General features: G+C 72.0%; 50 protein-coding genes, 1 other RNA gene and 2 pseudogenes. 27 read left to right on the top strand and 26 right to left on the bottom strand.

Annotated features, from left to right (window positions below; genetic code table 11):
* Positions 1-135: 135 nt before the first annotated feature.
* From BMX74_RS30195 to BMX74_RS30185, 3 genes are all read left to right on the top strand, one after another.
* Positions 136-837, top strand: coding sequence for a ComF family protein (locus BMX74_RS30195; protein WP_256257343.1), 702 nt, complete (start codon positions 136-138; stop codon positions 835-837).
* A 625-nt stretch (positions 838-1,462) separates the two neighbouring features.
* A complete protein-coding gene (gene hpf, locus BMX74_RS30190; RefSeq protein WP_055506670.1) occupies positions 1,463-2,131 on the top strand; it encodes a ribosome hibernation-promoting factor, HPF/YfiA family in 669 nt (222 codons plus the stop codon).
* 171 nt (positions 2,132-2,302) lie between these two features.
* Complete coding sequence (locus tag BMX74_RS30185; protein ID WP_055506671.1) at positions 2,303-3,001, top strand: response regulator; 699 nt, start codon at positions 2,303-2,305, stop codon at positions 2,999-3,001.
* 892 nt (positions 3,002-3,893) lie between these two features.
* On the opposite strand, the gene BMX74_RS30180 is transcribed toward BMX74_RS30185, so the two are convergent.
* Positions 3,894-5,084 (bottom strand): winged helix-turn-helix domain-containing protein, encoded by a 1,191-nt coding sequence (locus BMX74_RS30180; protein ID WP_091104048.1) that lies wholly within the window; start codon positions 5,082-5,084, stop codon positions 3,894-3,896.
* A gap of 114 nt (positions 5,085-5,198) precedes the next feature.
* Positions 5,199-5,459 carry an HGxxPAAW family protein gene (locus tag BMX74_RS30175; protein WP_055506673.1) on the bottom strand — a complete coding sequence of 87 codons (261 nt, stop codon included), beginning with the start codon at positions 5,457-5,459 and terminating at the stop codon, positions 5,199-5,201.
* A gap of 224 nt (positions 5,460-5,683) precedes the next feature.
* On the opposite strand from BMX74_RS30175, the gene secA reads away from it, so the two are divergent.
* Positions 5,684-8,476, top strand: a complete 2,793-nt coding sequence (gene secA / locus BMX74_RS30170; RefSeq protein WP_091104046.1) for a preprotein translocase subunit SecA — start codon at positions 5,684-5,686, stop codon at positions 8,474-8,476.
* 194 nt (positions 8,477-8,670) lie between these two features.
* On the opposite strand, the gene BMX74_RS30165 is transcribed toward secA, so the two are convergent.
* The 3 genes from BMX74_RS30165 to BMX74_RS30155 all read right to left on the bottom strand — a co-directional run bounded on the left by BMX74_RS30165 (position 8,671) and on the right by BMX74_RS30155 (position 11,292).
* Positions 8,671-9,018: an Rv3235 family protein gene (locus BMX74_RS30165; protein ID WP_091104044.1), complete on the bottom strand. Its 348-nt coding sequence runs from the start codon at positions 9,016-9,018 to the stop codon at positions 8,671-8,673.
* A gap of 189 nt (positions 9,019-9,207) precedes the next feature.
* Positions 9,208-10,524, bottom strand: a complete 1,317-nt coding sequence (locus tag BMX74_RS30160; RefSeq protein ID WP_369691282.1) for a PTS transporter subunit EIIC — start codon at positions 10,522-10,524, stop codon at positions 9,208-9,210.
* Between the two features lie 27 nt (positions 10,525-10,551).
* Positions 10,552-11,292: a GntR family transcriptional regulator gene (locus tag BMX74_RS30155; protein ID WP_055506676.1), complete on the bottom strand. Its 741-nt coding sequence runs from the start codon at positions 11,290-11,292 to the stop codon at positions 10,552-10,554.
* Between the two features lie 124 nt (positions 11,293-11,416).
* Between BMX74_RS30155 and BMX74_RS30150 the strand changes: the two genes are divergently transcribed.
* The 6 genes and pseudogenes from BMX74_RS30150 to nagZ all read left to right on the top strand — a co-directional run bounded on the left by BMX74_RS30150 (position 11,417) and on the right by nagZ (position 16,614).
* Entirely contained in the window at positions 11,417-12,451 is a 1,035-nt protein-coding gene (locus BMX74_RS30150; protein ID WP_055506677.1) for an SIS domain-containing protein, read from the top strand.
* A gap of 48 nt (positions 12,452-12,499) precedes the next feature.
* Positions 12,500-12,739, top strand: a pseudogene (locus tag BMX74_RS30145) (PTS sugar transporter subunit IIB); the annotation flags it as partial.
* Positions 12,740-12,749: 10 nt separating this feature from the next.
* Complete coding sequence (locus BMX74_RS30140) at positions 12,750-13,196, top strand: PTS sugar transporter subunit IIA (protein ID WP_091104041.1); 447 nt, start codon at positions 12,750-12,752, stop codon at positions 13,194-13,196.
* An 82-nt stretch (positions 13,197-13,278) separates the two neighbouring features.
* Positions 13,279-13,539 carry an HPr family phosphocarrier protein gene (locus BMX74_RS30135; protein WP_055506680.1) on the top strand — a complete coding sequence of 87 codons (261 nt, stop codon included), beginning with the start codon at positions 13,279-13,281 and terminating at the stop codon, positions 13,537-13,539.
* Positions 13,536-15,185 (top strand): phosphoenolpyruvate--protein phosphotransferase, encoded by a 1,650-nt coding sequence (ptsP, locus tag BMX74_RS30130; RefSeq protein WP_091104039.1) that lies wholly within the window; start codon positions 13,536-13,538, stop codon positions 15,183-15,185. The genes BMX74_RS30135 and ptsP overlap by 4 nt, the downstream gene beginning before the upstream one ends.
* Before the next feature lie 73 nt (positions 15,186-15,258).
* Positions 15,259-16,614 carry a beta-N-acetylhexosaminidase gene (gene nagZ, locus BMX74_RS30125; protein ID WP_091104038.1) on the top strand — a complete coding sequence of 452 codons (1,356 nt, stop codon included), beginning with the start codon at positions 15,259-15,261 and terminating at the stop codon, positions 16,612-16,614.
* 12 nt (positions 16,615-16,626) lie between these two features.
* Here the strand turns inward: nagZ and BMX74_RS30120 are convergent, their stop codons facing one another.
* On the bottom strand, positions 16,627-17,421 hold the full coding sequence (locus BMX74_RS30120) for a F0F1 ATP synthase subunit A (RefSeq protein WP_055506683.1): 795 nt from the start codon (positions 17,419-17,421) through the stop codon (positions 16,627-16,629).
* A 154-nt stretch (positions 17,422-17,575) separates the two neighbouring features.
* On the opposite strand from BMX74_RS30120, the gene BMX74_RS30115 reads away from it, so the two are divergent.
* The 4 genes from BMX74_RS30115 (at position 17,576) to BMX74_RS30100 (ending at position 20,216) form a co-directional block, all read left to right on the top strand.
* A complete protein-coding gene (locus BMX74_RS30115; RefSeq protein WP_176573503.1) occupies positions 17,576-18,220 on the top strand; it encodes an HAD family hydrolase in 645 nt (214 codons plus the stop codon).
* Positions 18,221-18,251: 31 nt separating this feature from the next.
* Positions 18,252-18,758, top strand: a complete 507-nt coding sequence (locus BMX74_RS30110; RefSeq protein ID WP_055506685.1) for a DUF6912 family protein — start codon at positions 18,252-18,254, stop codon at positions 18,756-18,758.
* A 99-nt stretch (positions 18,759-18,857) separates the two neighbouring features.
* The gene (locus tag BMX74_RS30105; protein ID WP_055506686.1) at positions 18,858-19,484 is read left to right on the top strand and encodes an HAD family hydrolase; all 627 of its coding nucleotides are present in this window, start codon (positions 18,858-18,860) and stop codon (positions 19,482-19,484) included.
* A 12-nt stretch (positions 19,485-19,496) separates the two neighbouring features.
* Positions 19,497-20,216: an HAD family hydrolase gene (locus BMX74_RS30100; RefSeq protein ID WP_091104035.1), complete on the top strand. Its 720-nt coding sequence runs from the start codon at positions 19,497-19,499 to the stop codon at positions 20,214-20,216.
* Between the two features lie 22 nt (positions 20,217-20,238).
* On the opposite strand, the gene BMX74_RS30095 is transcribed toward BMX74_RS30100, so the two are convergent.
* Positions 20,239-21,837: a penicillin-binding transpeptidase domain-containing protein gene (locus BMX74_RS30095; protein ID WP_063792258.1), complete on the bottom strand. Its 1,599-nt coding sequence runs from the start codon at positions 21,835-21,837 to the stop codon at positions 20,239-20,241.
* A gap of 108 nt (positions 21,838-21,945) precedes the next feature.
* Here BMX74_RS30095 and BMX74_RS30090 point away from each other — a divergent pair, with 108 nt between their 5' ends.
* From BMX74_RS30090 to BMX74_RS30080, 3 genes are read left to right on the top strand one after another with little or no spacing between them, the layout of a single operon-like run.
* Entirely contained in the window at positions 21,946-22,863 is a 918-nt protein-coding gene (locus tag BMX74_RS30090) for a LysR family transcriptional regulator (RefSeq protein ID WP_055506688.1), read from the top strand.
* Complete coding sequence (locus BMX74_RS30085) at positions 22,860-23,723, top strand: serine hydrolase (protein WP_055506689.1); 864 nt, start codon at positions 22,860-22,862, stop codon at positions 23,721-23,723. Before BMX74_RS30090 ends, BMX74_RS30085 begins: the two co-directional genes overlap by 4 nt.
* Positions 23,724-23,781: 58 nt before the next feature.
* Entirely contained in the window at positions 23,782-25,743 is a 1,962-nt protein-coding gene (locus tag BMX74_RS30080; protein WP_055506690.1) for an acetoacetate--CoA ligase, read from the top strand.
* Positions 25,744-25,823: 80 nt separating this feature from the next.
* On the opposite strand, the gene BMX74_RS30075 is transcribed toward BMX74_RS30080, so the two are convergent.
* From BMX74_RS30075 to BMX74_RS30050, 6 genes are all read right to left on the bottom strand, one after another.
* Positions 25,824-26,453: a GNAT family N-acetyltransferase gene (locus BMX74_RS30075; RefSeq protein WP_055506691.1), complete on the bottom strand. Its 630-nt coding sequence runs from the start codon at positions 26,451-26,453 to the stop codon at positions 25,824-25,826.
* Between the two features lie 54 nt (positions 26,454-26,507).
* A complete protein-coding gene (locus BMX74_RS30070) occupies positions 26,508-27,971 on the bottom strand; it encodes an FAD-binding oxidoreductase (RefSeq protein ID WP_091104034.1) in 1,464 nt (487 codons plus the stop codon).
* 90 nt (positions 27,972-28,061) lie between these two features.
* A complete protein-coding gene (locus BMX74_RS30065) occupies positions 28,062-30,071 on the bottom strand; it encodes an NADH-quinone oxidoreductase subunit NuoF family protein (protein ID WP_337959864.1) in 2,010 nt (669 codons plus the stop codon).
* Positions 30,068-30,847: a ferric reductase-like transmembrane domain-containing protein gene (locus tag BMX74_RS30060; RefSeq protein ID WP_055506693.1), complete on the bottom strand. Its 780-nt coding sequence runs from the start codon at positions 30,845-30,847 to the stop codon at positions 30,068-30,070. The genes BMX74_RS30065 and BMX74_RS30060 overlap by 4 nt, the downstream gene beginning before the upstream one ends.
* A gap of 62 nt (positions 30,848-30,909) precedes the next feature.
* Entirely contained in the window at positions 30,910-32,643 is a 1,734-nt protein-coding gene (locus BMX74_RS45090; RefSeq protein ID WP_091104032.1) for a DUF1996 domain-containing protein, read from the bottom strand.
* The gene (locus BMX74_RS30050) at positions 32,640-33,431 is read right to left on the bottom strand and encodes a DUF4142 domain-containing protein (RefSeq protein ID WP_063792259.1); all 792 of its coding nucleotides are present in this window, start codon (positions 33,429-33,431) and stop codon (positions 32,640-32,642) included. Before BMX74_RS30050 ends, BMX74_RS45090 begins: the two co-directional genes overlap by 4 nt.
* A 108-nt stretch (positions 33,432-33,539) precedes the next feature.
* Between BMX74_RS30050 and BMX74_RS30045 the strand changes: the two genes are divergently transcribed.
* The 3 genes from BMX74_RS30045 (at position 33,540) to BMX74_RS30035 (ending at position 39,491) form a co-directional block, all read left to right on the top strand.
* Positions 33,540-34,094: a sigma-70 family RNA polymerase sigma factor gene (locus tag BMX74_RS30045; protein WP_236715013.1), complete on the top strand. Its 555-nt coding sequence runs from the start codon at positions 33,540-33,542 to the stop codon at positions 34,092-34,094.
* Complete coding sequence (locus BMX74_RS30040) at positions 34,094-34,276, top strand: zf-HC2 domain-containing protein (RefSeq protein WP_055506695.1); 183 nt, start codon at positions 34,094-34,096, stop codon at positions 34,274-34,276. The genes BMX74_RS30045 and BMX74_RS30040 overlap by 1 nt, the downstream gene beginning before the upstream one ends.
* A 340-nt stretch (positions 34,277-34,616) precedes the next feature.
* Entirely contained in the window at positions 34,617-39,491 is a 4,875-nt protein-coding gene (locus BMX74_RS30035; RefSeq protein ID WP_055506696.1) for an NAD-glutamate dehydrogenase, read from the top strand.
* Positions 39,492-39,850: 359 nt separating this feature from the next.
* Here BMX74_RS30035 and BMX74_RS30030 read toward each other — a convergent pair whose 3' ends face one another.
* Positions 39,851-40,867: a DUF8094 domain-containing protein gene (locus BMX74_RS30030; RefSeq protein WP_143078810.1), complete on the bottom strand. Its 1,017-nt coding sequence runs from the start codon at positions 40,865-40,867 to the stop codon at positions 39,851-39,853.
* A 47-nt stretch (positions 40,868-40,914) separates the two neighbouring features.
* Here BMX74_RS30030 and prfB point away from each other — a divergent pair, with 47 nt between their 5' ends.
* Positions 40,915-42,030 carry a peptide chain release factor 2 gene (prfB, locus tag BMX74_RS30025; protein ID WP_055506698.1) on the top strand — a complete coding sequence of 372 codons (1,116 nt, stop codon included), beginning with the start codon at positions 40,915-40,917 and terminating at the stop codon, positions 42,028-42,030.
* Positions 42,031-42,064: 34 nt separating this feature from the next.
* Here prfB and BMX74_RS30020 read toward each other — a convergent pair whose 3' ends face one another.
* Positions 42,065-42,256, bottom strand: coding sequence for a hypothetical protein (locus BMX74_RS30020; RefSeq protein ID WP_055506699.1), 192 nt, complete (start codon positions 42,254-42,256; stop codon positions 42,065-42,067).
* A 204-nt stretch (positions 42,257-42,460) separates the two neighbouring features.
* Here BMX74_RS30020 and ftsE point away from each other — a divergent pair, with 204 nt between their 5' ends.
* The 5 genes from ftsE (at position 42,461) to ssrA (ending at position 47,114) form a co-directional block, all read left to right on the top strand.
* On the top strand, positions 42,461-43,150 hold the full coding sequence (gene ftsE, locus BMX74_RS30015; protein WP_020541427.1) for a cell division ATP-binding protein FtsE: 690 nt from the start codon (positions 42,461-42,463) through the stop codon (positions 43,148-43,150).
* 20 nt (positions 43,151-43,170) lie between these two features.
* A complete protein-coding gene (ftsX, locus tag BMX74_RS30010) occupies positions 43,171-44,076 on the top strand; it encodes a permease-like cell division protein FtsX (protein ID WP_055506700.1) in 906 nt (301 codons plus the stop codon).
* Between the two features lie 23 nt (positions 44,077-44,099).
* Positions 44,100-44,567, top strand: a complete 468-nt coding sequence (smpB, locus tag BMX74_RS30005) for an SsrA-binding protein SmpB (protein ID WP_055506701.1) — start codon at positions 44,100-44,102, stop codon at positions 44,565-44,567.
* Entirely contained in the window at positions 44,564-46,417 is a 1,854-nt protein-coding gene (locus tag BMX74_RS30000) for a penicillin-binding transpeptidase domain-containing protein (protein ID WP_091104030.1), read from the top strand. The genes smpB and BMX74_RS30000 overlap by 4 nt, the downstream gene beginning before the upstream one ends.
* 313 nt (positions 46,418-46,730) lie before the next feature.
* Positions 46,731-47,114: a transfer-messenger RNA gene (gene ssrA / locus BMX74_RS29995) on the top strand.
* 88 nt (positions 47,115-47,202) lie between these two features.
* Here ssrA and BMX74_RS29990 read toward each other — a convergent pair.
* Positions 47,203-50,043 carry a SpoIIE family protein phosphatase gene (locus tag BMX74_RS29990; protein ID WP_201784719.1) on the bottom strand — a complete coding sequence of 947 codons (2,841 nt, stop codon included), beginning with the start codon at positions 50,041-50,043 and terminating at the stop codon, positions 47,203-47,205.
* Positions 50,044-50,355: 312 nt separating this feature from the next.
* On the opposite strand from BMX74_RS29990, the gene BMX74_RS29985 reads away from it, so the two are divergent.
* On the top strand, positions 50,356-51,201 hold the full coding sequence (locus BMX74_RS29985) for a trypsin-like serine protease (RefSeq protein WP_055506703.1): 846 nt from the start codon (positions 50,356-50,358) through the stop codon (positions 51,199-51,201).
* A 15-nt stretch (positions 51,202-51,216) separates the two neighbouring features.
* Here BMX74_RS29985 and BMX74_RS29980 read toward each other — a convergent pair whose 3' ends face one another.
* The 10 genes and pseudogenes from BMX74_RS29980 to BMX74_RS44420 all read right to left on the bottom strand — a co-directional run.
* Positions 51,217-51,840 carry a cadmium resistance transporter gene (locus BMX74_RS29980; protein ID WP_091104028.1) on the bottom strand — a complete coding sequence of 208 codons (624 nt, stop codon included), beginning with the start codon at positions 51,838-51,840 and terminating at the stop codon, positions 51,217-51,219.
* A gap of 52 nt (positions 51,841-51,892) precedes the next feature.
* Positions 51,893-52,327, bottom strand: a complete 435-nt coding sequence (locus BMX74_RS29975) for a gas vesicle protein K (RefSeq protein ID WP_236715015.1) — start codon at positions 52,325-52,327, stop codon at positions 51,893-51,895.
* Entirely contained in the window at positions 52,320-52,520 is a 201-nt protein-coding gene (locus BMX74_RS29970; RefSeq protein ID WP_055506705.1) for a gas vesicle protein, read from the bottom strand. The genes BMX74_RS29975 and BMX74_RS29970 overlap by 8 nt, the downstream gene beginning before the upstream one ends.
* Complete coding sequence (locus BMX74_RS29965; protein ID WP_091104027.1) at positions 52,517-53,296, bottom strand: GvpL/GvpF family gas vesicle protein; 780 nt, start codon at positions 53,294-53,296, stop codon at positions 52,517-52,519. The genes BMX74_RS29970 and BMX74_RS29965 overlap by 4 nt, the downstream gene beginning before the upstream one ends.
* Positions 53,286-53,792 carry a gas vesicle protein GvpJ gene (gene gvpJ, locus BMX74_RS29960; RefSeq protein WP_256257342.1) on the bottom strand — a complete coding sequence of 169 codons (507 nt, stop codon included), beginning with the start codon at positions 53,790-53,792 and terminating at the stop codon, positions 53,286-53,288. Before gvpJ (BMX74_RS29960) ends, BMX74_RS29965 begins: the two co-directional genes overlap by 11 nt.
* Entirely contained in the window at positions 53,789-54,199 is a 411-nt protein-coding gene (locus BMX74_RS29955; protein ID WP_236715016.1) for a gas vesicle protein GvpO, read from the bottom strand. The genes gvpJ (BMX74_RS29960) and BMX74_RS29955 overlap by 4 nt, the downstream gene beginning before the upstream one ends.
* A 47-nt stretch (positions 54,200-54,246) precedes the next feature.
* Entirely contained in the window at positions 54,247-54,477 is a 231-nt protein-coding gene (locus tag BMX74_RS29950; protein WP_055506707.1) for a gas vesicle protein GvpG, read from the bottom strand.
* Positions 54,477-55,292, bottom strand: a complete 816-nt coding sequence (locus BMX74_RS29945; protein WP_055506708.1) for a GvpL/GvpF family gas vesicle protein — start codon at positions 55,290-55,292, stop codon at positions 54,477-54,479. The genes BMX74_RS29950 and BMX74_RS29945 overlap by 1 nt, the downstream gene beginning before the upstream one ends.
* 1 nt (position 55,293) lies before the next feature.
* Positions 55,294-55,701, bottom strand: coding sequence for a gas vesicle protein GvpJ (gene gvpJ / locus BMX74_RS29940; protein WP_055506709.1), 408 nt, complete (start codon positions 55,699-55,701; stop codon positions 55,294-55,296).
* Between the two features lie 48 nt (positions 55,702-55,749).
* Positions 55,750-55,950 (bottom strand): annotated as a pseudogene (locus BMX74_RS44420) (hypothetical protein); the annotation flags it as partial.

The raw sequence follows: 55,950 nt of genomic DNA, 5'->3' as shown, positions 1-55,950 counted from the left end.
CGCCCCTCGGCCCTCTCGTACGCCTCGCCGGGGTCCCGGTTCCCCCGAGCCGCCGCCCAGTTCCTCCTGAGGGCCGTCCCGTCCGCCTGCCGCGCCCGGCCTGCTGCTCCTGACGGCTCCTGGGACGGACTGTCGGTGCGGCCCGGCATCCTGGGCGGCGTGCTGAGCGGAGTGCTGGATCTTCTGCTGCCCCAGTCCTGTGCCGGGTGCGGCGGCGCGGGGGCGGGCCTGTGCGAGGGCTGCCTGGGAGCCATGGCCGCCACCCCGGCCGCGCGCACGCCCCGGCCCCGCCCTGCCGGGCTGCCCGAGTGCTGGGCGGCGGCATCGTACGAAGGGGGCGTGCGCCGGGCCGTGGTCGCGTACAAGGAGCGGGGAGCAACCGCGCTGGCCGGAGCGCTCGGCACGCTCCTCGCCTACGCCGTGCTCACCGCCGTCACCCGCACGGGTCTCGCGGGCGGAGCGCTCACCCTGGTGCCCGTCCCGAGCGCGCGGCGCAGCCTGCGCTCGCGCGGCCACGACCCGGTCGGCAGGCTCGCGACCCTGGCCGCACGAGACCTGCGGGCCCTCGGCCTGCCCGCCGGCGTCTGGCCCGCGCTGGGGCAGTCCCGCCGGGTGGCCGACCAGGCGGGCCTGAGCCGCGCCCAGCGGGCCGCGAACCTCGACGGGGCACTCCGCCTCTCCCCGGCCGCGAGAACCCGTCCAGCGGGCCCTGTGCTCGTCGTGGACGACATCGTCACCACCGGCGCCACCCTCGCCGAGGCGGCGAGGGCGCTGCGCGCGGCGGGAACCGACGTCGCGCTCGCCGTCACCGTGGCCGCGACACGCCGAAGATCTTGAAAAGCATTACGGTGACCTTCTGTCGACGACACGCCCCTCCGATGCTCGCAGGAACGTCCCGTGCCCGTCCGCTGGGACACGCGGCGCCGCTGCTCAGGGGCCGGTAACGGGCCGACCATAATCCGGGCGCAGCGGTTAAACCGGGGGCCAACGAAGATCACCCACCCACCGGAAAATCACGGAAAGTGATCCTTCCGGCGGCCGTGCGGCTGACATTCGCCCTGGATGCGGATAGCGTTCTGACATGGCACCCGTTCGGGTCCGTGGTTGCGCAGGGTCGGGGTCCCCGGCTCTGCTAGCCGATGCCAGCCGCAGGCAAAACGGTCCACGTAAGGCGACTCTTTGTCGACCGATCACGGTGCGGCTTAGGGGTAAGTCCTGCCTTCCCGAGGGTCCAGATGTCCCTCGTCAGAAGAGAAGGGCAGTAGTGGCGACAGAGCTGCGAAACCCTCAGCAGGCGGATGTGGGGTCGAAGACCAGGTCGGCCGGGCGGGTGCCGTTCAGAGTCCCGGTGACGACGTCCCGGAAGCGGGTAGCGGTGACAGAAAGGCGGACAGACAACCCCATCCGGGAGGAACGTCATCTGGCGCTCTTGCTCAGTCGTTAGACGAAGGGGGGCTGTTGCATGGACATCATCGTCAAGGGCCGGCACACAGGTGTGAGTGATCGGTTCCGTGACCACGTGACGACCAAGCTGGCCAGAATCGAACGTCTCGACAACAAACTCATCCGAGTCGACGTGGAGGTCTCCAAGGAACGCAACCCGCGGCTCGCCGACCAGCGCGAACGCGTCGAGCTGACCATCCACTCCCGTGGGCCCGCCATCCGCGCGGAAGCGTCGGCCGACGACCGCTTCGCAGCCCTCGACCTCGCCCTCGACAAGCTGGAGGGCCGCCTCAGGCGCCTGGCGGACCGGCGCAAGGTCCACCACGGCAACCACTGCCCGCCCTCGGTGGCGGAGCTCACCGCGACGCTCCCCGACCTCGCCGACATCTCGCCGCAGCCGGCGAAGGTCGTCCCCGAGCGCGCCGAGGCCGAGCAGGACGAGGACGAACTGCCGAGCGACAGGCTCTACGACGACATCGTCCCGATCGAGATGGACGGCGAGGGTCCGCTCATCGTGCGAGAGAAGTTCCACAGGGCGGAACCCATGACCATCGACCAGGCCCTTCTCGAGATGGAACTGGTCGGACACGACTTCTATCTGTTCCGTGACAAGGAGAGCGGGCTCCCGAGCGTGGTCTACGCCAGACGCGGGTACAACTACGGCGTGTTGCGGCTCATAGAGCCCTGATCGCGCGACAAAGATCTTCTCGACCACCCGCGAACCGCGGCACCCGTGCCATCATGGCGGTCCAACGGCTCTGGCCCCCCGACGAGGAGGAGACGTGAGCGAGCTCAGTCAGGTTCAGATGAGCGAGCGAAGCGAGGGAAAGGCAGTCGCGCGGCGGACCGAGGAGGCCCCGTGACCGAGTCCGGCGAGGCCCGTCCGTCCGCGGGCGAGCCGATCCGCGTGCTGATCGTGGACGACCACGAGCTGATCAGGCGGAGCCTCGCGCTGGCGCTGGCCGCGGAGCCCGACATCGAGGTGGTCGGTGAGGCGAGCGACGGGCAGGAGGCGGTCGAACTGGCGGACCGCCTCATGCCCGACGTCGCGCTCATGGACGTCCGCATGCCGCGGCAGGACGGCATCGAGGCCACCAAGAGCATCAGGGCCTCGGTCCCCAGCACCCGCATCATCATGCTGACGGTGAGCGACGAGGAGGAGGACCTCTTCGAGGCCATCAAGGCCGGCGCCACCGGCTACCTGCTGAAGGACGTCCAGATCAACGACGTCCCGGCGGCGGTGCGCGGCGTCCACGAAGGCCAGTCGTTAATCAACCCGGCCATGGCGGCCAAACTCATCAGCGAGTTCGCCACCATGAGCCGCAAGGAGGCCGAGCGGCCACCCCAGCTGCCGGTGCCCCGCCTGACCGACCGTGAGATGGAAGTGCTCCGGCTGGTCGCCAAGGGGATGAACAACCGCGAGATCGCCAAGCAGCTGTTCATCTCCGAGAACACCGTGAAGAACCACGTCCGGAACATCCTGGACAAACTCCAGCTCCACTCCCGCATGGAAGCGGTGGTCTACGCCGTACGGGAGCGCATGCTGGAGATCACCTGACCTTCCCTCCCGCCCGGCGCCCCGGCGCCGGGCCCCTCACCTCCCACCCGAAGACACCGCTGACGCCACCCCCGGCACAGCCTTCGTCCGAACGCCGCCGACGCCGCCCCCGGCACGGCCTCCGTCCGAACGCCGCTGACGCCGCCCCTGACGCGGCCTTCGTCCGAACGCCGCCAGCCTGGCTCCCCGCCGCCTCGAAGCGGCCGCGCCCGCCTCCTATGAAAGGCAGGAACGGACTTCCTGGAGCACTGGGAGCCGAGCCCGCCTCCCCGAGACCGGGATCGGGCTTCCTGGAGCACTGGGAGCCGAGCCGCCTCCGCGGGACCCGGAACGGCGCTGGGCCCGCCTTCGGCCCTCTCAAGGCCCCGGCCAGGCCTCCGCCCCGGCCCACCTCCCTCGCCGCCGCGGAGCGGTGCCGGCTCATCTCCGCACTGGCCTTTGGTCCACCTCGGGCACTCCCGTGGGGACACCCGGCCCGTCTCCGCACTGGCGCTTGGTGCACCTCGGGCATCCCCGTCGCTTGGTGCACCTCGGGCATCCCCGTGCGGTGCCCGGTGCGTCTCCGTGCCGGGGCTTCGTCGACGTCCGTCACCAGCGGGGGGGCGTCGGCCCGTCTCCGTGCCGGCGCTTGGTGCGCCTCGGTCATCCCGCGTGGCACGGTTCTGCGCAGGCCTCTCGGCCGCTCCGACGTCTCGGGGTGCCCGTCCGCCTTCTGCTCGTCCAGGAGCCGCTGACGCGGCCTTCCGCCGCCCGAGGGTGCCCGGACGGGCTGCCCGGCCTCTCGGAGGCGCTGGGGCGCCTTGTGGGCCGGGCCGTCCGGAGCGGAGCTCGGACCTGTCGTGGTGACGGAGCCCTTCACGTCGGCGGGGCGGACGGGGGCGGCCGCCGTGGGTCAGGTGGGGCGGGTCGGGGTGGAGAGGAGGGGGGCGAGGGTTTCCGGGGTGGTGTGTTCGACCCGGACGGAGTCGCAGCCCACCCACCGGGCCGCTGACCACAGGGCGTCGTGCAGGGCTCCCGCCCACTTGGCGGGCGACAGGCCGGGTTCGAGGCTGAGGCGTCGGATGACGAGCGTGCCGCCCTCGCGGGCCGGGTCGGCGCGGCCGATGAGGCGGCCGCCGGCCAGCACCGGCATGGTGAAGTAGCCGTGGACGCGCTTGTGCTTGGGCACGTACAGCTCCAGCTGGTACGCGAAGCCGAACACGCGCTGGGTGCGCCCCCGGTGCCAGATCAGGGAGTCGAAGGGCGAGACCAGCGTGGTGCGGTGGCGGCCGCGCGGCTCGGACTCCAGCGCCTCGGGGTGCGCCCAGGCGGTGGCCGGGCCCTTCCCTGCGGGCCAGCCGGTGACGGTGACGGGGACGAGCCCCGCCGCGCCGCCGAGCAGCGCCTCGTCGAGCAGGGCGGCGTGGCGGCCCTTGAGCCGCAGGAAGTCGATGAGGTCGCCTCTGGTGGCCACGCCGAGCGAGCGCCCGGCGACGGCGGCCAGCCGGGTGACGCACTCCTCGTCGGACGGCTCCTCGGCCAGCAGCTCGGCGGGCACGGCGCGCTCGGCGAGGTCGTAGACCCGCCGCCAGCCCGATCTGCGGGTGCACACCAGCTCGCCGATGTCGAGCAGCCACTCCAGCCCGATCTTGGAGTCTGACCAGTCCCACCACGGGCCGCCGTTCTTGGCGCCTCCGACGTCGGACGTCATCACCGGGCCCGAGTCGCGTACCTGCTGGAGCAGCTTGTCGACGCCGTCGGGGACGGTGTGCCAGCGGTAGCGGCGCTCGCGGAAGGCCCGCCGTCTGAACGAGTAGAGCGGCCAGTGCTCGACGGGCAGGATGCAGGCGGCGTGGCACCAGTACTCGAAGCTCTTGGCGGGCTCGTGCCAGTAGGCGCGCTCGACCTGGTCGCGCCCCACGGCGCCGAGCCTGGCGTAGGCGACGAGCTCGTGGGAGCGGGCGAGGACGGAGATCGTGTCGAGCTGCACGGCCCCGAGCCTGCGCAGCATGGCGTGCACGCCGCCGCGGCGGGGGCCGGCGCCGAGGAGGCCCTGCGCGCGCAGGATCACCCGGCGCGCCTCATCGGCCGTCAGGTCGGTCATGTGGAGGACTCCCGGCGCGGAGCGGCGTGTCGCGTGATGGTACGGCGGTGCATGCCGGGAAAGATAGCGGCGGGCACCGACAGAAAAGCCGGTGCCCGCCGTTCGAAGCCTCTGTCAGCGGTGATCTTCCGCGCGCATGCCGGCGCGGGGGGCGTCGATCACCACGTCGGTGAAGATATCGAAGACGAGAGCGAGGATGCCGCCCACGACGAACACTCCGGCGCCGATCCAGACGAGGGTCCAGTTGGCGGCGGTGAGCCCGAAGCCGGCCACGACGAATCCGGCGAGCATGATCGTGACGGACAGCCACGAGGACGCCCGCCCGCCATGGCTGCCGAGATTCTCCGTCTGCTCCGACTTCTTCCCCTCAACCATCACTAAATCCTTCCTTTGCCGGATATCCCGCTTTTCGAGCGAGCCGGCGCTCAACCGGCATACCCTCTGCCTTCCACCATTGTCCCAGACCCACCCGGCGGCCTCGCCGCCACGGTGGCTGTGTCTGGTTGCAGAACCGCCTACGATGGCAGACGGGGAAGTTTGTCTCGGCCTCTCCTCCTGGCGGCGCCGCCGGGGTAGACCTGCGAGGAGCTTTACATAAAGTGGCAGCCATTCTCGACAAGATCCTACGTGCCGGCGAAGGCAAGGTTCTGCGCAAGCTCAAGCGGATCGCCGATCAGGTCAACTCCATCGAGGACGACTTCACGAGCCTGTCCGACGCGGAGTTGCGCGCGCTGACGGACGAGTTCAAGCAGCGTCACGCCGACGGCGAGTCGCTGGACGACCTGCTTCCCGAGGCGTTCGCCACGGTGCGCGAGGCCGCCCGGCGCGTGCTCGGCCAGCGTCCGTACGACGTCCAGATCATGGGCGGCGCGAACCTGCACCTGGGCAACATCTCCGAGATGAAGACCGGTGAGGGCAAGACCCTCACCTGTGCGCTGCCCGCGTACCTCAACGCGGTCTCCGGCAAGGGCGTGCACGTCGTCACGGTCAACGACTACCTGGCCAAGCGCGACGCCGACACCATGGGCCGCATCCACCGCTTCCTCGGCCTCGAGGTCGGCGTCATCCTGTCGGGCCAGCAGCCCGACGAGCGCCGCAAGCAGTACGAGGCCGACATCACGTACGGCACGAACAACGAGTTCGGCTTCGACTACCTGCGCGACAACATGGCCTGGACGCTCGACGAGTGCGTCCAGCGCGGCCACAACTTCGCGATCGTCGACGAGGTCGACTCCATCCTCATCGACGAGGCCCGCACGCCGCTGATCATCTCCGGCCCCGGCGAGCAGTCCGGCAAGTGGTACCAGGAGTTCGCCAAGATCGTGCCCCGCCTGCGCAGGGGCGTCGAGGCGAAGAACCCGGGCGAGGAGAGCACCGGCGACTACGTCGTCGACGAGAAGAAGCGCACCGTCGCCATCCTCGAGTCCGGCGTCGCCAAGGTCGAGGACTGGCTCGGCATCGACAACCTCTACAAGCCCGAGCACACCCACCTGGTCGGCTTCCTGAACAACGCCCTGAAGGCCAAGGAGCTGTTCAAGAAGGACAAGGACTACATCGTCGCCGACGGCGAGGTGCTCATCGTCGACGAGTTCACCGGCCGCATCCTGCACGGCCGCCGCTACAACGAGGGCATGCACCAGGCCATCGAGGCCAAGGAGGGCGTGAAGATCAAGGACGAGAACCAGACTCTCGCCACGATCACCCTCCAGAACTACTTCCGCCTCTACAGCAAGCTGTCCGGCATGACCGGCACCGCGGCCACCGAGGCGAACGAGTTCCACCAGACGTACAAGCTGGGCGTGGTGCCCATCCCGACGAACCGGCCGATGATCCGCAAGGACCAGGCCGACGTCGTCTACAAGACCGAGGACGCCAAGTTCGACGCGGTCGTCGAGGACATCAAGGAGCGCTACGAGCGCGGCCAGCCGGTGCTCGTCGGCACCACCTCGGTGGAGAAGTCCGAGCGGCTGTCGAAGGCGCTCAAGCGGCGCGGCGTCCAGCACGAGGTGCTGAACGCGAAGAACCACGCCCGTGAGGCCGCGATCATCGCCGAGGCGGGCCGCAAGGGCGCCGTCACGGTGGCCACCAACATGGCCGGTCGAGGCACCGACATCATGCTCGGCGGAAACTCCGAGTTCCGCGCCGACCAGGAGCTGCGCCAGCGCGGCCTCGACCCGGTCGAGACGCCGGAGGAGTACGAGAAGGCCTACCCCGAGGCGCTGGAGAAGGCCAGGGCCGCGGTCAAGGCGGAGCACGACGAGGTCACCCAGCTCGGCGGCCTGTACGTCCTCGGCACCGAGCGCCACGAGTCGCGCCGCATCGACAACCAGCTGCGCGGCCGTTCCGGCCGTCAGGGCGACCCGGGCGAGTCGCGGTTCTACCTGTCGCTCGGCGACGACCTCATGCGCCTGTTCAACTCGGCCAGGGTCGAGATGATCATGACCAGGCTCAACATCCCCGACGACCAGCCGATCGAGTCCGGCATCGTCTCCAAGGCCATCGCCTCGGCGCAGCACCAGGTCGAGCAGCAGAACTTCGAGATCCGCAAGGAAGTTCTGAAGTACGACGAGGTGATGAACCGCCAGCGCAAGGTCATCTACGCCGAGCGCCGCCGGGTGCTGGAAGGCGCCGACCTGCACGACCAGGTCAGGGGCTTCGTCGGCGACGTGGTCGACGGCTACGTCGACGGCGCCACCTCCGAGGGCTTCGCCGAGGAGTGGGACCTCGACAAGCTGTGGAAGGCGTTCGCCGCGCTGTTCCCGATCAGCGTCACCGTCGAGGACCTCGCCGAGGAGGCCGGCAGCCGCGAGGAGCTGACCGCCGAGCTGATCAAGGAGAAGGTCAGGGCCGACGCGCTGGCCGCCTACGACAGGCGCGAGGCCGAGTTCGGCGCCGAGACCATGCGCGACCTGGAGCGCCGGGTCATCCTGTCGGTGCTCGACCGCAAGTGGCGCGAGCACCTGTACGAGATGGACTACCTGCGCGAGGGCATCGGCATGCGGGCCTACGCGCAGAAGGACCCGCAGATCGAGTACCAGCGCGAGGGCTACGAGATGTTCTCGGCGATGCTGGAGGGCATCAAGGAGGACTCCGTCGGGTTCCTGTTCAACCTCGAGGTCGAGGTGCAGGAGAACCCGATCGTCGAGGAGGAGGACGCCGTCCTCGCCGAGACCCGCTCGATCATCGCGCGCGGCCTGCGCGGCCCCGAGCGGCCGGCGGAGCTGGAGTACACCGCGCCGGGCGAGCAGGGCGACGTCGAGCACACGCGGGTCCGCACCACGCAGGCGGAGCGGGCCGCGTACGGCAACGTCGAGCGGAACGCCCCGTGCCCCTGCGGCTCGGGCAAGAAGTACAAGCGCTGCCACGGCGACCCGAAGAACGCCGCGAGCTGAGACTCGCACCGCCGAAGGCCCCCGCCCCCACCGGGCGCGGGGGCCTTCGCGCGTCCGGTGGGGGGTCGTCGCGCCCGGCGACCGCCGGCCTTCGCGCGTCCGCGGGCGGCTCGCCACGCCCGGCGACCGCCGGCCTTCGCGCGTCCGCGGGCGGGTCGTCGCGCCGGGCGGCCTTCCGCGCGTCCGGGGGCGGGTCAGGCGGTCTCGACGTCGGTGCAGAGCCACTGGACGCCGCGGCGTTCGAGGCGGAGGGCGAGGACGTGGCCGCGGTCGCCGCAGTGGACGAGCAGGCACATCTCGATGGCGCCGTCGTGGGGTTCGGTGACGTGGGGGCGGCCGGCGAAGGGCGGGCGGCGGGCGTCGAGCATGCGGCCGGCGCGGACGAGTTCCTGGTAGGCGCGTTCGGTGAGGCGGTCGGCCACGGTCTCGGGCGGGCGGCGTCCGGCCAGCACCTCCGCGAGGGCCTGTCCGAGGTGGCGCAGGGCGCGCTCGTCGGGGCGGGAGCCGGCGGGCCCCCACACCAGGGCCAAGGGGGTAGACATGTCGCTCTCCGTGCACTCTCGGAGGGAGAAGGAATCGTTATAAGGAGTTTTCGGCCCGCCCGCGATGTACATGGGCCGCCAACTTCCCCGATTCGCTGCCCCTGATCGTCCCGGTGCGTGAGGAAGGTTCCGGCGAGCTGGAGTGCCGCGCCGGGGTTCCGGTCCGTACCGGTGCGGCGTTAGGGGTGGTCAGGTCTCGCCGGAATCGACGTCGGGTTCGGGTTCGCGTCCGGGGGTCATGATGTTCAGCCTGCGGATCAGGAACGTGAACACCGCGTAGTAGACGGCGCCGTACACCACGCCGAGCAGGAGGATGCCGGGCAGGTTCTCGGTGTTGGCCTTGCTCGCGTTCAGGAGCATGTCGAGCAGGCCGGCGGAGAAGCCGAAGCCGAGCTGGCCGCCGATGAGCGTGGTCAGCGCCATCGCGAGCCCGGTCAGCAGGGCGTGCGCCACCAGCAGCACGGGCGCCACGAAGATGAACGCGAACTCGATCGGCTCGGTGATGCCGGTGACGAACGAGGCCAGCCCGGCGGAGAGCATGATGCCGCCGACGGCGGCGCGCCGGTGGGGCGGCGCGGCGCGCCACATGGCGAGCGCGGCGGCGGGCAGGGCGAACATCATGATCGGGAAGAATCCGGCCATGAACTGGCCGGAGTGCGCGGCGCCGCCGAAGTAGCAGTTCCAGTCGCCGCCGAGCACGCGTCCGCCGACGTCGCACTGCGGGACGACGTACCAGACGATCGAGTTGACGAAGTGGTGCAGGCCGAACGGGATCAGCAGGCGGTTGATCAGGCCGTAGAGGCCTGTGCCGATGGGGCCGCTGGTGGCCAGGGCCTCGCCGGCGTGCCTGATCCACTCGCCGAGTATGGGCCACAGCCAGCCGATGACCACGCCGATGACGAGCGCGGCGATGGAGGTGATGATGGGCACGAACCTGCGCCCGCCGAAGAACGCCAGCCAGGACGGCAGCTTGATCCGGTGGAAGCGCTGCCACAGCAGGGCGGTGACGAGCCCCATCATGATGCCGCCGAGCACCTTGGTGGGGTTCTGCATGCCGTAGTCGATGATCTCCTTGACGCCCTGGCCGTCGACCTGCCTGATGACGACGGTGTCCCTGATGGAGGAGCCGAAGAACATGACCTTGGTGACCCGGTCGAAGACCAGGTAGCCGACGACGGCGGCGAGCGCCGTGGAGCCGTCGGACTTGCGGGCGAAGCCGATGGCGACGCCGACGGCGAACAGCAGCGGCAGGTTCTCCAGCAGGGCGCTCCCGGCCGCGGCGAGCACCTCGGCGACCTGGTTCATCCAGTGGAGGCCCGCGACGTCGGCCAGGCCGCCCGGTTCGGCCCCGTTGGAGCCCAGCATGTCGGGCTGGCCGAAGCGCACCAGCAGCGCGGCGGCGGGCAGCGCGGCGATGGGCAGCATGAGCGAGCGGCCGAGCCGCTGGAGGACGGTCATCAGGCGCGCGAACGGCGAGGGCCGGGCGGCGGCGGTGGTGTCGTTCACCGGGCACTCCTCCGGGGGGTGCGGGAGTCAGCCCCTTCTGACGGGCATTTCCAGGATGGTGCGCAGCTGGTAGCGGTCGGCGCGGTAGGTGGACACGCCGAGCTCGGCGCAGGCGCCGCCGGAGAAGGACCTGCGCTGGAGGAGCAGCACGGCGCCGCCGCGCGGCAGCTTGAGCAGGTCGGCGTCGCTGGGGTCGGCGATGCCGCCGTCGATGGTCAGCTCGCCGGCGTCCATGACGAGGCCGTAGCGGGTCTCCAGGAGCTCGTACAGCGACCGGTCGGTGAGCTCGAAGTCGGCGAGGTCGGGGGCGAGCTTGACCGGGATGTGCGCCCGTTCGATGGACAGGGGCTCGCCGTCGGCGGTGCGCAGGCGCTCGATGAAGTGGACCTCCTCGCCCGGCTGGATGCCCAGCTCCTTGGCGAGGTGGGCGCTGGCGCGCACGATGCGCCTGTCGAGGTCGCGCGAGCCGGGCACCATGCCCCTGGCGCGCATGTCGTCGGTGAAGGAGGTGAGCTGGAGCGCCAGCTCGATCTTGGGGCGGGCGACGAACGTGCCCTTGCCGGGGACGCGGTGCAGGCGGCCTTCGGATACGAGGTGGTCGACGGCCTGCCGCACGGTCATGCGGGACAGGCCGAACCGCTGGCACAGCTCGCGCTCGGACGGGATGGCCGCGCCGATGCTGAGCTCGTTGCTGTCGATGAGGTCCAGCAGGATCTCGCGGAGCTGGAAGTACTTGGGCACCGGGCTGTCGGGATCGATGTGCGCCACGGATCCTCCCCTCGATCTGACCTGGGCAATGGGCTATGGTTCGTACTGGTCTAGTCCGGACTAGACCACACGTCGCGAATTACGGTCAAGTCTGAAGCGTACTGATTTGAGGGATGAGCCCGAGATGACCACCAAGATGCGCAGCGAGATCGCCGAGCAGCCGGCCGCGCTGCGGGCCACGCTGGACTCCCTTCTCCCCAGGATCGGCGAGGTGAAGGCGGTGGGGGAGCAGAGCCGTCAGCTGCTGTTCATCGCGCGTGGCACCTCCGACAACGCAGCAGTCTACGGCCGCTACCTCGTCGAGTCGCACGCCGGACGGCTCTCCGCGCTGGCGGCCCCGTCCATCGCGACGACCTACAGGCGCAGGCTCGACCTCGACGGCGTGCTCGCGGTCGCCATCTCCCAGTCGGGACGCACCGAGGAGATCGTGGAGACCCTGGCCTGGGCCAAGGACTGCGGCGCCAGGACCGTCGGCATCACCAACGGCGGCCCCGACAGCCCCCTCGCCCAGGCGGCCGACGTCGCGCTGTGCACGCTGGCGGGCGAGGAGAAGGCCGTGCCCGCCACCAAGACGTACACGACGCAGCTCGCGGCGCTGGCCGTGCTCGCGCTCGGCCTCGGCGCCGACGTGGACCAGGACGACCTGCGGCGGGTCCCCGACGCGGTGGAGAAGCTGATCGCCGAGCCCGGCGACCTCGACGCGGTGGTCGAGGGCCTGCTCGACAAGCCCGGCGTCGTCGTCTCCGGACGCGGCCTGGCCTTCTCCACGGCCCTGGAGACCGCGCTCAAGCTCAAGGAGGCGTGCTACCTGCACGCCATGGGCCTGTCGTACGCCGACCTGCTGCACGGGCCGATCGCCGTCGTCGACGCCGACACGCCGGCGCTGCTCGTCGCCGCGGAGAACAGCCCCACCCTGTCCGGTACGGTCGCGCTGGCCGAGCGCGTCGTGGCCGCGGGGGCGGCGGCGTACACGATCGGCGGCGGCACCGCGCTCGCCCAGGCCGGCACGGCCGCGCTGAACGGCCCCGACCTGCCCGAGTGGGTCGCCCCGATGGGCCTGATCGTGCCCGGCCAGCTCCTCACCGAGGCGCTGGCCCGCAGGCTCGGCATCGACCCCGACTCCCCGCGTGGCCTGAACAAGGTCACGCAGACGGACTGATCGCACGGTGTCGTCTAGCCTGATCGCGCGGCGCGGACGAGGGAGGACCAGATGGCGGCGGACGTGAACGGGCTGATCGCGGCACTCGGCGGGCCCTGCAACATCATCGAGATCGAGCCTTGCATCACGAGGCTGCGCACCGAGGTGCGCGACGCGTCCAAGGTGGACCAGGCGGCGCTGCGCGCGGCGGGCGCGCACGGCGTGATGGCCGCGGGCAACGTGGTGCAGGTCGTCGTCGGCCCGGAGGCCGACACCATCGCCAGCGACATCGAGGATGTCATCGGCTAGGGCCGGAGCCATGACGACTGTCCTCGCCCCGGTCGAGGGGGACGCCGTGGGGCTGTCCGCCGTGCCCGACCCGGTGTTCTCCGCCGGCATGGTGGGCCCGGGGACGGCGATCGACCCCCTGCGGGGGCCCGGCGTGGCCGTGGCCCCCATCGCGGGGACGATCGTGAAGCTGCACCCGCACGCGTACGTGATCGTGGGCGAGGACGGCAAAGGCGTCCTCGTGCACCTCGGCGTCGACACGGTGCAGCTCAAGGGCAGGGGCTTCCGGCTGCTCGCGGCGGAGGGCGAGAGGGTCGCGGCGGGCCGGCCGGTGGTGGCGTGGGACTCCGCCCTCGTCGAGGCGGGCGGGCGCTCGCCGCTGTGCGCGGTGGTGGCGCTCGACGCGGCGCCGGGCGTGGTGACGGCCGTCGCCGAGGGCGCCGTACGGGCCGGGGACGAGCTGTTTCGCTGGGAATAGTCTCCCTGCGGGGGACGGCACAATAAGCAGGCCTTGTTTCGGGTAGGACCGCCGGTCTGGACCGGCGTGGAAGGAGGAGCTCATGGGTGAGCGGAAGGTCACCGTGGCCGCGGAGGTGGGGCTGCACGCCCGCCCGGCGGCGACGTTCGTGAAACGGGCGATGCAGGCCCCGATGGACATCTCCGTGGGCAAGGTGCACGGTGGCTCGCCGGTCAACGGGAAGAGCATTCTCGCGATCCTGGCGCTCGACGTCCGGCAGGGTGAGACGATCGTGATCAGTGCCGATGGCGAGGGCTCGGAAGAGATCCTCGACGAGCTGGCGACCATCGCCGGAACGCCATGAGGTTGCGGGGGGTGGGGGTCAGCCCTGGCATCGGGCAGGGCCCCGTCTACGTGATGTCCGTCTCCGTGCCCGAACCCCCCGCGGGCGCCACCTACACCGGTGATGCGGAACGGGAGAAGGAGCGCGCACTGGCCGCGCTCACGCAGGTCGCGGGCGAGCTGGAGGCCCGCGGCCACCAGGCGGGCGGCGAGGCCGAGTCGATTCTCAAGGCCCAGGCGCTGATGGCCGAGGACCCCGGGCTGGTCGTCCGGGTCAAGACCCTGATCGACAGGGGCCTGGCCGCCCCCAGGGCCGCCTTCGAAGCTTTCACGAAATATCGGGACGTGCTGAGCGGCGCGGGCGGCTACCTCGGCGAGCGGGCCGCCGACCTCAACGACATCCGCGACCGCGTGATCGCCATCCTCACGGGCCAGCAGATGCCCGGCGTGCCGCGCGTCCCCGACGAGCCGTACGTGGTGGTCGCCACCGACCTCGCGCCCGCCGACACGGCCGTGCTGTCCAAGCGGCACGTCGCGGCGTTCGTCACCGAGGAGGGCGGCCCGACCAGCCACACCGCGATCCTGGCCAGGGCGCTGGGCGTGCCCGCCGTGGTGGCCTGCCGCGGGGCGACCGGCCTCACGCCCGGCCTGCGTGTCGTCGTGGACGGCACGTCGGGCGAGGTGCGGATGGAGTCCGAGGGCGCCGCGCCGGTCACGGCGGGCGTCGCGTACGGGACGCCGCACGGCCCCGGCAGGACCCGTGACGGCCACCCGGTGCCGCTGCTCGCCAACATCGGAGGCCCCGACGAGGTGGAGCGCGCGCTCGCCATGGGCGCCGAGGGCGTCGGGCTGTACCGGACGGAGTTCCTCTACCTGGGCAGGGAGCACCCGCCGTCCAGGGAGGAGCAGGAGCCCGCCTACCGGGCGGTGCTGGACGCGTTCCCTGGGCGCCCGGTCGTCGTGCGGACGCTGGACGCGGGCGCGGACAAGCCGCTGGCGTTCCTGCCGGCGCCCGGCCGCGAGCCGAACCCGGCGCTGGGACGGCGCGGGCTGCGCGCGTACCGCGACTTCCCCGGCGTGATGGAGGAGCAGCTCGCCGCGCTCGGCGCGGTCGTGACGACCGACCTGCAGGTCATGGCGCCCATGGTGGCCACCGCCGAGGAGGCCGCCTGGTTCGCGGCGGCCTGCAGGACCGCCGGCCTGCCGCAGGCGGGGGTGATGGTCGAGATCCCGTCGGCTGCGCTGCGCGCCGAGACCGTGGTCGCCGCTGTCGACTTCGTGTCCATCGGCACCAACGACCTGGCCCAGTACGCGTTCGCGGCCGACCGCGAACTCGGCGCGGTGTCGGGCCTGCTCGACCCGTGGCAGCCCGCGCTGCTCGACCTGGTCTCCATGACGACGGCGGCCGCGGCGGTCGCGGGCAAGCCGTGCGGCGTGTGCGGGGAGGCGGCGGCCGATCCGGCGCTGGCCTGCGTGCTCGTCGGGCTCGGGGCGACGTCGCTGTCGATGGGCAGCGCGGCGCTGCCCGCCGTTCGGGCCGCGCTGGCCGCGCACACGCTGGAGCAGTGCGAGCAGGCGGCGCAGGCCGCGCTCACGCAGGCGACGGCGGAGCAGGCGCGCGCCGCCGCGCGCGCCGACCTGCCAGGACTGGCCCGGCTGGGGCTGTGACGGGCCCCTGAGGGAGGTGGATTTCGCCGTCGGCGCGGCTCCGGGGGGTCCGGGCATGGATACGGTGGTAGGCATGCTTCGACGGATCGGTACGGCAGGCTGCCTCGCGATCGCCCTGACCGCCTGCGGTGGCGGCGCCACCGCGGGCGCGTCGCAGACCGGGGGCGCGCCCCCGGCCGCCACGGGCGCGACCACGGGCACGCCCACGGGGGCGGGCGCGGCGGCGAGCGGCCCGGCCTCGCAGGCCGCCCCGACGCCCGCGCAGAGCTCGCGGCAGAGCCCCAAGGACCCGGTCCGCGCGGCGCTGGCCGGGATGAGCCTGGAGGAGAAGGTCGGGCAGCTGTTCATGCCCGTCCTGTACGGCACGTCGGCCGACACCGTGTCCGGCGAGAACCAGGCCAGGTACGGCGCACAGACCCCGGCCAAGGTCGTGGCGAAGTACCACCTGGGCGGCGTGATCCTGTTCCCGCAGAACATCAAGAGCGCGGCCCAGGTGGTCGGGCTCACGAACGGCCTGCAGCGGGCGGCCGGCGACGTGCCGCTGCTCGTCGGCACCGACCAGGAGAACGGCCTGGTGTCGCGGATGTCGGCCGTCATGACGGCGTTCCCCGGCGCTTCGCAGATCGGCGCGACGAATGACCCGGCGCTGGCGCGGGCCGTGGCGCGGGCCACCGGCGAGGAGCTGCGGGCGCTCGGGGTGAACCTCGACTTCGCCCCGGTCGCCGACGTGAACATCGACCCGCGCAACCCGGTCATCGGCAAGCGCGCGTACGGCGACGACCCCGCCCTGGTGTCGAAGATGGTGGGGGCGGCGGTGAAGGGGTTCGCCGACGCCAAGGTGGCGGCCACGGCCAAGCACTTCCCCGGCCACGGCGACACCCGCATCGACAGCCACAGCGGGCTGCCGGTGATCAAGCACACGAAGGCGCAGTGGGAGCGGCTCGACGCGCCGCCGTTCAGGGCCGCGATCGGCGCCGGGGTCGACGCCGTGATGAGCGCCCACATCGTCTTCCCCAAGCTCGACCCGTCGGGCGACCCGGCGACGCTGTCCAAGCCCATCCTGACCGGGCTGCTGCGCCAGAAGCTCGGCTTCAAGGGCGTGATCTCGACCGACGCGCTCAACATGGAGGGCGTGCGCAAGAAGTACAGCGACGGCGAGGTGGCCGTGCGGGCCGTGCTGGCCGGGGCCGACCTGCTGCTCATGCCGAACGACTTCGGCAAGGCGTACCAGTCGGTGCTGGGCGCGGTGAGGTCGGGGCGCATCTCCCAGCAGCGGCTCGACGAGTCGGTGACCAGGCTGCTCACGCTCAAGCAGGCCAAGGGCCTGCTCGATCGGCGTCCTGTGGCGTCCGCGGAGGAGGCGGCCCGCGTGCTGCGCTCGGCCGAGCACCGCAGGCTGGCCGCCAGGGTGGTGTCCCGCGCGGGCTAGCCCGCGCCGCTGTCAGTGGGTGCCGCGGAGCCCGCTGGCGACGAACATCGCCGCCAGCATGGCGAACAGGAACGCCTGCAGGAACTGGATGAACATCTCGAACGCCGTCATGACGATCGTCATCGCGACGCCGACGACGCCGATGCCCGCCCCCAGCGGCGTCAGCTTCTCGAAGACGAACCAGAAGCCGACGGCGCTGAAGAAGGCCACGATGAGGTGCCCGGCGAACATGTTCGCGAACAGCCGCACGACGTGGGTGAACAGCGACAGCACGAACGTCTCGGCGAGCACGAGCGGGGCGTAGATCGCGTACGCCCAGCCGGGCAGGCCCGGCAGGTGCACGACGCCCCTGAGGTAGCCGAGCAGGCCGTGATGCCTGACGCCGAGGTAGACCTTGACGACGTACACGCCGCCGCCTAGCACGATCGGGAAGGCGACGTGCGCGGCCAGCGGGAACTGGATGAACGGGATGACGCCCATCAGGTTCCAGACCAGCGCGGTCAGGAAGATCGTGAGGAGGAAGCCCATCCACCGGTCGGCGTCGGCGCCGAGGCTGGGCCTGGCGATCTGCTCGCGTACGAACACGTAGGCGTACTCGCCGGCGTTCTGCCAGCCGCGGGGGACGAGCTTCGGCCTGGCGTACGCGGCCCAGCAGACGGCGATGACGACGGCCGCGCCGAGCAGGGCGATCAGCACCGGTTTGGTGAGCCATTCCGGCCCGCCGGGGATGATCGGGGAGAACTGGAAGAGTTCGAGCCCGGGGGCGCGGAACTCGTCGGGGGAGGTGATCAGGATCGTCGTCCGCACGGCGGTCCCTTCTGGTAGCGATCTACGCTGGGGGATCACCTTAACCGGACAAATCGGACAGTCTTAATACAGGGTTATTTCTGGAAATAACGCGATGGAGGGCTGTTTCGAGTAGCGTCCTATCCTAGAACGGGATTCGGAGCAGGAGGTGGCTGTGACCGGCGGGGTGCTGATCGACTGGGGCGGTGTGCTCACCACGGGGCTGTCCGACGCGGTGGCGCAGTGGATCGCGGCCGACAGGATCGACGGCGACCACTACCGCAGGGTCATGCGCGAGCTGGTCGAGCACGCCTACGAGGGCGCGGCCAGGAACGCCGTCCACGCGCTGGAGCGCGGCGAGATCGACGGGGCGACGTTCGAGCGCGAGCTGGCCGCCCGGCTGCTGACCCTGGACGGCGTGCCCCCGGCCGCCGAGGGCCTGCTGGAGCGGATGTTCGCCGGGTTCGAGCGGGTCGAGCCGATGTACGACATGCTGCGCGCCCTGCGCGAGCAGGGCGTCAGGACCTGCCTGCTGTCCAACTCGTGGTCCAACACCTATCCGCGCGACGGCTGGGACGAGGTGTTCGACGCCGTCGTGATCTCCGGCGAGGTCGGCATGCGCAAGCCGGAGCCCGCCATCTTCCTCCACGCGCTCGACCAGGTCGGACTGCCCGGCGAGCGGTGCGTCTTCATCGACGACATGGAGGCCAACGTCACGGCGGCGCGCGGCCTCGGCATCAACGGCATCCACCACCGCGACCCTGACACGACCATCGCCGAACTGGAGTCGCTGCTCAGCCTCACGCTGCGCCGGGCATGATAGAGCCCTTGCACAACGTGAAAGGTACGTCATGCGCGTCTATCTGCCCTGTACGCTGCCGGCCCTGGCCAGGGCGGTCGAGGCGGGCCTGCTCGGCCCGGCCCCGCTGACGGGATACGCGGTCACCCCCGCGCTGACCGAGTGGTACGCCTCGGGAGACACCGAGGAACTGGAGTACGTCGCACTCACCGAGGCGGCCCGCGCCTCGCTGCGGATGCTGGCGGCCGACCGCGCCGACGGCGTCGAGGCGCCGCCGCGCCGCGTCGTGGTGGCCGCCGACGTCCCCGACCGCGCGGTCTCGGCCGTCGCCGACCTCGACGAGCGGGCCAGGGTGCGGCTGGCCGACCCGGTGGCGCTGGCGAAGGTGGCCTCCGTGCACGTCGACGACCTCGACGCGGTGGCCGACGTCGAGGCGGCCGTCGCCGCGCTGCCCGCCGCCGACGGGGGCGACGACGACGCCAGGTTCACCGTCGACGGCGCCGAGGCCCACGAGCTGATGTGGTACGCCACGCAGGAGATCCCCGACCTGCTCGCCTGACGCCGGGCCAGGGCCGTGCGCGGAGGTGGCACATCACCTCGGCGCGCGCCCCGGTCGTTCACCGAAACGTCACCAGGGGCGTCTACTCTGGACGGCGAGATGACGAAGCACATTGTCTGGGACTGGAACGGCACGCTCTTCCACGACATCGACGCCGTGGTCGGAGCCACCAACGAGGTCTTCAAGCCCTACGCGCTGCCCCCGCTCGACGCCGACGGCTTCCGCGCCGTGTACACGCGCCCCATCTGGCTCGCCTACGAGCGCATGCTCGGCAGGCCGCTCGGCGAGGGTGAGTGGGAGCTGCTCGACAACGGTTTCCACGAGCACTACTACAAGCTGAGCGCCCTGTGCGGCCTGGCCGCCGACGCCGAGCACTCGCTCGCCTCCTGGACCGGCACGCAGTCGCTGTGCTCGATGGCGCCGCACGCGCACCTCGTGCCGATCGTCGAGTCGTTCGGCATCACCACCCACTTCTCCAGGGTCGACGGCCTGCTGGGCGGCACGGGCGGTGAGAAGGCGAGCCACATGGCCGCCCACATCGAGGCGCTCGGCGTCGACCCGGCCCAGGTGCTGGTGATCGGCGACAGCGTCGACGACGGCATCGCCGCCCGGCACGTCGGCGCCCGCGCCGTGCTCTACACGGGCGGCATGAGCACCCGGGCGGAGCTGGAGGCCACCGGCATGCCGGTGGTCGACCGGCTCGCCGACGCACTCGACCACGCCTGACCGGAGGCCGCCATCAACCGCCTCGTCCTCTGGAACGTCGATCTCACGCTGGTCGACGTCGCGATCGTCACCAGGGAGGCGTACGCCGAGGCGTTCCGCGCCGTCACCGGCCGCCCCCTGGTCAAGCTGGTGCCCGCGCTGGGCCGCCCCGACTCCGAGGTGGTCTTCGAGACGCTGCTCGTCAACGGCGTGCAGGCCGAGGACGACCACCTGCCCGCGTTCCTCGGCGCGCTGGCCTCGGCCTTCGCCGCCCGGCGGGACCGGCTGTCCGCCGACGGCCGCGTGATGCCCGGGGCGGAGGAGGCGCTCACCTCGGTGGCGAGGCTCGACGGGGTCGTCCAGACGGTGCTCACGGGCACGATCAAGAGCAACGCGGTGCTGAAGCTCAAGGCGTTCGGGCTCGACCGGTTCGTGGACTTCGAGCTGGGCGGCTACGGCGAGGAGGTCTACCCGAAGGCGACCCTGCTCCAGGTGGCCCAGAGCCGGGCGGGGCAGCGGCTGGGCACGCGGTTCACCTCCGCCAACACGGTGGTCGTGGGCGACTCCGCCCGCGACGTCCAGGCCGCCAGGATCGGCGGCGCGGCGATGATCGCTGTGGCGTCGGGCCGCTCGACGGCCGCCGAGCTGCGTGAGGCGGGTGCGGACGTGGTGCTGTCCGACCTGTCCGACACGGCGCAGGTGGTGACGGCCGTGGCGGCCCTGACCTCCCCGGCGGACCGCCGGGCCGGCTGAGCCCCTGCCCGGAGTCCTCGCGTCAGGAGAGGTCGCCGACGGCGTTCAGGAAGCGGGCCGCGATCGGCGCGGCCACGGCCGAACCGGCGCCGGCCCCCTCGGCGATCACCGCGAACGCCAGGTCGCCCCGGTAGCCGATGAACCAGGAGTGCGCGGGCGGCTGGTCGCCGGAGCCGTACTCGGCGGTGCCGGTCTTGCCGGCGGTGCCGGCGGGGAAGCGTACGGCGTGGGCGGTGCCCTCGGTGACGACGGCCGGCATGAGGTCGCGCAGGGCCTTGACCACCGCGGGCTCCAGCGGGCGGAGCCGGATCGGCGGGCCCGGCACCCGGTCGGCGGGGACGACCCTGGGCGGTGTCCACGCGCCCGAGGCGATGGCGGCGGCCACCGACGCCATGTTGAGCGGGCTCGCCAGCACCCTGCCCTGCCCGATGGCGGCGGAGGCGAGGTCGGTGTCGTCCTTCGGCGCCGGGTACTCGGCCCGCACCGCCGGGACGCCCGGCTTGATCTCGGCGCCGAAGCCGAAGCTCTCGGCGACCTGGCCGAGCCTGCCGCCGCTCAGCCTGCGCACGCTCAGGTCGCCGAACGTCGTGTTGCACGAGTGGGCGAACGCGTCCCTGAAGGTGGGCGTGCCGTAGTCCTTGAAGCCGGCGTTGTGGAAGGGGAAGCCGCCGATGTTCTGCTCGGCCGGGCAGGGGACCCGCCGGTCGGGCTCGACGCCGTCGGCGACCAGCGCGGACGCGGTCACCACCTTGAACGTCGAGCCCGGCGGGTACTTGCCGAGCAGCGCCCTGTTGAACCCGCCCGGCCTGTTGACCACGGCCAGCATCTCGCCGGTGGAGGCGCGCAGGGCCACCAGGGAGGCGGGTTCGCGCACGCCGTCGAGCGCGGCGGCTCCCGCGCGGTGCACCCTCAGGTCGATCGTGGTGGGGAACGGCTCGGCGCCGGGGGCGGGGGCGAGGGTCTGGACGCGCCGGTCGCCCTCGTACAGGTCGATGGAGGAGCGGGTGGTGGCGGCGAAGCGGTCGGGGTAGGTCTGCCTGACGCCTTCGACGAGCTGCTGCACCGAGCCGGGCGCGTCGGGGGTGTCGATGCGGGTGCCGTCGGCGGCGAGGACGGGCACGGGGTCGCGCTTGACGGTCGTCACCCGAAGGGACCGGCCGGCGCGCAGTGACGGGTGGACGGCGGCGGGCGTCCAGGCGACCTTCCAGCCGCCGCCGCGTTCGACGAGCCTGAGCCTGCCGCTGTAGGTCCAGTCCCGGGGGCCGGTCAGCTCGGCCACGAAGCTCACGACGCCGCCGTCGTCCGCGGCGGACGCGGGGAGGACGCCGTGGGGCCGCGGGCGACGGAAGGTGGCGCCGGTGAGCTTGAGGTCGCTGCGGAAGCGCCGGTGCAGGCGTTCGAAGTCGGCGGGCGGGTCGGCGACGAGGCCGCGCATCGCCGCGTAGTCCTGCGCGGTCCACGCCGACAGGTACGCGTCGGCGGTCTCCTCGGGGGAGCCCTCGGTGCGCAGGGCCCAGATCACCCCGGCCGCGGCGAGGGCGGGGACCAGGACGACGGCCGACAGCCACGGCCACCTGCGCCGTCGCCGGGGCGGACGCTCCGGCCGAAGGTGTGCGTACATTGTCCCCGTTTGTGGTGCCATGCGGGAGAGGACACCAGACGGCCGCGCCTGGTGTCCAATACTGATATCGGCCGCATAACGATATGAATCTCGATATAGTCGCTGTTCATGGACCTCGTCCGGCATCTGCGCTACTTCATCGTGGTGGCGGAGGAACTCCACTTCGGCAACGCCGCCATCCGCCTCGGCATGGCGCAGCCGCCCCTCAGCCAGCGCATCAAACGCCTGGAGGACGAGCTGGGCGTGCGGCTGTTCGACCGCTCGGCCCGCCAGGTCCGGCTCACCGAGGCGGGGCGGCTGCTCGTCGGCGAGGCCCGCGAGATCGTCGTCAGGGCCGACCGGCTGCGCGACCTCGTGCGCCAGGGCGAGGGCGGCGTGCTCAAGGTGGGGGTGCCGCCCGACCTGGCCGACAGCGTGATCGCCGCCCTGGTCGCGGCCTTCCGCGAGACCAGCCCGGACGTGCGGCTCGCGCCCGCCGAGAGCTGGACCGCCGACCAGGTCACCGCCCTGGCCGACGGCGTCCTCGACGTCGGCCTGGTGCGCCACCCCGTCTCGGCCCCGGGCCTGCGCTTCGGCCGGACACTCGTGCAGCCGTACGGCGTGCTGCTCGCCGAGGACGACCCGCTCGCCGCCGTCGGCGAGGTGCACCTCGCCGACCTCGCGGGGAGGGAGCTGCTCACGCCGCCCAGGGAGGGCGAGCCCGGCCTGTACGCCGAGACGCTGGCCGAGTGCCGCAGGCACGGCTACGTCCCGCGGCAGGTGCACGAGGGCGCCGGGCTCGGCCTGGTGCTCGCGGGGGCCGCCGTGGCGTTCGGTCCCCGCGTGCAGACGCCTGGGCTGGCCTGGCGCCCGCTGCTAGGCTCGCCGATCGCGTGCCGGGTCTCCACGGCCTGGCGGCAGGCGACGGCCGAGGTCGCCGGGTTCTCGGCGCTCGCCGTACGGATCCTGAAGGAGATCGCCGGGATGACGGACGAGGCGGCCGCGCCGACGCGGCGGGTCAGCCGCAGGCCGGGGATGCTGGCATGAGCCCGCACCGACCCGACTTCGCCGCGCTCTTCCACGCCGCCGGCGTCACCGGCTGGATCCACGCCCGCGACCTCGACACCGGCCGCGAGGTCGGCCTCGGGCCCGACGAGCCGCTGCCCACCGCGTCGATGTTCAAGGTGCCGCTGCTGGTGGAGTTCTGCCGCCAGGCCGACGCCGGGCTGCTCGACCCGGCGAGCCGCGTGACCGTGACCGCCGCCGACCGGGTGTCCGGCCCCACCGGCGTGTCCGGCATGCTCGACGACGTCACGATCTCGCTGCGCGACCTGGCGTACCTGATGATCACGGTCAGCGACAACACGGCCGCCGACGTGCTGCTCGCCAGGGTCGGGATGGACGCCGTCAACCGGATGCTCGACGGGTTCGGCCTGCACGTCACCCGGGTGGTGATGAGCGGCCGCGTGATGCTCGGGAGCATGGAGGAGGACGCCGGGCACGGCTGGCCGTTCCTCGACCCCGACGACCTGGCGCGGCTGCGCGTCCTCGACCCGGCCCGCACCAACCGCAGCACGCCCCGCGAGATGGCCACGCTGCTCGGGCTCGTCTGGCACGACCGGGCGGCGGGGGCTGCCTCGTGCGCCTGGATGCGCGGCGTGCTCGGCATGCAGGTCTGGCCGCACCGGCTGGCCTCCGGCTTCCCGTACGACGACGTCGCGGTCAGCGGCAAGACCGGGACGCTGCCGACGCTGCGCGGCGAGGCGGGCGTGGTCGAGTACCCCGACGGCGGCCGGTACGCCGTCGCCGTCTTCACCCGCTCGTACAGCGCGGCGCTGAACCAGCCGAGGGCCGACGCGGTGATCGGCACGGCGGCGCGTATGGCGGTGGACCACCTACGGAGGTAGCAAGTTATGTGGAGGGTCAGGTATGACTTTCCGTTGACCGGCCGACAGGATGGGGCACATGGTTGCTGAAGGTGCGCTTCTCTGGGAACCGACCGAAGAGGTCGTCGCCGCCGCGAAGCTGAGCCGCTACCTGGAGTGGCTCGGCCGCCCGGGGTCCGGCTACGAGGAGGTGTGGCGGTGGTCGGTCGACCACCCCGCCGAGTTCTGGGCGTCGATCTGGGACTACTTCGGCGTGCTCGGGGAGCGCGGTGACGGCCCGGCGCTGTCCGGGGAGATGCCGCGCGCCCGGTGGTTCGAGGGCGGCTCGATCAACTACGCCGAGAACGCCCTGCGCCGCACCGAGGGCACCGCCCTGGTGTTCGTCTCCGAGGACGGCGCCCGCCAGGAGCTGACCTGGGCCGAGCTGCGCGACGAGGTCGCCCGCGTCAGAGCCGGCCTCGTCCGGCTCGGGGTGGGCCGCGGCGACCGGGTGGCCGGCTACCTGCCGAACATCCCGCAGGCGCTGATCGCCTTCCTCGCCACCGCCTCCCTCGGCGCGATCTGGTCGGCGGGCTCACCCGACTTCGGCGTGGCGAGCATCGTCGACAGGTTCCGGCAGATCGAGCCCAAGGTGCTCATCGCCGTCGACGGCTACCGCTACAACGGCAAGAGCTTCGACAGGTCCGCCGCCGTCAACGAGATCGCCGCCGCGCTGCCGTCGCTGCGCGCCACCGTGTGGATCCCGTACCTGGCGGCGGCCGAGGAGGGGCGCCCGCCGCAGGAGGCCGAGCCCGCGCCGACCCACACCCGCGCGCTGCCCGGCGGCGAGGTGATCGGCTGGGAGGGACTGCGCGCCGAGGAGGGGCCGCTGGTCTTCGAACGGGTGCCGTTCGACCACCCGCTGTGGATCCTCTACTCCAGCGGCACCACCGGGCTGCCGAAGCCGATCGTGCACGGGCACGGCGGCGTCGTGCTCGAACACCTCAAGTCGCTCGCCTTCCACCAGGACCTCGGCGAGGGCGATGTGTTCTTCTGGTACACCACCACCGGGTGGATGATGTGGAACTACCTCGTCGGCGCGCTGCTGGTCGGGGCCGTCCCCGTGCTCTACGACGGGTCGGCGGGCTACCCGTCGCCCGCCGCGCTGTGGCGCATCGCCGCCTCCGAGGGCGTCACGTACTTCGGGGTGGGCGCGCCGTACATCCTGGCGTCGATGAAGGCGGGCGTGCGCCCCACCGGGCTGGAGCGGCTGCGCGGCGTCGGCTCGACCGGCTCGCCGCTGCCGCCCGAGGGGTTCGCCTGGGTCGCGTCGGAGCTGCCCGGCGTCCCGCTCGGGTCGTTCTCGGGCGGCACCGACGTCTGCACCGGCTTCGTCGGGGCCACCCTGCTCCACCCGATCCGGGCGGGCGTCATCCCGTGCCGGTCGCTGGGGGCGAAGGTGGAGGCGTACGACCCGACGGGCAAGCCGGTCATCGGGGAGGTGGGCGAGCTGGTGCTCACGCAGCCGATGCCGTCGATGCCGGTCATGTTTTGGAACGACCCGTCGGGCGAGCGGTACTTCGAGAGCTACTTCGACGTCTACCCGGGCGTGTGGCGGCACGGCGACTGGATCAAGATCAACGAGGACGGCAGCTGCGTCATCTACGGCCGCTCCGACTCCACGCTGAACCGCGGCGGCGTCCGCATGGGCACCAGCGAGTTCTACCGGGTGGTCGAGCGGTTCGAGGCCATCGCCGACAGCCTCGTGATCGACACGGGGCGGCTCGGGCAGGAGGGCCGCCTCCTGCTGTACGTCACGCTGGCCGAGGACGCCACCATGACCGAGGAGCTGGAGCGGGAGCTGTGCGCCGCGCTGCGCAAGGAGCTGTCGCCCCGGCACGTCCCCGACGAGATCAGGGCGGTGCCGGGCATCCCGCGGACCCTGTCGGGCAAGAAGCTGGAGGTGCCGGTGCGCAAGATCCTGCTCGGCACGCCGGTGGAGGAGGCGGCCAACCCCGACGCCATGGCGAACCCCGAGGTGCTGCGCCACTTCGCCCCCTGACCGGCCCCGGGGGCCTGGCGGCGTTCATGCGCCCCGCACGTCGGGGCGCATGAACGGGCCCGCCGTCGGAGGCCGGTTCGTCAGAGGCCGAGCAGCGGCAGGCAGGGCTCCAGGCCCTTGATCTCCATGCCCGCCGGCTCCGTCCAGTGCTCGCGTGCCATCCGGAAGCGGCGGTTGATCGCCGGCTCGCCCTTGCGAGCGAACACGCTGACGCCGTCCTCGCGGTAGCCCAGCTTCGACGTGACCCCCAACGACGCCGGGTTGTCCTCGAACGCGCTGGTGACCGCCCACCGGGCGCCCAGCCCGGCGAAGGCGAGGTGGAGCACCGCTCGGCGCATCTCCGTGCCGATGCCCTGGCCCTGGAAGCGGTGGCCCAGCCAGGAACCCGTCGTCACCTCGCGGGTCACCGCGAACTGCTCCGCCGAGACCTCCTGCGCCCCCACGACCCGGCCGTCCACGACCACCACGAAGTCCAGCGTCCAGCTCTCCGGGGTCAGCGCGGCCCACTGGCGGAAGCGGTACTGCACCGTGCTCCTCGCCCGCTCCTCGGGCGTGCCCTCGCTCCAGGGCACGAGGAACGGCATGAAACCCTCCCCGTGGACGCCCTCGGCGGCGCGGTCGGCCAGCTCGTCGAGGTCCTCCAGCGAGGGGAAGCGCAGCTGGAGGCGCGGAGTCGTGACGGACAGCTCGAAGAACGGCCAGTTACGCATACCCGGCATCCTTCCAGCCGGGCGTGCCGGGGCGCGAACGAATTACCCGCCTGCTCACACCCCCTGCGGCAGCCGGAACAGCCGCGACGGGTCGTAGGCGGACTTCACCCTGGCCAGCCGCGCCGCGTTGGCGCCGTAGTAGGCGCCGCGCCAGCCCGCCAGGTCGGGATCGACGTAGTTGACGTACGCGTGGTCGCCCCAGTGCGGGGCCATGGCGGCGTGCGTGGCCCGCAGCCACGTCCTCGACGTGCCCTCCGCGTAGTACTGGACGCTGAACAGCGCCGCCCGGTGCGGGAACGCCGTCTCGGCCCCGCCCACCCGGGCCACCGCGCCGCCCAGCGCGTCGAGCAGCACCGCGTGCCGCCCCTTGCGGCCCACCGCGTCCACCAGCGCCCGCACCCCGCCGCCGCCCAGCTTCCCGTACGCCATGTGCGACTTCGCCGAGAACGTCTCCCTGCCCATGTTCCTGCACTGGGCGAGCGACAGCGACGAGCAGCCCGCCATGATCATCATGGCCCGCTGGTACGGCACCTGCCTGGCGTAGCGCGACGACGGCGCGCCGACCGCCGACACCAGCGGGGCCAGCAGCCGGTCGAGCGCCGCAGGCGCGCCCAGGTACAGGCCGCCCACCTGGACGTCCATGCCGCGGGGACCGTTCGTCAGGTGCAGGGCCGACCACAGCTCGTCCGGGGCCTGCGGCGCCCACGACTGCCAGGCGCGCACCGCGTCGCCCGTCTTCGCCCACGGCCAGTGCAGGAAGAACACCGTGACGTCGCGCGTCGGGTGCGCGCGGAAGGTGAACGACACCGCGACGCCGAAGTTGCCACCGCCGCCGCCCCTGCACGCCCAGTACAGGTCGGCGTTCCGGTCGGCGTCGCAGGCCAGCACCCGGCCGTCGGCCGTCACCACCCGGACCGACTCCAGCGCGTCGCACGTCAGGCCGTACCTCCTGGACACGACGCCGATGCCGCCGCCCAGCGTCAGCCCGGCCACGCCCACCGTCGGACACGAGCCGGCCGGGATGCTCACCCCGCGCCGGGCCAGCCCGTCGTAGACGTCGATGAGGCGGGCGCCGGCGCCCACCGTGGCCCTGCCGTTCGCGTACGCGACCGCGCTCATCCTGGACACGTCGATCACCAGGCCCGTGCCCGTGGACCAGCCCGCGTACGAGTGGCCGCCCGAGCGGGCCGTGACCGGCACCCCGGCCGACCTGACGAACCCGAGGCACGCCGACACGTCCGCCGGGGTCGCGCAGTAGGCGACGGCGGCGGGCCTGATGCCGTCGTAGGCCGGGTTGTACAGGCGGCGGGCGCGGTCGTACCCGGTGTCGGCGGGCAGCACGAGCGTGCCGGAGAGCCGGTCGCGCAGGCGCCCCCAGTCGGGGCCGCGGCGGCGTGGGGCCGACGCCCGGCCGGCCGTCGCTGTGCTCGCCGCTGTGCTCGTCGCTGTGGCCGTCGCGGTGGCGGACAGCGTCAGCGGCGCGAACGCGGCGACGCTGAGGAAGTCGCGGCGGTCCATGGGGTCTCCTCGGCTCCTGGTGATGCGCGTGATCGTGGTGAACCGAAACGTGAGACGCCGGAGACCGGGGTGTGGTTGGTCACGAATGCATCACCCCATGGGGCCTCCGAACCAGGAGAAGTCGCTCGCGGGCGCCAGATGCGGGAAGGCGTCCCCGGCGGAAGCGGGAAACGAGCCCCGGCCGGGATCGGGACCGGGCGCCAGGTGACCGGCGGGGGGCAGGTCGGGGCCGGGATGACCGGTGCGGGGCAGGCCGGGGGAGTACGGGGCCTGCGGCGCCGGCGCGAGGTGCCGTCCCGGGTCGGGCTGCGGCACCGGGGCGGGCTGCGGTACCGGGGCGAGGTGCGGGGCGGGCGCCAGGTGCAGCGGCGGCCGGGGCGCGGGCGACGGCTCCGCGGGCTCGGGACCGGTCGTCACGGGCCGCTCCCCGCCCGCGCCGAAGCCGCCGTCCCGCCGCCCCGACCGGCGGGATGAGCGGGGTTCGGCGGGTGCCGGGCGGGCGTGCTGGCCGCGGGAGGCGGGTGGCTCCAGGCGGGTGAGGCCGCGCAGCGACGGCGGCCTGCGGAAGACGCCGCCCCTGACCAGGCGCAGCGGCGACGCCGCGGGCCGGGGCTCCTCGCCCGTGGTCTGGACGAGCCGTAGCGCCAGCGCCGGGCACATGTCCACGGCCCGCCGCGCCTCCTTGGCCATCCAGCCGGGCATCGTCCTGAACGAGGGGAAGCCGTAGTCGTCCAGGTCCACGAACTCCGGCAGCAGGTGCGCGCACAGCCCGTGGCCCTGGCAGCGGGTCCAGTCCACCTCCAGCCGGTACTCCGGCTCCGGGTCCGGCTCGGGGAGCGGCAGCACCCCGCGCACCGGACGCCCGCACGAGCCGTGCTCCAGGTGCAGCGCGATGTCGGTCTCGAACGCGTCCAGCGCCGACAGCACGAACTTGGCCGTGCCGTCCGGGTGGAAGCAGGCGCCGCGCCGCTCGACCGCCCGCACACAGCGCCGCACCGCGTCGATCGAGCCGGTGCCCTCGGCCAGCGCGCACAGGGCCCGCGCGACGTCAGGCAGCCCGAGCCTGCACGGCCCGCACTGCCCGGCCGACTGGGCCGCCAGGTACGACGCCACCCTGGCCGCCTCCCCGACCGGGCAGGTGGACGACCCGATCGGCACGATGATGCCCGCTCCGAGGCCGCCCCCGGCCTGCTTCATCCCTTCCCGGGAGACGACGGCGGAGCGGGCGGCGTCCGGAGTCAGCCACGCGCCGTGGTAGCCGCCGACCAGCACGCCTTCGCCCACGTCGGCGTCGCACAGGTCCAGGACAGCCGCGAGCGGGGTGCCGCTGGGCGTCTCCACGACCGCGCCCGCCGCCGCGCCGCCGCTCACCGTGAGCAGCACCGTGCCGGGCTCCTTGCTGGTGCCCACCTCGGCGTACCGCTCGGTGCCGAGTTCGGCGAGCAGGGCGAGCTGGGCGAAGGTCTCGGTGTTGGACAGCAGGGTGGGCAGGCCGTCCACGCCGCTCGCGGCGGCCCGCCGCTTCCTGCCGGGCGGCACGGGCTCCTCGCCGTTCACGCCGCGGACGAGCGCGCCGCCCTCGCCGGAGATGAACCGCTCCCGCAGCCCCACCACCCGGATGGCGATGCGGCTCTCTGCGGCGCCCGACACGTTCGCGGCGCGCCGTTCCGCCACCGCGGCCGACACGGACGCCTCGGCCACCTCCCCGGCGACGGTGGCGATCACGACCTCGCGGGCGTGCAGCGCCTCGGCCGCGAGCACGGCGCCGTCCAGCACCAGGTGCGGCGTGCGGACGAGCAGCATCTTGTCCTTGGACGAGGCCGGTTCACCCTCGGCCCCGTTGACCAGCACGACGCTCTCGCGCGCCGCGGCAGCCTCGGCGACGGCCCGCAGCTTGCGCCCGAACGGGAACGCCGCGCCGCCGCGCCCCCGCAGGTCCACCTCGTCGACGCGCGCGATCAGGTCCTGGACGTCGCGCGGCACCGGGACGCCGTGCAGCGTCCTGTGCGCCGGCAGGTCGAGCCGCCTGCAGTGGTCGAGCCCGGCCGTCAACCTGGCCGGCCCCAATCGCAACACCCGCGGCACCTGGTGCGGGATCATCCGGCCTCCCTGAACCTGCGTCTGGCGTCGGCCAGGCTCACCGGTGCGCCGACGCGCTCGCGGGGTTCGGCCGCGGGGGCGGTCACGGCGGGAGCCGGCACCCGCTCCGGCGCGGCGGACGGCCTGCGCAGGGTGGCCACGACGCGGACGAGCAGCGCCGAGGCGACCGCGGCCAGGCAGGCGACGTACGACCAGGCCACCCAGCCGTCCGGCGGGCGGCCGGCGGTGAGCCCGTGCGCGACGACCAGGGGCCAGGCGGCGTACGCGGCGGAGTGCAGCACCCGCCACGTCCACGGCTTGGCCCTGACCGCGAACCGTCCCCTGATCACCCCCGTGACCAGGGCGACGGCCATCAGGCCGAGGCCGAGCACGCCGATGAAGACGTACGCCCCTGCCACCGGCACGATCACGGCCCCCACCGGCACGTGCCCGAGTCCGACCATGAGGAGGATGTGGGTGACCAGATAGGCCATCCCGATGACCGCGGTGGCGCGGTGCGCGAGCTGCGCCCTGACCCGCCAGGCCGGCGTCAGGAAGGCCCGCTCCGTGGTGAGCAGGCCGAGCGCGACCGTGGTGGTCAGCAGCACCAGGGCGAACACGCCCGCGTAGAACTCGAGGAAGCTGACGACCCGGCCGAGGAGCGCGAGACCCCGTTCCGTCCTGGTCAGCGCGAGCGCCGACAGCAGGACGGCGGTGATCGACGCGCACGCTCCCAGCCGGACGTTCCTGGTGTCCAGCGTCGTGGGGGCGTGCCGGGGGTGCCGTCTGTGGAGCATGTGTTTCCCTCCAGGGTCGGGTGAGGGTGCGACTCGGAAGGCGGGTGCCCGTGCGGGTGCCGTCAGCAGCGGCGGCCCTGGTTGATGCAGGAGACGACGAACGACATCAGCCGGTCGGGCATCACGTTGGCGAAGTCGCCGTGGTCGGTGACAGGGTTGTGCTTCTGCTCGGGGAACGCGTCCAGGGCGAAGGAACGGCCCTGTGGCACCGTGTAGGCGAGGATCATGCGCAGTTGCGGTATCGCCCTGGTGCCCTGCGGACACGCGCCGCCCTCGCCGGGGAAGACCACGTGGGTGCGGTGGTTGGCGCTGTCCGTGTTCTGGCCGTCCCAGCAGCTCGGGAAATCCAGGATACGGAGAACCTGGCTACCGCGCGGGCAAAGCGGATATTTGTTACTAGTGATGCGATTGGTAAATCGGGTGCAACTCCATTTCGCATTCGCATTGCCGCCGCCGTTCGTCGCCGCTTTGGCGTCACCGGTGATGAGGCGCAGGAAACGCGGCATGGCGCTCACCTTGGAGACGGGGTTGCCACGGAACTGGAGCACGACCGCGTTGGCGCGCAGGGGGCGGCCGACGTTGCCGTCGGTGTCGCCGGTGTTCGCGTCCACCCGGCGGTCGCGGATGACCGGCCAGAAATAGGTGGATTTGTCGCTCAGGCGGCAGGTGGTTCCGGCCGCGGCGAGGCTCTCGTCCGTCGAGAACGCGTCCGTGGACAGGTTGCCCACGTAGTCGTGCAGGTGGTGGGCGCCGTTGGAGACGCCGGGGGCGACGATGAAGTTGTCCGGGTTGTTGTGGCCGTTGCGGTTCGTCCCGCACTGGGAGACGAACGTGCCGCGCGACCCGCTCCTGCCCGCAGGAAGGTCCAGGCGGCCGGGCGGGATCTGGCGGATGTCGACGAAGTCCTGGGGGAACGGGCCCAGGTCGGCGCACTCCTGGCCGCTCGCGGTGGGAGACGGGGCGGGCGACGGGCTCTGGCCGCCGCCGGGGGGCTGGGTCGGCTCCTGCGCGGGGCCCTCGGTGGGTGGCTCGGTGGGCAGCCCGGTCGGGTCCTGCCGCGGATCCCCGCCGCGGTCCTGCCCGCCGTCCTGGCCCGGGTCCTGGCCCGGGTTCTGGGGTGGGATCTGGGTGGAGTCGCGGGGAGGGGCGGGGGTGGCGGTGCGGGTGCCGCTGCCGCCTCGGCGGCCGAACGGGTCCGCGCTCCGCGTCGGCTCCGGGGACGCGCCCGGGTCCAGCACCGCGGCCCCGCCGTCCCCGCGGTCGCCCTGTCCGCCGTTCCGCTCGCTGTTCTGCCCGCTGTTCTGTCTGCCGGTCTGCGCGTCGTCCTGCCGGTCGCCTCGCGTGGCGTCCTGCCGGTCGAGCCCGGTGTCGTTCTGCCGGTCGCTTCGCGTGCCGTCCTGCCGGCCGAGCCCCGTGTCGTCCTGACGGCCGAACCGGGTGTCGTCGTCACGGCCGAGCCGGGAGCCGTCCTGGCGGCCGTTCTGGTCGCCGTTCCAGCCGTCGCGGTCTCGCTGGTCGGTGGGGCCGAAGCGGTCGGCGTCCTCCTGTCCCGGGGACCGCCCGTCTGGCGCCTGGCGGTTACCGTCGCGGCCGTTGCCGTCCTGGCGGCTCCCGTCCTGCTGGTCGCCGTTCCGGCCGTTCGCGCCCTGGGTGGGACTGGTCTGCCGGCCGTGCGACTCGGACGGGTCGCAGTGGTCGGCCCTGGCCGGCACCACGCCGATCACGGCGGCCGACACCAGGCCGCCCGCCGCCACCGCCAGGGCGGAGACGGCGGCGGTCACGCGTCTGGATCTCATGTCTGTCTCCTGGAATCGACAGGCCCGGCCGGCAGCGCGGCCGGGCGGGCGGGGGAGGGAGGGGAACCGGCGGGGCCGGCCGGCAGTGCGGCCGGGCGGGCGGGGGAGGGCGGTGAATCCGCGGGCCCGGCTGGAAGGGCGGCTGGGTGGGCGGGGGAGGGGCCGGCTGGAAGGGCGGCCGGGGGAGGGGGGGACGGTGGCGGGGGCTCGGGGAGGTCCGCGAACGAGACGAGGCCGGTGGACTCCAGCAGGGCCATGTGCTTCATGACGAAGTTCACTCCTTGCCGGGCGAACTCCCTGATCTCGGCGTTGCGCGTCCCGGCCCGTACGGCCGCCACGACCGTGAAGACCTTGCCGTGCGCGGCGCGCAGCAGGTTCGCGAAGTCGCGGTCGAAGGCCGCGCCCCGTTCCGTGGCGAGCTGGGCCAGCCAGCGCTGCTGGTCGGGGTTCGGCTGGTCGGGGAGGGGCACGCCGAGCCTGCCGGCGACCTGGCGGGTCAGCAGGTCGAGCTTCATGTGGTCCTGCATGAGGATCTTCCCGACCTCTTTGACCCGCGCGGACGCGCCGCGCTCCTGCGCCCATTCGCCGGCGGGCATCTCCCAGAGCCCGGCCTGGCGCACCTTGACGAGCAGGTCGCGGTCGGCCGCGCCGAGCGGTCCCGAGGAGGTCTGGGCCCAGTCGGCGGCCACGGGTGCGGCGCCGGACGGCAGCACCAGCAGGACGGTCACCGCCGCCGCCAGCGCGAAACCGCCGAGTAACAGCACCTCACCGCGCAAAAGCCTGTGCATGGTCCGAGGTACGCGGGTTCACCCGACCCGGTTCATTCATGCCCGGAGATAGTTAGAAATGACTGGAGTTATCGGAGTTGCTGCCACCCTGATAACGAAGGTGTAAAGATGTGCCCCGTGCTAGGTCACCTCGACGGCAGGTTCGAGAGTGCGGATGCCGAGGCGGAGCGTCGCATCGCGGTGCTTTACCAGGAGTTCGGCGGCCCCCTGCTGCGCCACGTACGCAAGTCAACCGGCAACGACCTTCAGTGGGCCGAGGACGTGGTGCAGGAGACGTTGGTCAGGGCCTGGCGTAACTCGGCACGACTGCAATGGGAACCAAGCCTCCTCTGGGCGTGGCTGCTGACAGTGGCCCGCCGCATTGTGATTGATGGGCGTCGGAGAAAGAGCGCGCGGCCGCATGAGGTCGAGCCGCCCGACGTCGACGTGCTGGCCGTGCCCGACGGTTCCGACCGGGCGCTGTCGGCGATGGTCGTGGCGCAGGCGCTGCGCAGCCTGTCCGACGAACACCGCGAAGTCATTGAGCAGACCTACCTTCGAGACCGTACGATAAGTGAGGCGGCGGAGATTCTGGGGATCCCGCCGGGCACGGTGAAGTCCCGGCTCTACTACGGCATCCGGGCGCTCCGTGAGCTGTTGCACGACAGGGGGGTAGCCGGCTGATGCACGACGGGGTGGCCGCGTACGCTCTCGGCGTCCTCGACGACGAGGAGCACGAGCAGTTCGAGCGCCACCTCGAGACGTGCGCCCGGTGCCAGGCCGAGCTCGTCGAGCTGGCCGGGCTTCCCGAACAGCTCGACGAGATCAGGCACGTCCCCTCGGTGTCCGGTGAGGACCCCCGATGACGGTCTCACGTTGACGTTCCTGCCCTTTTCGGGTGGTATCGGTACGGCGAGGTACACACGTCCGGAGAAACCGGAGCCGGGCGATCTGGGGGAGGTGTTCGGTGGGCATCGACGATGATGCGCCCGTACCCCCTCATCGGCGGTCCGGAGGCGACGGCGGCACTCCGCCGGTTCGCCGGGACGGCCGCGCGCCCGGCGCGACGCCGCGCACGGGCGGCCCGGACGACGACGCCCCCCATCCGCGCGCCCGGACGCGCACGCACGACTTCCCGCTGCCGTGGGAACCAAGGGCCTGGCGATGAGAAGCCATGGCGAACCCTCACAAAGGAGTGAGAGCGAGATGCCGCTCGACGAGGCGAAGGACGAGCTGCTGCAGCGAGCCGCGGAACGGTGCGCGGCCGGCAGCGACCATGTGAGCCAGGAAGAGGCTCTGTCCTTCCTCAGGGTCTACTACCGGCACGTGGCGCCGGAAGACCTGCTCGACCGCAACCCCGTCGACGTGTACGGCCCCGCGATGTCGCAGCGCCAGCTCGCCGAGGTCCGCCCCCAGGGCCGCGCCGCGGTCCGCGCCTACACCCCCAACCTGGAGGAGCACGGCTGGGACCCCGGCCACTCCGTCGTCGAGGTCGTGACCGACGACATGCCCTTCCTCGTCGACTCCGTGACGATGGAGCTCGACCGGCACGACATCGGCGTCCACCTGGTGGTCCACCCGCAGATGCGGGTGCGCCGCGACATGACGGGCCACCTGCTCGGCCGCGGCCAGGAGGACGTCACGGGGCAGATGCTCGTCGAGTCGTGGATGCACATCGAGATCGACAGGCAGTCCGACCCCGAGGTGCTGAAGGCGCTGGAGTCGGACCTGCAGCGGGTGCTGTCCGACGTGCGCCACGCGGTCGAGGACTTCAGCAAGATGCGGGCGCTGGCCGTCCACACCGCCGAGGACCTCAGCATGAACCCGCCGCCGCTGGAGCCCGCGGAGGTCGAGGACAGCATCGACCTGCTGCGCTGGCTCGCCGACGGGCACTTCACCTTCCTCGGCTACCGCGAGTACCGCCTGGAGCACACCGACGAGGGCGAGACGCTGCGCTCGGTGGCGGGCGCGGCGCTCGGCATCCTGCGCGACGACAAGGTGGGCTCGGAGAGCTTCTCCGCGCTGCCCGCCGAGGTGCGCGCGAAGGCCCGCGAGAAGCACCTCCTCATCATCACCAAGGCCAACTCCAGGGCCACGGTCCACCGCGCCACCTACCTCGACTACATCGGGGTCAAGCTGTTCTCGCCCGAGGGCGAGGTGATCGGCGAGCGCCGTTTCCTGGGGCTGTTCACCCACGTGGCGTACAACGAGTCGATCTCCAGGATCCCGGTGCTGCGCCGCAAGCTGGCCGCGGTCATGGACAAGGCGGGGCTGGCCCCCGACAGCCACGACGGCAAGGACCTCATCGAGATCCTGGAGACGTTCCCGCGCGACGAGCTGTTCCAGACGTCGATCGACCAGCTCCTGCCGATCGCCCTGGGCGTGCTGCGGCTGCGCGAGCGCAAGCAGGTCAAGCTGTTCCTGCGGCGCGACGACTACGGGCGCTACATCTCCTGCCTGATCTACCTGCCGCGCGACCGCTACACCACGAAGGTGCGGCTGAAGATGCAGGAGGTGCTGCTCAAGGCGCTCGGCGGCGCGTCGCTCGACTACAGCGCGATGATCGGCGAGTCGGTGCTGGCCCGCCTGCACGTCGTGGTGCGCGGCGAGCGGGGCAGGCAGCTGCCGCCGCCCGGCGTGGACGTCGAGGAGCTGGAGGCGCGCCTGGCGGCCATCACCCGCTCCTGGGAGGACGACCTCGCGGTGGCGCTGGCCGAGATGACCTCGGAGGAGGAGGCGCCGGCGCTCACCAGGCGTTACCAGTCGGCGTTCCCTGAGGGGTACAAGGCCGACTTCCCGCCCAAGGTGGCGGTGATGGACCTGCGCCGCCTGGAGCAGCTCATCGCCGAAGGCGACGACGACACCGTGAGCATCAACCTCTACGAGCCGTACGACGCGGCCGAGGGCGAGCGGCGGCTGAAGATCTACAAGGCGGGCGAGCCGATCTCGCTGTCCCAGGCGCTGCCGCTGATCCAGCGCCTCGGCGTCGAGGTCGTGGACGAGCGCCCGTACGAGATCGACAGGGACGGCGACCCGAGCACCAAGAACGCCTGGATCTACGACTTCGGGCTGCGCTACACGCCGTCGGACGAGGTGAGCAGGGAGGACTTCAAGCAGCTCTTCCAGGACGGGCTGACCGCCCTGTGGCAGGGCCGCGTGCAGGCCGACAACCTCAACGCGCTGATACTCAAGGCGGGCCTGACGTGGGAGCAGGCCGAGATCCTGCGCGCGTACGCCAAGTACCTGCGCCAGGCGGGCGGCACGTTCTCCCAGGCCTACATCGAGCGGGTGCTCAACGGGAACGTCCGGCTCGCCCGGCTGCTGGTGCGGCTGTTCGAGGCCAGGCTCGACCCGCGCAGGGACCCCGACACGCGAGCCGACCTGGCCGACGCGCTCACCGAGGAGATCCTGGGCGCGCTCGACGACGTGGCCTCGCTCGACGAGGACCGCATCCTGCGGGCGTACCTGGAGATGATCCAGGCGACGCTGCGCACCAACTACTTCCAGCGGGTGGACGGGCAGCGCAAGCCGTACATCTCGCTCAAGTTCGACCCGCAGGCGATCAGCGTGCTGCCGCTGCCGCGCCCCAAGTACGAGATCTTCGTCTACTCTCCCCGCGTCGAGGGCGTGCACCTGCGGTTCGGGAAGGTGGCGCGCGGCGGCCTGCGCTGGTCCGACCGGATGGAGGACTTCCGCACGGAGGTCCTCGGCCTGGTCAAGGCGCAGATGGTGAAGAACACCGTCATCGTGCCGACCGGCTCCAAGGGCGGCTTCGTCGTCAAGCAGCCGCCCGTCTCCGGCTCGCGCGAGGACGTCCTGGCCGAGGGCGTGGCCTGCTACCGGATGTTCATCTCGGGCCTGCTCGACCTCACCGACAACCTCGTCGACGGCAAGGTCGTGCCCCCGGCGGACGTCGTCAGGCACGACGGCGACGACACGTACCTGGTGGTCGCCGCCGACAAGGGCACCGCCACGTTCTCCGACATCGCCAACGCGGTGGCCAAGGAGTACGGCTTCTGGCTCGGCGACGCCTTCGCCTCGGGCGGCTCCGTCGGCTACGACCACAAGGCCATGGGCATCACCGCCCGCGGCGCCTGGGAGTCGGTCAAGTACCACTTCCGCACCATGGGCGTGGACGTCCAGACCACCGACTTCACCGTGGCCGGCATCGGCGACATGTCGGGCGACGTGTTCGGCAACGGCATGCTGCTGTCCGAGCACATCCGGCTGGTGGCCGCCTTCGACCACCGGCACGTCTTCGTCGACCCCTCGCCCGACGCGGCCCGCTCGTACGCCGAGCGGCGGCGGCTGTTCGACCTGCCCCGCAGCTCCTGGGACGACTACGACAAGACGCTCATCTCCGCCGGAGGCGGCGTCTTCCCGCGCACGGCCAAGTCGATCCAGATCACCCCGCAGATGCGCGAGGCGCTCGGCATCGACTCCGGTGTCACCTCGCTCGCGCCCAACGACCTGATCAGCGCCATCCTGCGGGCCCCCGTGGACCTGCTGTGGAACGGCGGCATCGGCACGTACGTCAAGGCGAGCGGCGAGTCCCACGCCGACGTGGGCGACAAGGCCAACGACGGGCTGCGCGTCAACGGCTCCGACCTGCGCTGCAAGGTCGTCGGCGAGGGCGGCAACCTGGGCTTCACCCAGCTCGCCCGCATCGAGTTCGCGCTGAACGGCGGCCTGATCAACACCGACTTCATCGACAACTCGGCCGGTGTCGACACCTCCGACCACGAGGTGAACATCAAGATCCTGCTCGACCAGGTCGTCCGCGACGGCGAGCTGACCGACAAGCAGCGCAACCAGGTCTTCACCTCGATGACCGAGGAGGTCGCCGGCCTGGTGCTGCGCGACAACTACGCGCAGAACGTCGTGCTGGACGCCGCGCGCGCCCAGGCGGTCGAGATGCTCCACATCCACGCCCGCTACCTGCGCCGGCTGGAGCGCGAAGGGCTCGTCAACCGGGAGCTGGAGTTCCTGCCCTCGGACAAGACGCTCGCCGAGCGGCGCCAGGCCAAGCTGGGGCTGACCGCGCCCGAGTTCTCGGTCCTGCTCGCCTACACCAAGCTGGTGGCCGACGCCGAGCTGCTCGCCTCCGACCTGCCCGACGACCCGTACCTGGCGAACTGGCTGGTGTCGTACTTCCCGTCGGCGCTGCGCGAGCGGTTCAGGACGTACATGGACGCCCACCCGCTGCGCCGCGAGATCATCACCACCTGCGTGGTGAACGAGCTGGTCAACTCCATGGGCACCACGTTCATGTTCCGATTCGGCGAGGAGACCGGCGCCTCGACGCCCGACATCGTGCGCGCCTACCTCGTCGCCCGCGAGGTGTTCGACCTGCCCAGCTTCTACCGGGCCGTCGAGTCGCTGGACAACAAGGTCGAGACCGCCACGCAGCTCGCGATGCTGCTGGAGGCGCGCAAGCTCGCCGAGCGCGGCACCCGGTGGCTGCTGGTCAACCGGCGGCCTCCGCTCGACCTGTCCGGGTCCGTCTCCTCCTTCGTGAAGGGCGTCAACGGGCTGCTCGCCCACATCCCGAAGCTCCTGACCGGACCCGACCTCGCCGCGTACGAGGAGCGCCGCGACGCGTTCCTCCTCAGGGGCGTGCCGCAGGACCTGGCGGAGCGGGTGGCGGCCATGGTGCCCGCGTACTCGATGTTCGACCTGGTCGAGATCGCGACGATGACCGAGCGCCCGGTGAACGAGGTGGCCGAGGTCTACTTCGACCTGGCCGACCGGCTGCAGCTGGCCCGGCTGCGCGAGCGCGTCATCGCCCTTCCCCGCGACAACCGGTGGAACTCGATGGCCCGCTCGGCGCTGCGCGACGACCTGTACGCCGCGCACGCCTCGCTCACCCACGACGTGCTGACGCACAGCAGCCCGGGGCTGCCTCCGGAGGAGCGGCTCGGCCGGTGGGCCGACGCGAACGCGGCCGCGGTCGGCAGGGCCAGGCAGACGCTCTCCGAGATCTGGGAGAGCGACAACTTCGACCTGGCCACGCTGTCGGTGGCGCTGCGCGCGATCAGGACGCTGGTGGCCTCCAGCAACCTGCCGCGCGCGGAGGACTGACCGCCCCGCGACCACCACGGCCCGTGCCCGCCTCCCGGCGAGCACGGGCCACCGCCCTGCCCCGCCGGGCACGGCCCGCCTTCCAGCGAGCATGCGCATGGGCGGTACGGGCCCGTTTTGCGGCGAGCATGCGTCACGGGCCTGCCCTACTGGGTGCGGGCCCGTTTTGCGGCGAGCATGCGTCACGGGTCTGCCCTACTGGGTGCGGGCCGCCTTCTAGCGAGCATGCGCCGCAGGCCCGTCCCTTTGGGCCCGCCCGCGTCGGTCCTCACGCGGCGCCGTCCTGCGCCGCCTTCCCCCCTGAAGGACCCCGCCCCTGACGGCGGGTGCCCTCCGGACGCCGGGCGCGCCGGGGGCGGTTACTGGCCGCTGGCGCGGGTCAGGGCGCCGTCGTGGGCGATGACCGCGGCGGGGCTCGGCGACGACAGCGGCGGCACCGCGGTGGCGTACTGGTGGGTCTCCACCAGCCGCAGGGTGCGGCGCAGCACCGCCGACCTGATCGCCCACCTGGCGGCCTCCGGCACCGGGATGTAGTCGTCCTCGGCCGTCTTCGCCGTGGTCGTGGTCGTCCTCGACAGGGAGTACTGGATGAGCGCGCCGCCGTTCTCGGTGCGCAGCGCGTAGACGGGGTAGTTCTCGGGGCTGAAGATCGAGTCGTAGCTGAAGCCGTCCTTCTTCGCGCTGTCGCGAAGGGCCGCGATCTGCGTGGCCACCTCCGTGGTGTACGGGCCGGAGGCGATCAGCCCGGCCGCCACCCCGGACGAGCCGGTCTCGGCCACGGCGGCGTGCACGGGCCCCATGAACTGGGGGCTGATCGTGACGGTCTTGTCGTCGGGGGCGAGCGCCGTGGCGTAGCCGTCGCCGTCGAGCTTCACCTGCGGAGGCTCCTGGTCGGGCAGGAGCTCGGCGGCGGAGCTGAGCTGCCAGGAGCCGCCCTTCGCGAACGTCAGCAGCGTGGGCCGGCCGTCGCGGGTGACGAGCGCGGTGAACCACAGCGCGGTCTGGCCGGGCGCGAACCGCGGCACGAGGAGCATCGGCGTGCCCCAGGTGTGGCGGGGCGGCCGGTCGCCGGTGGACTGGTAGGCGGCGGCCACGATGGCGGCCTGGCCGTCGCGGACGAGCTCCACGGCCGACCTGAGCCTGCCGGGGACGTCGCTGTGCGTGCGCAGCAGGTCGTCGCTGAGCGTGATCTCGCGGAACACCCTGCCCGCCTCGGCCTTGGTCAGCGCGGGCTCTTCGGGAGAGGGCGTGGGCGTGCCGGTGACGGCGGCCGCGGCCTTCGTGGGCAGCGGCTGCACGGCGCTCGTGCAGCCGCTCGCCGCGGCCATCAGGCAGGCGGCGAGCGCCAGAACCCTCCGCGGACCGTATGCGCGCACCTCGCCATGTTATTCGTGCGCGCGCGGGTCGCGTACCCTAGGGAGACGTGGCAGGCATCGATCCGGCAGAAGAGATCAACGAGCTGTCGAACACGCTCCGGAGCATCCAGGACGTGCTCGACCTCGACGCAATGCGCAAGCAGATCCAGGAGCTGGAGGAGCAAGTCGCCGCGCCAGACCTGTGGGACGACCCCGACCAGGCCCAGAAGGTCACCAGCAAGCTCTCGCACCTGCAGGGCGAGCTCAACCGCGTCGACAACCTGGCGCGTCGGCTCGACGACCTCACCGTCCTGTACGAGCTGGCCGCCGAGGAGGCCGACGACGACACGCGCGCCGAGGCCGACAAGGAGCTGGCGTCGCTGAAGTCCGACGTCGGCGCGCTGGAGGTCCGCACGCTGCTGTCGGGCGAGTACGACGCCCGCGAGGCGCTGGTGACGATCAACTCGCAGGCGGGCGGCGTCGACGCGGCCGACTGGGCCGAGATGCTGCTGCGCATGTACCTCCGCTGGGCCGAGCGCAAGGGCTACCCCACGGAGGTCTACGAGACCTCCTACGCCGAGGAGGCCGGCATCAAGTCGGCCACGTTCACGGTGAAGGCGCCGTACGCCTACGGCACGCTCAGGGGCGAGCACGGCACCCACCGCCTGGTGCGCATCAGCCCGTTCGACAACCAGGGCCGCCGCCAGACGTCGTTCGCGGGTGTGGACATCGTGCCCGTCGTTGAGCAGACCGACCACATCGACATCAACGAGGACGAGATCCGCGTCGACGTGTACCGGTCGTCCGGCCCCGGCGGCCAGGGCGTCAACACCACCGACTCCGCGGTGCGCATCACCCACCTGCCCAGCGGCATCGTGGTCTCCTGCCAGAACGAGCGTTCGCAGCTCCAGAACCGCGCCACCGCCATGGCGGTGCTGCAGGCCAAGCTGCTCGAGCGCAAGCGGCAGGAGGAGGCCGAGAAGATGTCGGAACTGCGCGGCGCCACCACCACGTCGTGGGGCACGCAGATCCGCAACTACGTGCTGCACCCGTACCAGATCGTGAAGGACCTGCGCACGGGCACCGAGGCGGGCAACCCGTCGGCCGTGCTCGACGGCGACCTCGACGGGTTCATCGAGTCGGAGATCCGCTGGATGCGCAGGCAGGAGTCGGAGTCGGTCTAGGTCGGCCGGGCCCGGCTGCCGCCCGGGGCCGCCGCTAGAGCCCGCTCAGGTGCTTCACCACCAGGGTGACGAAGAGCAGGGCGATGAGGAGCAGGGCGATGAGAGCGGGTGTCAGCCCGGCGAAGCCGTGGCTGTGCATCCGCTCGCGGTTGGCGCGGCAGACGGGGCACCGCCCCTCGACGACGGGGTGGGCGCAGCTCGCGCATACGAGGTGTTCACAACTCATGACAGCCCCAAGTCTAGCCGCGGAATCGTTTTGTTTCCGTTATGGACGTTCCATGCCAGTCTTCCCCCTAGACTGTCGTCTGGCCAATCGGAACGTCGATCATTGGTAAAGACGGCGTATCCCCGGTAGGCCAGCGGCGGGAAGTGGGCATGTGCCACCCTCGCTTCCGTCCTGACCCCTAGACTGGCATGCCGTGATGCTCTCGTGATCCATTTCGATAATGTCACCAAGGTCTACGCGAACCAGAACAGGCCCGCTCTCGACCACGTCTCGGTGGACGTGGACAAGGGCGAGTTCGTGTTCCTCGTCGGTCCCTCGGGATCAGGCAAGTCCACGTTCCTACGACTGGTGCTCAAGGAGGAGCGGCCCAACTCGGGCGCCATCCATGTCGCCGGCAAAGACCTCGCCCGCCTCTCCAACTTCAAGGTGCCGCACCTGCGCCGCCGCATCGGCTGCGTGTTCCAGGACTTCCGGCTCCTGCCGAACAAGAACGTCTACGAGAACGTGGCGTTCGCGCTCGAGGTCATCGGCAAGCCCAGGCGGTTCATCCGCAAGGTCGTGCCCGAGGTGATCGAGCTGGTGGGTCTCGAGGGCAAGGCGCACCGCATGCCCGACGAGCTGTCCGGCGGCGAGCAGCAGCGCGTCGCGATGGCGCGGGCCTTCGTCAACCGGCCGATGATCCTGCTGGCCGACGAGCCCACGGGCAACATCGACCCCGCGACGAGCATCGGCATCATGAAGGTGCTCGACCGCATCAACCGGACTGGCACCACGGTGGTCATGGCCACCCACGACGCCGCCATCGTCGACTCCATGCGCAAGCGCGTGGTCGAGCTGGAGGACGGCAAGATCGTCCGTGACCAGTCGCGTGGCGTGTACGGCCAGGCGTACTGACAGGGAGCTGCAGACAGAACATGCGGGCGAATTTCATCTTCTCCGAGGTCTGGATCGGCCTCCGCCGTAACTTGACCATGACCATCGCGGTCGTCATCACCGTGGCGGTCGGCATGGCGATGCTGGGCGTCGGCCTGATGATCAACGCCCAGGTCTCGCTGCTGAAGGGCTACTGGTACGACAGGGTCGAGATCAACGTCTTCCTCTGCAGCCAGGACACGGCGATTCAGGCCTGCGGCGGCAAGGCGGCCACGCCCGCGCAGATCAAGGCGCTGGAGGCCCAGATCAGAGGGCTTCCCGGCGTCAAGGAGGTCTACTTCGAGGACCAGGCGACGGCGTTCAAGAACTTCCAGGAGTCCGGCGCCAGCAAGACCCTGCTGGACGTCACCAAGGTCGAGGACATGCCGCAGTCGTTCCGCATCAAGCTGGTCGACCCCAACAACTACCAGCCTGTCATGCAGGCGATCCAGGGCCAGCGCGGCGTCGCCCAGGTGACGAACCAGAAGGAGCTCGTCGGCAAGTTCTTCGACATGCTGGACAAGATCAGTAACTTCGCGCTCGCCGTGGCGATCATCCTGGTGCTCGCGGCCGCCCTGCTGATCGGCAACACGGTCCGGCTCTCCGCGTTCAACCGGCGCCGCGAAACGGGCATCATGCGGCTGGTCGGCGCGTCGAACCTGTACATCCAGCTCCCGTTCGTCATGGAAGGCGTCATCGCCGGCCTGATCGGCGGCGTCTTCGCCGCGGTCATCCTGATCGCCACCAAGGTCATGCTCTTCGAGGAGCTGGCCGGCTACTTCGGCAGCGGAGGCGCCCAGCTCGGCTGGGACACGGTGGCGCAGGTCATCACGTTCACCATGATCATCGGTGTGGTGATCTGTGTGCTGGCCTCGTTCGTGACGCTCCGCCGCTACCTCAGGGTGTAGTGGAACGCCGGTAAAGTCGAAGCATGCCACGTGAGACCGGGCGGAAGGTCATCGCCCAGAACAAGCGTGCTCGGCACGACTACCACGTCGAGGACACCTTCGAGGCGGGTCTCGTGCTGCAGGGCACCGAGGTGAAGTCGCTACGCGAGGGCCGCGCCTCGCTCGTCGACGGCTACGCCACCATCGACGGGAACGAAGCGTGGCTGCTCAACGTCCACATCCCCGAGTACTCCCAGGGGACGTGGACCAACCACGCGGCGCGCCGCAAGCGCAAGCTGCTGCTGCACCGCAAGGAGATCGCCAAGCTCGCCGCCGAGACGAAGGAGGGCGGCCTGACGATCGTGCCGCTCTCCCTGTACTTCAAGGACGGCCGGGCCAAGGTCGAGATCGGCATCGCGCGAGGCAAGAAGGACTGGGACAAGCGGCAGTCGCTGGCGGAGGCGCAGGCCAAGCGGGAGATGGCCCGGGCGCTGCGGCACCGCAACCGATGAGCCGCGTCCGCCGCACCCTTGCCGCGACCGCCACCCTGGCGGTCGCGTGCGCGACGCTGACCGGCTGCTTCGAGGAGTCGTCGCCGCACGACGCGGTGCGCGACTTCCTCGTCGGCTGGCAGACCGAGGACTACGAGCTCGCCGCCGACCGCACCGACGGCGACCAGGCCGCGGTGCGCAAGGCGCTGTCCGACACCAAGCTGGAGCTCGACGCGGCCTCGTTCCGCTTCCGCATCACCAGCCTCGACGTCAGCGGCGAGGAGTCGAAGGCCGACTTCCACGCCGAGGTCGACCTGGGGGAGAACAACCCCCTCTGGGAGTACGACAGCGTGCTGCCGCTGCACCTCGTCGACGGCCGGTGGAAGGTGCGCTGGTCGCCGTCCGTGCTGCATCCGCAGCTCAAGGAGGGGCAGCGGTTCGCCGTCGAGACCAACCCGAACGGCCGCCAGCCCGTCCTCGACCGCACGGGCGAGTCACTGCAGAGCGACACCTATCTGTACGTGGCGGGGGTGGTGCCGTCGGCGGTGGGCGACCGGGCCGAGGAGGTCGTCAAGGAGCTGTCGGCCGTCACCGGCTACGCCCAGGACCGCCTGCTGAGCCGCATCAGGTCGTCGCCGCCCGACCGGTTCGTGCCGCTGGTCACGTTCGGCCGCTCCCGCTACCAGTCGATGAAGGCGAAGCTCGACGGGATCTCCGGCATCGAGACGCAGTCGCAGAAGCAGCCGGTCGATCCCGACGACCCCAAGCAGATCGTCGGCCGCGTCAGCGCGCTCACCCCCGAGACCGAGCAGAAGCTCGGCGGGCCCCAGCGGGCCGGCGACTCCGTCGGGCAGAGCGGGCTGCAGCGCGCCTACCAGGACTACCTGACGGGCTCCACCGAGACCAAGGTCATCACCCTCGACCTCAAGACCGGCAAGCAGGTCGCCGAGCTCAAGCAGTGGCCCGGCCGCAAGAACGTCTCCGTCAAGACCACGATCGACAGCCAGGTGCAGGCGGCGGCCGAGCAGGCGGTCAACGACACCCAGATCAGCGCCCTGGTCGCGGTCGACCGCTCGACCGGGGAGATCCGCGCGGTCAGCACGCGCGGGCTGCACCAGGAGAAGGACGCCCTGGCGGGCCGGTTCCCGGCGGGCACCGCCTTCTCCGTCGTGGCCGCCGACGCGCTGCTCAAGGCCGGGGTGAAGACCAACCAGCGGCTGGCGTGCCCGGCGGAGCGCACGGTGGGCGGCGCCAGGTTCGTCACCGGGCAGGCCGCCGCGCAGTCGGCCACCTTCCAGCAGAACTTCGCCAAGGGCTGCGTCACCGCGCTGGCCTCGCTCGCCCGCCGCGTCGACGCCGGGCAGCTCGCCAAGAGCGCGAAGGCGTTCGGCATCGGGCAGTCGTGGCGGCTGCCGCTGAAGTCGTTCAGCGGGACGCTGCCGGAGCTGTCCGGCGACGCCGACAAGGCCAGGGCCATCGCGGGGCAGACGGTCGAGGTGAGCCCGCTGTCGATGGCGCTGGTGGCCGCGGCGGTGGCGTCCGGCACCTGGCACCCGCCCGTGCTGGTCACCGAGCCCGCCTCGCCCGACCCGTCCGCGGAGGTCGCCCAGGTCCAGCAGCCCGACCCGGTGCCGCTCGACCCGCAGGTGCGTACGGCGCTGACGGCGATGATGCGCGCGGGGGCCGCGGGCACGCCCGCCCAGGCCGGCACCGGCAAGGTGTACGGCGTGCGGGCCACGGCGGGCACCCAGGACAAGCCGATGACGTGGTTCGTCGGCTGGCAGGGCGATCTGGCCGTCGCCGTGCTGGCGCGGAACTACGACGCGGCGGCCGTGGCGGGCGGCTTCTTCGGGGCGCTGCACGCTCGGTGAAAAAGTCGTGACGCGGAGCAACCATCGAGGGGGCCGGTCGCGTCTTACTCAATGACTGGGCCCGCTCGGGGGGTTGCGGACCCGGTCGCCGTGATGAGACAGGACTTCATCTCGGGGGAAGTCCTGCCGTCCGGACCGGCTCGACCCTGCCGGTCGACCCCCGGGAACGTACGCAGTAGTGCCGCGTTCCCGGGGGTTTCGGCATGCCTGGGCAGCTCACCGTCCCCGCAGGGAATCAAGTTGGCATCAGGGGCGTTGAGAGATGTAGATTCTGTGTTGCTCCTCTCTCCGGAGAGGTGTTGACAACTGCACAGGGGGTGACTGGCTTCGACTTTGGCCTTGCAAGCCAGGTGAAGCGGGCCGAGGACTGCGGACATAACCTCGTTAATCCTGTGACCGCGAACAATAAGTGCCAATAAGAAGCACGCTGAGGTGGGCCAGGACTCCCTGGCCCTCGCTGCCTAAGTAGCGAAACCTCTGTCAGCCCGGGAGTGCCTTCGGCCCGGTGTCTGGCATCGCTAGAAGGCTCAACCGATCGACCCGGCCACGGGGGAGATCGGGAAATCAAACAGTGGCTGAGCCCGTCGGCGACTCGCCTGCGTGATCGCCGGGGCTGAGAAAAGCACAGCAGGCTGCGCCCGGAGAAGCCCTGACTTGGGGTTGAAGGACGCGGGTTCGATTCCCGCCACCTCCACAGACGACGAGACCGTCTCCTGGCCGCGGAGTTCCGCGGGCAGGGGGCGGTTTTCGCGTTCCAGGGGGAAGGACGCTTCCGGCGGGCGGGGTCAGGCGGCGGCGTGGAGGGTGGCGGGGGCGGCCGCGTCCAGGGGCTGCTCCGCCCAGATGCACTTGCCCTCCGAGGTGTAGCGGGTGCCCCACCGCTGCGACAGGGCCGCGACGAGCTGGAGCCCCCGCCCGCCCTCGTCGGTCTCCGACGCCCGGCGGATGCGCGGCGTGGTGAGGCTGCCGTCGTACACCTCGCAGATGAGCGAGCGGCTGCGCAGCAGGCGCAGCAGGATGGGGCCCTTCGCGTGGCGCACCACGTTCCCGATCAGCTCGCTGGCCACCAGCTCGGTGGTCATGGCGAGGTCGTCCAGCCCCCAGGCCGAGAGCTGCTCGCGTACGTGCTTCCTGGCCAGGCCGGCGGCGCGCGGGTCCTCGGGCAGGTGCCAGGCCGCCATGTCGCGCGGGTCGTACGCGTGGACGCGGGCGATCAGCAGCGCGGCGTCGTCGGCGGTCGGCAGGTCCACGGGGAGCAGGGTGCCGGTGACGGCGTCGCACAGGAACTCCAGCTCGGCCTCGCCCGCGTGGCCGTCGATCCGGCGCCAGCCGTCCTTGAGGATGGCGGCGAGCCGGGCGGTGCCGCTGTCCATGTCGCTCTCGGCCGACTCGACCAGGCCGTCGGTGTACAGCACGAGCAGCGCCTCCTCCGGCAGCGGCACGTCCACCGTCTCGAACGGCGGCTGGGCGGCGCCGAGCGGCGGGTTGGCCGGCAGGTGGGGGAAGGTGATGCCGCCGTCGGGGTGGAGGACGGCGGGCGGGGGATGCCCGGCCCCGGCGAGCGTGCACACGCGGGTGGTCGGGTCGTAGAGGGCGTACAGGCAGGTGGCGTACCAGTCGTCGCCCAGCTTGCTCACGAGGTCGTTGAGGTGGAAGAGGATCTCCTCCGGCGGGAGTTCGAGGTCGGCGAGGGTGTGCACGGCCGTGCGCAGGCGTCCCATGGTGACGGCCTCGGGCACCCCGTGGCCCATCACGTCGCCGATGACGAGCGCGACCCGGTCGGACGACAGCGGGATGATGTCGTACCAGTCGCCGCCGACCTCCATCTCCGTCACGGCCGGCAGGTAGCGGGCGGCGGCGGTGACGGCGGGCAGCGAGGGCAGCTCGCGGGGGAGCAGTTCGCGCTGCAGCATCTGGGCGCGGGCGTGCTCCGCCTCGTACAGCCTGGCGCGTTCCAGCGCGTGGGCCAGCAGGCCGCTGACCGCGTTGAGCAGGGTGGACTCCTCGTCGGTGAAGCGCCGCGGCCGGGGGAAGCCGAGGATGCAGCACCCGATCCGGTGGTCGGGGGCGAGCAGGGGCAGGATGGCCCAGGCCTGCTTGCCGCTCGCGGCGAGGATGTCGGCCATGCCGGGGAACAGCCGCAGGTACTCCTCGGGCGAGCGGATGAAGACCGGGGCCCTGCTCTCCAGCGCCTGGCTGACGGGCGGGATGGTCGCCGGGTCCTCCGCCTGCACGCAGTCGATGCAGGCCTGCGAGTAGCCCACGGAGCCGATGGAGATGAGGCGGTCGTTCTCGATCCGGTAGACGATCAAGCCGGTCGCGTCGAACAGCGACGACAGCCGGTCGGCGGTGACGTTCACGACGTCACGGATCGTGACCGCGGAGGCCAGCTTGCCGGTGAGCTCGCCGATGCGGGTGGCCCGTTCGGCGGCGGCGCGGGCGGCGGCGGCCTGCTCGGCCTCCCCGGCCCGCTTCTCTGTGACGTCGGTGATGAACACGGCGACGCCCTCGGGCACCGGGACCAGCCGGACGTGGTAGCAGCGGCCGGCTTCGCTCTGCTGGATGTCGAAGTCGGCGGGCTGCCCGTCGTCGGCGGCCCGGCGGCAGCGGCGCTCCAGCCCGGGGGCCGTGACCGTGGGCAGCTCCCACAGGACGCGGCCCAGCGGGTGGTGCTCGGGGCCGATGAGCCGTTCCGCCTCCAGGTTGAGGAAGGTGATCCGGCCGTCGTGGTCGAGGGCGACGAAGCCGTCGCTCATGTGCCACAGGGCGCGGCCGACCCGGTCGAGGGCGACGCGGGCCTGCGTGGTGTCCCAGAGGGTGCCGACGAGGTGGGCGGCCTCGCCCTGCTCGTCGAGCAGGACGCGGCCGCGCGCCTGCACCCAGCGGATCCCGCCGTTCGCGGGGCAGATGCGGTACTCGGCGTTGAACACGCCCTTGCGGCGGATGCTCTCGTCGAGCGCGGCGAGGACCCAGGGCAGGTCCTCGTGGTAGACCATCCCGGCCCAGGTCTCGACCCGGCCGTCGTAGTCGTCGGGCTCGACGCCGAAGATGCGTACGGCCGCGTCGCTGCAGAGGAGGTCGCCGGTGCGGATGTCCCATTCCCAGGTGCCGACCATGATGGTGTTGAGCGCCTGCTGGAGCTGGGCGCCCGACAGCGCCGGGCTCGCACCGCGGGCGACCACGGCCGGCGGTTGCGGGGCGGCACGCAGACGGGCCGCCGCCCACCGGGCCGCCGCCTGGAGGAACGCCTTCTCGGCGGCCGTCGGCTCGGTGGGGGAGGCGGTCAGGACGGAGAGCACGCCGATCGGGCCGTCGGGGCCGGGCAGCGGGGCGGACGCCAGGCCGGCGTCGCCGGGGTAGGGGGGTGAGCCGCGGCCGCAGCCCGGGTACGACCAGGCGAAGGCGTCGTGGAGCACGGCGCGGGCGGGCGCCGACGCCGTGTCCAGCTTGACGTTCTCCCATGCCTGGGTGAAGGTCCTGGACAGGCCGGTGGAGACGACGAGGTGGAGCGTGCGGCCGCCGGCGGGGCCGGTCAGGTGGGCCATGCCGCCCAGCCCGCCGAGTTCGGCGACGGCATGGTGCAGCGCGACGCGCAGCGCCTCGGTCGCCGTCAGTTTCTCGTCCATGCCTTCGAGCGCCCGCAGCCGTTCCGCCGCCGGACGCTTGGTAGGTCCCTGCCTGTCTGGCCTGTGGTCGTCCACACGCATTACCCGCCCATCGGCCTCCGTGGGCTCGCTCTAACTGTCTATATTTGCCATATATGCCCCAGTTATTCCACATTTGACCGGATTGGCGGGGGTTGTTCCGGTGTGGACGGAGCCGGCGGCGCCCCGGGCGCCCCCGGAGCGGGGATTGGCAGGAAACTCTCAGCCGGCGGCCGTTGATTCGTGCATTCCTTCCATGGAAGAACACGAGCGACAGAAAGGACGCATCTCGACATGCGATCATTTGCTCGTGCGGCCGCGGCGTTAGTCGCCTCGGCGCTCACCCTGCTCACCGTCGCCGCGCCCGCCCAGGCCATCACCGGCGGCGAACCCGACGGCGAGCGGCACCCCAACGTCGGACTCATCCTCTTCTACCAGCCGGACGGGCGTTTCCGCTGCTCGGCGACGCTGGTCACCCCCACCGTGCTCGTCACCGCCGCCCACTGCACGGCCGGGACGGTCGGCAAGACGCTCGTGACGTTCACGTCCGTCATCGCCGAGGAGCCGCCCGCGCCGTTCCCCGTCGCCGCCGACCCGGCCAAGGGCTACACGGCCGCCGAGATCGCCGCCGCGGGCGCGCTGTCCGGCACGGCGCACACGCACCCGCAGTACTCCGACTTCACCGACACCGACAACTGGAACGACGTCGGCGTCGTCGTCCTCGACAAGCCGGTCTCCGGCATCGCGCCCGCGCAGGTCGCGCCCTCCCGCTTCCTCGACGCGTACCGGCCCCCGGCGCTGAGCAAGACCCTCTTCGACTTCGTCGGGTACGGCACCGAGGTGCGCAAGCCCCTCACCGGCCCGCAGAAGCCGCAGCCGATGAGCTACCCGCTGATGCGCCGCTACACCACGCAGCCCGGCCAGAAGCTCACCGAGCAGATCCTGCAGGCCAACGGCAACTACCACGACACCCGCGGCGGCGGAGGCACCTGCTTCGGCGACTCCGGCGGCCCGGTGTTCCTGGAGGGCTACCTCGTGGCCGTCACCAGCTACGGCTACACCGACAACTGCCGTTACCTCGGCGGCTACCAGCGCATCGACATCCCCGTCGTGCAGGACTGGCTGGCCGGCCACCTGTAGGCCGCGCCGACGCGCTCAGCCGGTGAGGCCCTCCACGAGGATGAGCAGCCCGATCGCGATCAGGACGACCGGGAACACCACGTGCCCCCACCGGCTGAGCGCCCGCGCCACGACGGGCCGCGTGGCCAGGAAGGCCCCCGCCAGGCACCACACGCCCACCAGGACGAGGAAGACCGAGGCGTACACGGTCGTCGCCCCGAGGCCCGCGGTGGCGAACACGGGGACGTAGACCCCCACGTTGTCGCCGCCGTTGGCGAAGGTGACGGCGGCGACCTCCAGCGTGCGCGGCCCGCCGTCGCGTGCCGCCTCCCCGGGGCCGTCCGAGGGGCCCGCGCCGTCGCGTGCCGCGCGGGCGGCGGGCCGGTCGCGCCAGGCCGCCCAGGCGGCCTTCAGCCCCAGGGCGAGCGGGAGCAGGCCGAGGTACGGCAGCACCGGCCCCGGCAGGAACGTGGCGCCGAACGCCGCCGCCACGGCCACCGCCAGGATCGCCGCGAACCCCAGGTACTGCCCGGCGACGACGCGCCGCCCGGCCCCGCGCCGCCCGGCGCCCCTGGCGAAGAACAGGGCGAGGACCACGAGGTCGTCGACGTTCGTGACCGCGAACAGACCGGCGGCCTGCCCGGCGATGCCCAGGTTCACGGGGGACGGTCCTCTCCTCGGGGGACGGCGCCCCGCCACTGTACGGGAGCGGTCAGTCCTCCGGCAGAAGGGTGCCGAGCGGGCCCAGGTCGAGGTTCAGGTCGGAGGGCGACAGGTCGAACCGCTCGCACAGCTCGTCCATGGCCTCCTCCAGCCGCATCAGGGTCAGGCCGAGCTGCTCGACCTGCTCGTCCGTCAGGTTGCCCTGTTCCATGCGCCGTACGGACTGGCGCTCCACGAGCTGGCGTACCAGCTCGACCAGGGTGAGGACGAGGCGGGACAGGTCGCGCTGCACGGCCTCCGCGTCGGTGTCGATGCGCAGGCGCGGCTTGCGGGCCTGCCGCCCGTGCTCGGGCCGCTCGGTGGAGTCCGCGGGCTCGGCGAGTTCCGCGGGTTCGGCGGACATGGCGGGCCCGGCGGGGCGGTCGCCCTCGCGCCTGTGGCCGGGTTCCCCGCGCTCGCGGGCCGGCTCGTCCCGGTCAGTCATCGCGGATCGACGTGATCAGTGCGTGGATGGAGATGCGGACGAGGTCGATGTCCGCGATGGACAGCACGAGGTCGCCGCTCACCACGACCCCTCCGGCGAGCAGCCGGTCCAGCAGGTCCACCAGGGCCACCCGCTCGCTGGGCAGGCGGCCCTCGCGGGCGAGGAGGTCCCCGCGCGACTGCTCGAAGCTCACGGCGCGACCCCTTCGTCCAGCGTGGCGAACGAGTAGGGCGCCCACGGCCCGGTCAGCTCCAGCTCGCCGCCCTGCGCGCGCAGGTCGTCCACGGCGCGGGCGAACTCCTCCGCCCTGTCGTCGTCCACGAGGTAGGCGCCGTTGAGCACCATCCACTCCTTGCGTCCCGAGAGCTGGGGGTCCTGGGCGCGGTGGCGGCGGCTGGCGACCGCGATCGAGGCCAGCACGTCGTGGACGCGCTCGGCCCTGGCGGCGGCCCGCCGCCACGCCTCCTCGCGGCTGCGCAGGCCCGCCTGGCGCCTCTTCAGGTACGCCGCCCCCGGGCCCGTCGCCGCGCCGCCGCCCTGCTCGGCGGGCTCGGCCGCCTGGTCGTCCGGCTCGGCGTACACCTTCACGCCCCACTCCCTGCGGCCCGCGACGCGGGACAGCGCCTCGCCGAAGTCGTCGCCGCGCTCCTCCAGCAGGGCGAGGACCTGCTCGTCGCCGCTGTAGACCGTGACGAGCCGCACCGGGACGGCGGGGGACTCCGCCGCGACCGCCTCCACCACGTGGTGGTGCGCCCGCGCCGTGGCGTCGAGCCAGTCCAGGTCCTCCATCGAGCGGCTCAGCGGCTCCTCGCCGAACTCGTCCAGGGAGACCGTGCTGACGTACGCCACCAGCCCGGACGCGCGGACGGCGCGCACCGGCGTCCCCGCGACGCCCGTCAGTCCCTCCGGGACGGGCGTGCCGCTGTCGCCCGCCACCGCGTACAGGTACGTGCCGGCGTCAGCCGTCATGCCTCCTCCTCCCCTCTGCGCGCCTGCCCCTCTCGGGACGCCTGCGCACGGGTTCGGGTTCCGGTTCCTCGTCCTCGTAGCCCGGCGCGTCCTCGTAGTCCTCCTCGTAGTCCTCGTACTCCCGCGCGGGCTCGCGCTCCACCACGCGACCCTCGATCGGGCGGTCCGAGCGCCGGTCGCCCTCCAGCTCGGAGAGCCTCCTGCGCAGCCGGCGGTTCTCCTCCTCCAGGCCGCGGTCCTTGCCGCCCGTCAGCCACGGGTCGTGCTCCCACCAGTCGATGCCCATCTCGCGGGCGGTGTCGACCGAGGCGACGATCAGGCGCAGCTTGATCGTCAGGAGCTCGATGTCGAGGAGGTTCACCCGGATGTCGCCCGCGATGATCACACCCCGGTCGAGGACGCGTTCCAGGATGTCGCCCAGGTTCGTCGGCTCCCGCCCCCCGCCGCCGGAGGAGGACGGGTAGGCGCGGCCGACGGGACGTACCGGTTCCATCATCGGGTCGCCTCCCCCAGGTCTCCGCTGCCGCGGCGGTAGCGCTTCAGTCTCCGGTAGGAGACGAGGTCACCGCCCGCGTCCAGCTCGGCCTCGTAGAGCGCGAGGATGTCGCCCGAGGACGGGATGCGGCGGTCCTCCACCACCTCGACGTCCACGAGCCAGCCGTCGCCCTGCGGCTTGACGAGCGTGACGCCCTCGGCCTCTCTGGCGGTCAGTTCCGTGATGTGCCGCAGCCCTGCGCCGCCCGCCGTGGCCGCGTTCAGCCTGCGGCCGGCGGGCTCGGGCGGCTCCTGGGCCCTGTCGCGCCGGGGCGGCTCCTCCTCGGGTGGTTCCTCCTCGGGCAGCTCGTCGAACGGCTCGACGTTCTCCGGTGGGCGTTTCGCGCGTAGCCTTCGCTGGGCGGGCACGAGATCACCTCCCCCCACTCGCCGCGGCGCCGGTCAGAGCCGGCCGGTCATCCCTGTGACCCGGTCATCCTGGTGACGACCTGCTCCATCGCCTCGGCCGCCTCCTCCTCGGAGATGCGGCCCTCCTCCATCGCCCGCTCGATCTCCTCCAGCTCGCGCCGCACCGCCGTCGGGTCGTGCAGTTCCTGGTCCACCTGCTCCTGGATCAGCTCGCCGAGCCTGATCACCCCGCGCACCGGCAGGAGCGGCCAGGTGAACAGCGAGCTGATCAGGCCCATCAGCTCTCACCCGCCGACGGGGCGACGGTGAAGTCGTACGGCGCGAGCGGCCCCAGCAGGCGCAGCGCGACCCGGTCCGCCCAGCGCTCGGCCAGTTTGCCCAGGGCGGCCTCCAGGTCGCCCTGCCGGTCCGTCTCGATGAGCACCGCCAGGTGGACGGCGTCCAGTTCGTGGCTCGGGTCGCGCAGCGACGTGAGCGTGCAGATCGGCGTCACGGCTTCGATCACCGCCTGCGTGTCCGCGTCCCGCTTGGCGCTGATCGCCTGGTTGACGGTCTCGCCGATGCTGATGCGGGCGTCCCTGGTCACCTCCTCCGGCTGGTTCCTGATCTGTTCGCGCAGGTCGGCGAGCTCCGGGTGCTCGTGCATGATCTCGCGCAGCACCGTCTGCTCGACGTAGCGGCCCTTGATGACGTACTGCGCCTTGCCTTCGAGCTCCCGCAGCGCGGACAGGAAGTCGTCGTGGTGCGGCGCGAGCAGCTCGTCCACGACCGCCTCGGGGCCCGTCACCACCGCGCCGAAGCGGATCGGCAGCACCGGAACCTCCGCGGCCGTCGCGTCCAGCAGCCCCTCGTGCGCGACGAGGTCGTTCGGCGTGCCGAGCGGCCGGTCCAGCGACAGCTCGCTCACCAGTGCCGCGATCTCGCCGTGCCTGATCACGTCCACCTTGGCGGACTCGCCGCCCACGCCGCGCGCGTCGTCGGACACCTCGACGTCGGAAGGGACGATGCCGTACACGTACGTGCCGGTGCGGGCCGTGCCGCCCTGCTCGTCCCCTGACGCCTGCCGCGCGCCGGTGGCCTCGGACGTCGACATGTCAGTCCTCCCCCCTCCGCCGGCGGGGCGCCGGCTGCTCGGCCTCCTGGCCCGGCCGGCCGACGATGTCCTCCAGCTTGTCCGCGGCGGACTCCAGCACGCCCTGGATGACGTCCTTGCCCTTGCTCGCCACGGCTCCCTGCTTCATGTCGGACATGATCTCCGGGAGGCCCTTGCTCTGCTCGGCCAGGTCGAGCCGGTTCACCGCCTGGGCGAAGCGCAGGTACGTGTCCACGCTCGCCACCACGATCCGCGCGTCCACCGTCACCAGTTCGATGCCGACCAGCGAGACGCGCACGTACGCGTCGATGACGAGACCTTTGTCCAGGATCGTGTCGATCACGTCGGCCAGGCCGGACGCGGACGGGCGCTGCGCGATGCCGCCCCCGGCCGCCGGCTGCACAGTCATGTGATTCACTCCTCGTGCTGTCTCTCCGGGACGTCCGTGCGGGTCGCGTCACCGGCCGCGGGCCGGGGTCCCACGGCGTGCGGGAGCCTCCTCCTGACCCTCGGCGTGACGCCTGCGCACCGGGCGTCCGCCCTGCGCGCCCCTGGCCCGCTGCGACTGCGGCGTCGCGGCGGTCACCCTCCTGGCGCGCGGCTGCTCCTCGGGTTCCTCTTCCTCCTCCTCGTACTCCGCCTCGGGCTGCTCCTCCTC

Origin of the sequence: Nonomuraea pusilla, assembly GCF_900109355.1 — a bacterium.
Lineage (GTDB): Bacteria > Actinomycetota > Actinomycetes > Streptosporangiales > Streptosporangiaceae > Nonomuraea > Nonomuraea pusilla.
The sequence above is the reverse complement of the archived record's forward strand: the minus strand, read 5'-3'. Positions and strand labels throughout refer to the sequence as shown.

Excerpts from the sequence above, each read along its gene's own strand:
- hpf (WP_055506670.1), top strand. The coding sequence starts at position 1,463 with ATGGACATCATCGTCAAGGGCCGGCACACAGGTGTGAGTGATCGGTTC.
- BMX74_RS30180 (WP_091104048.1), bottom strand. The coding sequence starts at position 5,084 with ATGACCGACCTGACGGCCGATGAGGCGCGCCGGGTGATCCTGCGCGCG.
- BMX74_RS30175 (WP_055506673.1), bottom strand. The coding sequence starts at position 5,459 with ATGGTTGAGGGGAAGAAGTCGGAGCAGACGGAGAATCTCGGCAGCCAT.
- BMX74_RS30165 (WP_091104044.1), bottom strand. The coding sequence starts at position 9,018 with ATGTCTACCCCCTTGGCCCTGGTGTGGGGGCCCGCCGGCTCCCGCCCC.
- BMX74_RS30150 (WP_055506677.1), top strand. The coding sequence starts at position 11,417 with ATGACCACCAAGATGCGCAGCGAGATCGCCGAGCAGCCGGCCGCGCTG.
- BMX74_RS30140 (WP_091104041.1), top strand. The coding sequence starts at position 12,750 with ATGACGACTGTCCTCGCCCCGGTCGAGGGGGACGCCGTGGGGCTGTCC.
- BMX74_RS30135 (WP_055506680.1), top strand. The coding sequence starts at position 13,279 with ATGGGTGAGCGGAAGGTCACCGTGGCCGCGGAGGTGGGGCTGCACGCC.
- ptsP (WP_091104039.1), top strand. The coding sequence starts at position 13,536 with ATGAGGTTGCGGGGGGTGGGGGTCAGCCCTGGCATCGGGCAGGGCCCC.
- nagZ (WP_091104038.1), top strand. The coding sequence starts at position 15,259 with ATGCTTCGACGGATCGGTACGGCAGGCTGCCTCGCGATCGCCCTGACC.
- BMX74_RS30110 (WP_055506685.1), top strand. The coding sequence starts at position 18,252 with ATGCGCGTCTATCTGCCCTGTACGCTGCCGGCCCTGGCCAGGGCGGTC.
- BMX74_RS30105 (WP_055506686.1), top strand. The coding sequence starts at position 18,858 with ATGACGAAGCACATTGTCTGGGACTGGAACGGCACGCTCTTCCACGAC.
- BMX74_RS30095 (WP_063792258.1), bottom strand. The coding sequence starts at position 21,837 with ATGTACGCACACCTTCGGCCGGAGCGTCCGCCCCGGCGACGGCGCAGG.
- BMX74_RS30090 (WP_055506688.1), top strand. The coding sequence starts at position 21,946 with ATGGACCTCGTCCGGCATCTGCGCTACTTCATCGTGGTGGCGGAGGAA.
- BMX74_RS30085 (WP_055506689.1), top strand. The coding sequence starts at position 22,860 with ATGAGCCCGCACCGACCCGACTTCGCCGCGCTCTTCCACGCCGCCGGC.
- BMX74_RS30080 (WP_055506690.1), top strand. The coding sequence starts at position 23,782 with ATGGTTGCTGAAGGTGCGCTTCTCTGGGAACCGACCGAAGAGGTCGTC.
- BMX74_RS30075 (WP_055506691.1), bottom strand. The coding sequence starts at position 26,453 with ATGCGTAACTGGCCGTTCTTCGAGCTGTCCGTCACGACTCCGCGCCTC.
- BMX74_RS30070 (WP_091104034.1), bottom strand. The coding sequence starts at position 27,971 with ATGGACCGCCGCGACTTCCTCAGCGTCGCCGCGTTCGCGCCGCTGACG.
- BMX74_RS30065 (WP_337959864.1), bottom strand. The coding sequence starts at position 30,071 with ATGATCCCGCACCAGGTGCCGCGGGTGTTGCGATTGGGGCCGGCCAGG.
- BMX74_RS30060 (WP_055506693.1), bottom strand. The coding sequence starts at position 30,847 with ATGCTCCACAGACGGCACCCCCGGCACGCCCCCACGACGCTGGACACC.
- BMX74_RS45090 (WP_091104032.1), bottom strand. The coding sequence starts at position 32,643 with ATGAGATCCAGACGCGTGACCGCCGCCGTCTCCGCCCTGGCGGTGGCG.
- BMX74_RS30050 (WP_063792259.1), bottom strand. The coding sequence starts at position 33,431 with ATGCACAGGCTTTTGCGCGGTGAGGTGCTGTTACTCGGCGGTTTCGCG.
- BMX74_RS30045 (WP_236715013.1), top strand. The coding sequence starts at position 33,540 with ATGTGCCCCGTGCTAGGTCACCTCGACGGCAGGTTCGAGAGTGCGGAT.
- BMX74_RS30040 (WP_055506695.1), top strand. The coding sequence starts at position 34,094 with ATGCACGACGGGGTGGCCGCGTACGCTCTCGGCGTCCTCGACGACGAG.
- BMX74_RS30035 (WP_055506696.1), top strand. The coding sequence starts at position 34,617 with ATGCCGCTCGACGAGGCGAAGGACGAGCTGCTGCAGCGAGCCGCGGAA.
- BMX74_RS30020 (WP_055506699.1), bottom strand. The coding sequence starts at position 42,256 with ATGAGTTGTGAACACCTCGTATGCGCGAGCTGCGCCCACCCCGTCGTC.
- ftsX (WP_055506700.1), top strand. The coding sequence starts at position 43,171 with ATGCGGGCGAATTTCATCTTCTCCGAGGTCTGGATCGGCCTCCGCCGT.
- smpB (WP_055506701.1), top strand. The coding sequence starts at position 44,100 with ATGCCACGTGAGACCGGGCGGAAGGTCATCGCCCAGAACAAGCGTGCT.
- BMX74_RS30000 (WP_091104030.1), top strand. The coding sequence starts at position 44,564 with ATGAGCCGCGTCCGCCGCACCCTTGCCGCGACCGCCACCCTGGCGGTC.
- BMX74_RS29990 (WP_201784719.1), bottom strand. The coding sequence starts at position 50,043 with ATGGACGAGAAACTGACGGCGACCGAGGCGCTGCGCGTCGCGCTGCAC.
- BMX74_RS29985 (WP_055506703.1), top strand. The coding sequence starts at position 50,356 with ATGCGATCATTTGCTCGTGCGGCCGCGGCGTTAGTCGCCTCGGCGCTC.
- BMX74_RS29975 (WP_236715015.1), bottom strand. The coding sequence starts at position 52,327 with ATGACTGACCGGGACGAGCCGGCCCGCGAGCGCGGGGAACCCGGCCAC.
- BMX74_RS29965 (WP_091104027.1), bottom strand. The coding sequence starts at position 53,296 with ATGACGGCTGACGCCGGCACGTACCTGTACGCGGTGGCGGGCGACAGC.
- gvpJ (WP_256257342.1), bottom strand. The coding sequence starts at position 53,792 with ATGATGGAACCGGTACGTCCCGTCGGCCGCGCCTACCCGTCCTCCTCC.
- BMX74_RS29950 (WP_055506707.1), bottom strand. The coding sequence starts at position 54,477 with ATGGGCCTGATCAGCTCGCTGTTCACCTGGCCGCTCCTGCCGGTGCGC.
- BMX74_RS29945 (WP_055506708.1), bottom strand. The coding sequence starts at position 55,292 with ATGTCGACGTCCGAGGCCACCGGCGCGCGGCAGGCGTCAGGGGACGAG.
- gvpJ (WP_055506709.1), bottom strand. The coding sequence starts at position 55,701 with ATGACTGTGCAGCCGGCGGCCGGGGGCGGCATCGCGCAGCGCCCGTCC.